The organism is Nocardioides sp. YIM 152315 (genome assembly GCF_029210375.1).
In the GTDB taxonomy this organism is placed as follows: Bacteria; Actinomycetota; Actinomycetes; order Propionibacteriales; family Nocardioidaceae; genus Nocardioides.
In genome coordinates this window covers 1-55,779 of record NZ_JARGER010000006.1, presented here as the reverse complement: position 1 = coordinate 55,779, position 55,779 = coordinate 1, and the positions used below count along the sequence as shown (strand labels likewise).

Below are 55,779 nucleotides of genomic sequence, written 5' to 3'. Positions count from 1 at the left end.
GAAGGTGCTCAGCATCTGCACGGTCAGGGCGGCAGGAAGGACGAGCGCAGCCCAGTGATGGGCCTGGCGCACCAACAGGCCGCCTGGCACCTCGAGGGAGACATGCAGCGTGCTCGCGTAGGCCCGCGAGACGGGCACGCCCTGGAGCAGCGGATAGCTGCCCTCGTAGCGCACCGTCTCGCTGGACGGCTCGAAGAAGAACAGCAACACCGCGCCGGTCACGGTCAGCACGAACAGGCAGCTGAGCGAGATGACACCCAGCAGCATCGTCCAGTGGAGAGGCACCGTGCGGGTCGCGGGGCGAAAGTTCATGGCGTTCCTCGAGCCGGTCAGTACGTCGTCGTGGAGACGGATGGGGCGGCCCACCTGCGAGTCACCCCATCCGCGCTGGGGTCAGGCTGCGGCGTCGGCGACGCAGGCCTCGAAGGCCTCGGCGATGCTGGCGGCGACCTCGTCGGGCCGGGAGACCGCGACCGCGTGCGAGCCGCCGGCCACTTCCCGAACCCCTCGTGCAGCGGCCCGCTCGGCCTGGACGCGAAGCGCCGCCGCCGGGATGTTGTGGTCCTCGACACCGATCACGAACCAGGATGGCAGCGTCTTCCAAGCCGGCGTGCTGGTCGGCAGGCCCTCGCTGAGCGCGTACTCGGTGGCCGGCCGTTGGGTGCGAGCCATGTGCTCGGCGACCGTCGCGGGGACGTCGGCGGCGAACTGGGTGTGAAACGCGTCGAGCCGGATCGCGAGCTCGTTGCCACCGCTGGAGACCGGGTAGGACCTCAGCGCTTCACCGAGCGTGCTGCCGGGGTGGGTCACCGACAGCTGGAGGGCGCTCTCGCCCTGGTCGGGTGCGAACGCGGCGACGTAGACCAGGCCGACGACGTTCGGGTTGTCCGAGGCGGCCTCGGTGATCACCATGCCGCCGTAGGAGTGGCCGACCAGCAGGACGGGGCGGCCGAGGCCGGCGATGACGTCGCGGACGTATTCGGCGTCTCCGGTGACGCTGCGCAGCGGGTTCGCGGCGGCGACCGCGTCGATGCCCTGCTCGCTCAGCTTCTCGATCACGCCGATCCACCTTGCGGACTCGGCGAACGCGCCGTGGACGAGCACGACGATCGGGTTCGGGTGGCTCATGGGGTCCTCCTGTGGGGCCGAGGGGCGAGATCAGGCGGCGTGGAGCGCGCCGCGGAGGACCGCGACGGCCTGCTGGATGGCGCCCGTGCTGGCCGCGGAGGGCCGCAGCGGGTTGAGCATCATGAAGTCGTGGATGGTGGCGTTGTAGCGGACCGTGGTGGTGCGCACGCCGGCCTCGATGAGCCGTCGCGCGTAGGCCTCGCCCTCGTCGCGCAGGACGTCGTTCTCGTCGACGATGACGAGCGCGTCCGGGAGCCCGGCGAGGTCGTCGAGCGTGGCGCGCAGCGGAGAGGCGGTGATCTGCCCGCGCTGGGTCTCGTCGGGCAGGTAGGCGTCCCAGAACCAGGCCATCGACTTCGCGAGCAGGAACGGGCCGTCGGCGAACTCGAGGTAGCTGTCGGTGTCCATCGCGGCGTCGGTCACCGGGTAGTAGAGCGACTGCTGGCGGAAGGTCACGTCGCCGCGCTGCTTGGCCATGATCGCGACCGCTGCGGCCATGTTGCCGCCGACGGAGTCGCCGGCCACCGCGATGCGGGAGACGTCGATGCCCTCGTCGACGCCATGGGTGGTGATCCACTGCGCGGTGGCGTACGCCTGCTCGATCGCGACCGGGTACTTGGCCTCGGGGGAGCGGTCGTACTCGACGAACACGACTGCGGCGGAGACGCCGGTGGCGAGGTCGCGCACGAGGCGGTCGTGGGTGCCGGCGTTGCCGAGCACCCAGCCGCCGCCGTGGATGTAGAGGATCGCCGGGAGCGGGCCGGTGCTTCCGGCGGGCTTCACGATGCGGGCGCGGACGAGTCCGACCTCGGCCGGGACCTCGACCCACTTCTCCTCGACGTCCGACTTCGCGATCGGCTGGGCCTGGACGTCGTCGAGGACCTTGCGAGCCTGCTCGGGCGTCATCTCGTAGAAGTAGGGCGGCTTCGCCGTGGCGTCGGCCATGGCTTGCGCCTCAGGCTCCAGGTAGTGCTTGCTCATCGGGGATCCTCCTGATGATGTGGGTGGTCCGGACTCTGAGGACGACCGGGCGGCGCCGGCAGACGTGACAACTGCGGGAGCGCGTCAACCCTCCCAGGGCGCGACGTTGTGGACCGAGCGCAGCAGTTCGTGCCAGGTGAAGAGGTCCTCGAAGGTCAGGCGGGGGAACGCGGGCGGGCGGTCCTCGGGCGGCAGGCTGGGCTCGCTCAACCGCAACGGCATCACGCCGACCGCGAGCAGGGCGGTGAGGAGGTCTCCGTCGACGCGCCGGTAGCCGGGCCGGCCGCAGATCGGGCAGCAGAACAAGAGCTCCGCCCTCGCACGTACCTCTTCGTCCATGCGGAGGATCGCGCGGTCCATGACGACTTCGATCTCGTCGCCGCACCGCGTGCAGCTCATCAAGACGCTGGTCAGCGTCCTCACCTCCCACGCTCACAGGTCGATGAACCGACCGGACCCAGGCACACGGCGTGACAGGTCTCACAGGTGTGTGTCTGGCCGGTGTCACGCCGTGAGGGGCTGCGTGGTCATCACGACAGCGACGCGCACCCTCTCGCGGAGGTGAGAACCATGTCCCGGATCATCCAGACACCACGGCTCGTCCTGCGGCCGTGGGAAGCAACCGACGTCGATGCCGCCTTCGCCATCTTCTCGGCGCCGTCGGTGAGGGAGTGGGTTCCGCCGGAGCTGGGGCCGCCTGACACTGTGGAGGGGATGCGTGCGCTGCTCGCTTCCTGGGCTGACCGAGACAGCCTGAGCGAGAAGGCGCTAGGGCATTGGGCTGTCGGTCGCCGGGGGTCCTCGGCGGTCATCGGCGGCCTGACCCTGCACCCCGCTTCGGTTGGCGGCGAGAGCATCGCGCTGGCGTGGGCCCTCTCCCCCAGCGCGTGGGGACATGGCTACGCCGCCGAAGCCGGCGACGCCCTCGTCCGCTGGGCCATCCACGACATGGGGGAGATCGAGATCTTCGCCCTGGTGCAGCCCGACAACAAGCGCGCTGCCGCGACCGCGGAGCGGATCGGGATGGAGTGGGTGACCGAGATCGGTCACGTCGACAACGGCCGCTACCAGGTGTACCGGATCCGACACGGAGACCTCGACTGGGAAGAGTGACGCGTTGCGCCGGGTCTTCATCGAAGTCGACCCGCACTCCGCAGAGGGTGCGGTCATCGGGAAGCGCCTCGGAGACCGGCAACTGTCACGCCTTCGAGCCACCACCGATCGAAAAGAAGGCAGCGACCCCACACTGCAGGGAGAACCTCGTGCCTGACGCAGAACTGCGAGCTCGCAACGCCGCCCTCGTCGCCCAGATCGCTACAGTCGAAGGCGACGAGCGCGCCGAACTCGTCGACCGGCTCATCCTCGAGAACCTCGAGGTAGCGCGCTCGATCGCGCGTCGCTACGGCGGACGCACGCCGTTTCGACCCGATCTGGAACAGACGGCGTACATGGAGCTCGTGCGGGCGGCTCGGCAGTTCGACCCAGGACGCGGGATCGAGTTCTTGGCCTACGCGATCCCATGCATGGCTGGCGCCATGCGGCACTACTTCCGCGACTCCGCGTGGGTCATCCGACCACCACGCAGCGTCCAAGACAACCACGTGCGAGCCGGAGGCCTAGTCGCCCACATCGTTGACGGAGTCGATGTCGAGAGCTACTTCCACCCTCGCAGCCTCGATCTCCCCTACCACGGGTCGATGGAGCCCGTCGGAACCACCCTCATCGACGAGGACGACCGTTCCTTGGAACGAGTCGAAGCTCGCCTCCTGCTGTGGCCACACCTACGTCAGCTCTCCCCGCGCGCACAGCTGATCCTGTACCGGCGGTTCGTGGAAGATTGCACCCAGGAGGAGATCGCGCAGGAGGTGGGGGTCACCCAGTACCACGTCTCACGTCTCCTGCGGCGTCATCTCCAAGAGCTCCGCGACCGACTCGAGGCCGCTGCGTAACCCACCCGCGCGGCTGACTAACCCGATTGCAGGTAGCCCGCAGACGTGTCGCGTCTCAGGGCCGCCGCCGCTCGCGAGCCGGCCCACTGGCTTACGAGCGACGTCATGTTGCTGACAGCCAACCACGCAGCTGCTCGACGGCCTCCGACCCCGAGTCCGACGTGGTCGACGGCGCCTCGGCCGACCACACCCCGTGCGAACGACTCTGCTAGGTCCGGAGGTCGTCGATCGTGGTCGGCTGCACGGGCTGGGCGTGCAGCCACTTCTTCATCGTCTGCTGGAAGCGTGGGACCTTGCCCTGGGTGGTGGGGTGGTTGGGTCGTCCGTTCTTCTGGATCACGTTGAGTCGGCGCAGCTCGGTCTCGAAGCCGTTGCGGGTGCCGGCTCCTTTCTTGCCCTGAGAGAGCCTGGTGGTGAAGACCATGCCGTTGTCGGTGAGCGTGGAGGCGGGGATCCCGTGCTCGGCAACGGTTTCGCGGAAGGTTCGCAGCACGATCGGTCCGGTGATCCGGTGGTGGGCGGTGACCGAGAGGGCGTAGCGGGAGCAGTCGTCGAGCCAGGTCAGGATCTCGCAGTCCGCGCCGGGGCGGCCGTCAGCCTTGGCGAGTCGGTAGTGGGTGAAGTCGGACTGCCAGGTCTCGTTCGGCATGGCCGCGGCGAAACTGATGTAGGACGACTTCGGCTTCTTCTTCGGTTCCGGGACCACCAGCCCGTGCTTGGTCAGGTAGCGGGCGATCGTGGCCCGGGACACCACGGTCGCGTGGTGGTGCTCGAGATGCCACCGGATGGTGTCGGGGCCGGCGTCGAGCCCGGTGATGGTCAGCTTCTCGCGCAGCTCGAGGATCAGGTCGACGGTCTCGGCGGGGGTCGTGGTGGGGACGCAGCGGGGTCGGCGGGAGCGGGGTTCGAAGGCGGCCTCGCCCTCGGCCTTGTAGCGGGCGAGGAGCTGATAGAGCCAGGACTGGGAGACGCCGTGCTGGGTGGCGACCTCGCGGACGGGTCGGTTCTCGATCACCACGGAGGTGATCAGCAATCGGTTCAGTGTCATGCCCGGACGCTGGGACCGGGCGACCGCTCAGTCCGGTATGACTCGCGGCATCAGTCCGGAATGTCTTGAGACATGCCTCCGGGATGTCCTGAACCAGGACACTGTCAGCCCGACCGAACGCGGCAGGCCACAAGGCCCGGTGATCCGCGGATCACCGAGCCTGGATCCTGGCTGCAGGACGCAGCGTCTGCGCGGAGGCGCTCAGTGCTCGGGGTGTCCGTGGCCGCGTCGTGGGAGCATCCAGCTGTGGGTGCGCAGGAGCTGAGGACCGAGCGGCTGCGATTGACCAGGCCGGTGGCGAGCGATTCGGCGGGAGTGTTCGCGATCCTCGGGGACGCGCGCACCGTCGAGCACAACCCGTCCGATCGGCTCGAGGATCTCGGCGACGCCGCTGAGCTGGTGGATCGGTGGGTCCGCCACTGGGACGAGCACGGCTTCGGCTACTGGTGCGTCCGCGACTCCGGATCGGACCGCATCATCGGCTACGCCGGTGTGAAGCGGATGCTGATCCACGGACGCCCCGTGTTGAACCTGGTCTATCGCTTCGTGCCGGAGATGTGGGGTCGGGGCTTCGCCACCGAGGCCGCCGCGGCCGTGGTGGCGAGGGTCGTAGACCAGTTGCCGGGGGAGACGATCGTGGCGCGCGTGCGCCCCGGCAACCGGCCGAGCCGGCACGTGGCGCTGAAGGCCGGGCTCCAGCGTGATCCCACCATGGACTGCCAGGGCGAGGACGGCTTCGACTGGGCCTTCACGAGCCCGGAGATCCGGTGACGCCGTCCGCGCCACGCGGACGGCGGCTAGGACGAGAGCAGCGTCCAGTGCCCCTCGGAGACGACCTCGACGGTGCCGTCGATCACCTTGATGGCCGTCTGGTCGTCCATCGCGTAGGCGGGACCCGAGATGCCGGCCGCCCACTGTTCCGCCTCGGCCATGGAGTTGCCCGGCATGCCGTCCTGAGCCAGGTGTGGACAGATCGAGAAGTCAACGACGCCCAGCGTGCTGTCGTCGCCGGTCGGCGGCCGCCACTGGATGAAGTCGTCCCCGACCTCGGGAGTCATCACCATGCTCCCCGCGCTCAGGCCGACCCAGACCGTCCTGCTCAGCGAGGGAAGCAGGTCAGCCAGCCCGGACTGCCGCATCCAGTGGCACAGGTACAGGACGTCGCCGCCCGCCGCCAGCAGGACGTCGGTCTCCCTGACCAGGGGCACCCAGCGCTCTTCGTCGATGCTGGGCAGCGCGGTGAGCTCCAGTACGCCGACGGACTTCCAGCCCAGGTCGACCATCGGGTTGTCCGAGTTGCCGCTGATGAACTGCCAGGCCTTGACCCCCGGGCCGACCCAGGGGTGTCCGTACTGCGCCGTGGGGATGCAGAGGGCGGTGGAGTCGGCGACCGGCTTGCCCAGCAGGTCGACCAGCGCCTCGCGGATGGTCGTGTTGGTGACACCCCCGGAGGTGAGCAGGAGCTTCACGATGCCTCCCGGAAAACGTCGATGAGTGGGTGCGGCGTATCGACCGACGGCCGACGCCGGAATCATCGCTGCTGGACGGGGATACCAGCGAATGACCTCACCACCCCCCGGTCACAGTAGGTCCGTGTCCGAGGCTCACCTGGTGACGACCTACGCGCCACGCCGTCCCGAGGCGGTGGTCCTGATCCTGCACGGTGGGTCGTCTCGCCCCGGCCGCACGCGGGTGAGTCCGGCGCAGCTGTCCGTGCTGCGGATGGTCCCCCTGGCCCGCCGGATCGCTCGGGACGGGCGAGGTCGGGTAGCGGTGCTGCGGCTGCTCAACAGCCACCGCGGCTGGAACACCGCGCGCACGCCGATCGAGGACGTGAGGTGGGCGCTGGCACAGGTGCGGGCCAGGTACGGCAACCTTCCCATCGGTCTCGTCGGCCACTCGCTCGGAGGTCGTGCGGGTCTGCTGGCCGGCGGCGAGAGCGGGGTCCGCAGTGTCGTCGCGTTGAACCCGTGGGTCTACCCCGACGACCGCTCCGATCTGGGCGGTCGACGTGTGCTGGTCGTGCACGGCACCGACGATGCGGTGGCGGACATCGGCAAGGTCCGCGTGGTCCTCGCCGCACTCGCAGCCACCACCGATGTCGAGCTCCTCGAGGTCGAGGGCGGCAACCACTCCATGCTCCGCCAGGGCGCGGCCTTCGAGCGCGCCGCGTCGTCGTTCACCCTGGACGCGCTGCTCGACGGTTCGCCACCGGGGTGAGACCACCCGAGCAGCGCGTCGCGGCCATCCGCGTGAGAACCACTCCCGGTGCCACGACGTTCGGCTCTGGCTATGCGATTGGCTGGCTGAGGAGGTCGTCACCGTCGACCAGCACGGGCGCACCGACGTGGTCCGGCCATTGCACATCGTGGCGACGAACTGGAAGAAGTTGGACAGGCAGCACGGCGGCGGCGAGCGCACCGGGCAGGTGCTTCGCTAGCGCGCCGGCACCGCACGCAGGACGGCCCTGACGCAGAGTCCGACATAGCCCTATGCGATCGGTCGCACTGGCAACGGCTATGGCGGCGGTATGGGGCGTCACTGCCGAGTGCCCGCGGTGAACGGCACACTCGTCTCAGCGAACTGAATCCCAGGTCGCGAGGAGGTCGGGAACGCTGAGCATCAACAATCGATCATGAATGGGAGACGGCAGAAAGTCGTGCTCGATGTACCACGACCTTGCCTTGTCGTTGACGGCGTGGACGGCCAGGACCCTGACGCCGGCGTCCTGCGACATCCTGATCGTTCTGAGGACTGCATCAGCGAGCAGCAGCGGTCCCAGCCCCTCGGCCCGCCGCTTCTCGTCCCGCGCCAAGCGTGCAAGCAAGACCGCCGGGATGTCATACGCCTGCGGCATTCCAGATCGCGCAGTCTTCGTGGCGTCCTCCCGTTGGATCGAGGCCACGGTTAACGAGTAGTAGCCCCAGACGCGCGGTGAATCAGGCTCCACGAGGACGAACGTTCGCGAGGAATGAATGATCTGGTTCGCCAGTGCATGCTTGCGAAGCCAGTCGTCCAGTGACTGCTCGCCTGAGCTGAACTCGTTGAGCGCATGCGTATTGTCAAGAGGGACAATCTGGAAGTCGCTCACTGCGAGACCCGCTTCGAGTGCATCCGCAATGCGTCCGCCAAGTTGGGTCGAACCGTGGGTCGCTCGTCGAGCCGCGCAAGAAGCTCCTCCCAGCGTTCGCCGCTCACTCGAAAGACTCGCTGCTCAGCCATGACGTCGTGAGCCTTGGCGATCAGCGTAGTGACGGCGAAGTCCGAGACCGTCTGACCCTGCAGGTCGGCGGCGTCCTTGAAGAGATCGAGTTGCTCCCGCGTCACTCGCACCATCAGTCGCTCATCCTTTGCCATGTGGTCCAGTGTGCGCCTGTTGTACGGACGCAGCAAGAGGCTTGTTCTGCAAGACCTGGCGCCGACCCGCGTCTATCTGGGCTACTGCGACGCCGGGGACACGCCTGCGGATCGCGTGGCAGGTCGATGGGCTCCGAGGCGTGAGAGTCGTTGCGCACCGACAGAGCTGAGATGTGCAGGCCGACTGGTGGGCGCACTCAATGCCGGGAGTCCGCGGGCGTCCCTCTCTTCCGGCGTATCGTCTCCATCCCCTCGATGCCTGCGTGCTGGGGAAGTTCTCGGTCGTGCGCCTCGGGGCGGCGAGCTTGCTGCCGACTGTCCTCGCAGCGACCGCGGGCACCCCCGCTGCCGGTTGGGTTGCCCGTGCACCGGAGGTCGTGCTCCCGCGGACGGTTCGCTCCGCATGAAAGTTGGTCACGCAGGCGATCACGAGGTCACCGGCCGGACGGGAGTGGACGCTCGGAGCCGAGACGGGCGCGGGCGGCCGCGGCGGTGCCCGCGTCCCAGGACCCGGGAGCTGCCGCGCCGGCGTGCAGCGCGCCGCGCCAGGTGCCGCGGACGCCGTGCTCGTCCTTCATGCGGGCGAAGTAGTCGACCACCTCGATCTCCTTGGCGCGCAGCGCCAGCTCGGTCGAGACAGGCGCCGACCGGCCGGCGTCCGCGTCCTCGGCCCGCTCGCGTGCGTGCGCTCGTGCGGCCGCCAGGCGGTCGGCCACGTGCACGGTCCAGGCCTCGTAGAAGGCGGTCCGCGCCGTCGCGCCGTGGACCGGCCGGCTCACCCAGCGTCGCCGGTGCGGATCCCAGACCTCCTGGCGGTCGGCCTTGTGGGCCCCGGAACGGAGATGGTCGTCGCCGTCGGCGACCATCTGCGTCACCAGGGCGGCGTAGAGCGCCTTCGCGATGGCGATGTCGCTGGGATAGCCGTAGAGCGTGACCCGTGTGTTGTCGGAGTAGATCGCGGCCTCGAGGTCGTTGACCCGGGCGACCTCCAGGAGGAGGCGCACGTAGCGCGCCAGGGAACGCTTGCCCCGCTCGCCGGTGCGGACCGTCTCGTAGGTGGGCTCCTCGCGTCGCTCCTCGTCGCCCGCGCTCGCGCGCGCGACCGCCAGCGCGATCTGGTGCCGGGTGGCCAGGGCCTGCGCCTTCGCGAAGAACGCCTCCCGTTCGGCGAGGTTGCCGGTCCGCTCGGCCTGGCGGAGCAGGCGGCCGATGCGCAGGAGCGTGCGGTCGTCGCCGTCGACGCCGGTGTCGAGGGACTGCAACCGGTAGGCCGTGTGCAGGAGCTCGGCCTGCACGGGCAGCCCGAGGTCCTCGAGCAGACGCAGGTGGGTGGTGCGGAAGGCAGGACCGTGGCCGCCGCCCGCGGTGAGGTGGTGGGCGACCTCGTGGAGGACGACGGCCGCCCGCAACGACCACCGACCGCCGACCTCCCGCGTGGGGAGCGCGATGACCCCACGGTCCGGCAGGTCGTCGACCTCGTAGACCGCGCGCCGTCGTCCGCGGCGCGGGCGCACGTGGAGGGGGACGCGTGTCAGGTCGTGGCCGCCCCGATCCAGGTACGACGCACCGGTCGCGGCCAGGTGGTGGAGCACCCGGTCGACGTACGCCTGCACGTCGCCGGGGTCGGAGAACAGGGGCTCGAGCTCGGGCTCGAAGGACCGCACCTCGTCTCCGACGCGCACGTGCAACGCCTGCCCGGGCGCTCGCCGGGCGCGGTCGAGCCAGGCGGCGTACAGGTCCTCCGCGGCGTAGACGGCGCTGGTCTCGTCGTGGGCTAGGTCGTGCGTCTCGGGCATGCGGCCAGCCTCTCAGGAGGCGCCGACACCCACCGGCTCGATGCCGGTCAGCACGACGCCGCGGGCCGACTTCGCTCAGGTCGAGATCCCGCGCTGCCGATAGGGAGGTCGATGGTCGTCGAGCAGAGTGCGCCCTCCGACGGTCCGGCCTGGAGGCCGAGACTGGTCGAGGGCGACGGAGAAGCGGCCGAGCAGGACCCCCGCGTGCGCGCGGTGCTGGACGTGCTCGGAGGGCAGAGCGTGCCCGGGGTCGCGGCGCGCTGGGCGGTCGACCCGGCGCTCGTGCACCGATGGGTGGCGGCCTTCGTCGAAGCCGGCACGGCCCAGGTGACCAACCGCCCGACCGCCGACGCGGCGCAGCAGCGCGACCGCTTCCTGGCCGCCTTCGCCCATGAGCTGCGGACTCCGCTCACCACGGCGCAAGGGTGGGTCGCGATGCTCCGCGAGGGCGACGTCCCTCCCGCGGCGGCCGAGCGCACGACGGAGCGGCTGCACGCCTCGCTGGAGCGACTCGCCGAGCGGGTGATCGACGTCGAGCTGCTCGCGGCGGCGTCGCTCGGGCTGCTGCGGCCCGAACCCCGGCGGGTCACCGTCGGCGAGCTCGTGGCCGGCATCAACGGCCTCGATGACGTCGGTGGGCAGGGTCCCCACCTCGAGGTGGTCGTCGATCCCGAGCTCTTCCGCCGCGCCCTGCGCGACCTGTGGTCGGCGGGCCTGTCGGAGCCCCGGCCGCGCTCCCTGCGGCTCGAGGTCGACGTGGTCGCACCGTGGGTCGAGCTGCGGGTGATGCGGGACGCCGACCCCATCGACATCGAGGTGCTGCGGGCGCTCTTCGAGCCCTTCGACCTCAACGACGACCGCACGGGCGTGACCATCGGGCTCTACCTCGCCCGAGCCCTGGTGGTCGCGCACGGCGGCACGCTCGGCGCCGACCAGGACGACACCAGCGCGGTGCTCTGGATCCGGATCCCGCACCACACCTGACCTCGGACCGGAGATCCGCTCACGGTCCGTCGAACCAAAGGGGACACATCATGTTCAAGCTCGCTTGTGGCGACGTCATGCCGGGTTGCGCCGCCCGCTTCGAGAACCGCGACCGCGGAGCGATGCTGGCCGACGTCGCCGGTCACGCGGCCAGCGCGCACGGCATCACCGACATCACGCCGGAGATCCTGGCGGCCGTCGAGAGCAAGATCGCCTTCGTCGCCTGACGCAGGTCGTCCTCGTGCCGCGGGTCGCTCAGGAGGCGCTCGGGACGATGCGCAGGTCGCGGACCGCACCGCCGTCGAGGGCGTCCAGCGCCTCCTGGTAGGCCGGGCTCTCGTGCGCGGCGACGGCCTGCTCCACCGAGTCGAACGCGATCAGCACCGTGCGGGTCGGCTGTCCGGCCTCGTAGACCCCCGCGGGCAGGCCGCGGGCCAGGAACGTGCCACCGGCGCCGGTGAGCGCCGGCCCGGCCAGCGCGGCGTACGCCGCCAGCTTGGTCTCGTCGGTGATCTCCACGTAGGTGCTGACCCAGTACGCCGTCATGGCGCCATCGTGCCGGAGTGTCGCGGGAGGTGGACCGCGAGGCAGCACTCGGAACGCGTGACACGCGCCACACGAGGGACTACCTTGCTGCAACAAGAACGCGTTCTACTTTCCCGAGGAGCCAGCATGAAGACCCGCGCCGCCATCTTGTGGGAGCCGCACACCGACTGGAGTGTGGAGGACATCGAGCTCGACCCGCCCAGGAGAGGCGAGCTGCTCGTCAAGCTGGCCGCCTCGGGCCTGTGCCACTCCGACGAGCACATGGTCACCGGCGACATGGTGCTGGACCCCGAACTGGCGGAGGCGTTCGGCCTCAAGCAGTTCCCGGTCATCGGTGGCCACGAGGGCGCGGGCGTCGTGCAGGAGGTCGGTCCCGACACCGTCGGCTTCGAGGTCGGGGACCACGTCGTCTTCAGCTTCATCCCGTCCTGCGGCAAGTGCCCGTCGTGCTCGACGGGCCAGCAGCACCTGTGCGACCTCGGCGCCTTCCTGCTCAGCGGCATGCAGCTCTCCGACTTCTCCTACCGTCACCACGCCAAGGACGGACGCGACCTCGGGATCATGGTCGGCCTCGGCACCTTCTCGCCCTACACGGTCGTCAACGTCGACAGCGCGGTGAAGATCGACAAGAGCGTGCCGCTCGACAAGGCAGCGCTCGTCGGCTGCGGGGTGACCACCGGCTGGGGCTCGGCGACGTACGCCGCCGACGTGCAGTCGGGCGAGACGGTGGCCGTCGTGGGCGTCGGAGGCATCGGCATGAGCGCCGTGCAGGGGGCGGCGATGGCCGGCGCGCGGCACGTCGTCGCGATCGACCCGGTGGCGTGGAAGCGCGAGAAGGCGCTCACGCTCGGCGCGACGCACACGGCGGCGTCGATGGAGGAGGCGCAGCCGCTCATCAGCGAGCTGACCCAGGGCGCCATGGCGGACAAGGCGATCCTCGCCGTCGGCCTGGCCACCGGCGACCTGGTCGCACCGATGATGAGCCTGGTCAAGAAGGCCGGCCGCGGCGTCGTGACCGCCGTCGCCAACATGATGGCGACCGACGTCCAGCTGAACCTCTTCGAGATGTCGATGATGCGCAAGGAGCTCGTCGGCTGCATCTTCGGCAACGCCAACCCCCGCTACGACATCCCGCGCCTGCTCAGCCTCTACATGGACGGCAGGCTCAAGCTCGACGAGATGGTGACCTCGACCTACACCCTCGACGAGATCAACCAGGGCTACCAGGACATGCGCGACGGCAAGAACATCCGCGGCGTCGTCGTCTACGACTGAGGTCGGGAGGTCAGGCGACCTCGGCGTCCATCGCGGCCACGTAGTCGCGCTTGACGGCGCGCCACGCCTCGTCGGTCATCGTGCGCCGCCAGTACGGCGAGCACGACATCGTCGCGCGGTCGAGCCCGCGGTCGGAGAGCAGGTGCCGGCGGATCGCGCGGATCTCGTCGGCCTCGCCGTGGATGAACGCGTGCACCCGGCCGGTCGGGAAGACCAGGTCGGCGACGGCGTCGGGCAGCAGGTCGACGTCGTCCTCGGCTCCCGTGCGGTGCAGCCACACCAGGTCGAGGTCGCCCGGACAGGGCAGCGCGATCTCGTGCTCGGGGCCGTCGCAGACCAAGCGCACCACCGCGGCCGTGCCGGCCGGGATCGCCTCGAGCGAGGCGGCGATCGCCGGCAGCGCCGACTCGTCGCCGACGAGCAGGTGCCAGTCGGCGGCCGGGTCCGGCCGGTAGCCGCTGCCGGGGCCCTCGAACACGAGCACGTCGCCGACGCGCGTGCCCCCAGCCCACGGGCCGCCGACGCCGTGGTCACCGTGCACGACGAAGTCGAGGGTCAGGCGTCCGGTGGCGGCGTCCCAGCTGCGGACGGTGTAGCGCCGGCGCACCGGCCAGTGCTCGCGGTCGTGCTGCTCCTTGACGTCGGCAGGGGAGAAGGCGCCGGAGTATGGCGCACCCGACGGCGGGATCGCGACGTTCACGTAGGTGTCCGTCGCGTCCGGCATCGCGAAGCCGCCGAGCCCGTCACCACCGAGCACCACGCGCACCAGCGCGGGCGTCAGCCATTCAGTGCTCTCGACCTGTCCGTGCCACGTCGGCATCCGGGCTCCTTTCGTCGTCGACCCCATGAAGTAAGGGGGACCTTACCTCGTTCATACTGAGCGCGTGACCACCGAGCAACCGCCCGCGACGCCGGGCGGGCTGATCCGGCGGACCCTCCACCGGCAGCGGCGCCGGCTCCTCGGTGCGATCGCGCTGATCACGCTGTGGCAGGTCTGCGAGGCCGCGGTGCCGATCCTGATCGGCGTCGTCATCGACCGCGCCATCGCCGCCGGGGACCTCGAACGGCTGGTCCTGTGGGGCGTCGTGCTGTGCGTGCATTTCGCGGTGCTGAGCCTGGCCTATCGCTTCGGCTCGCGCGTGGGGTTCCGGGCCTTCCAGGAGGAGGGCCACCTGCTCCGCACCGAGGTGTCGGCCCACGTGCTCGCGCCGCGCGGAGCGCGGCTCGACCGTCTGCCCGGCGACGTCCTCGCCGTGGCGACCGGGGACGCCGAGGGCGTGGCGGCGGTGATCCGTCAGATCACGTTCACGGTGGCGGGGATCGCCGGTCTGGTGATCAGTGCCGTCGTGCTGGCCACCATCGATCCGCTGGTCGCGGTCGTCGTGCTGGTCGGCGTGCCGATCGTGCTGGTCTGCACCCAGGTGCTCGCGCCGCGGCTCGCCCACCGCGCCCACGAGCGCCAGGAGGCGATCGGCCGCGCCACCGGTCTCGCGACCGACCTGGTGCGCGGCCTGCGCCCCCTCAAGGGCATCGGCGCCGAGCGGGTCGCGCACGGCCGCTACCGGGTGCAGAGCCGGGACGCGATGGCCGCCAGCATCGGGGCCGCGCGGTCCGAGGGCGTGCTCTACGGGCTCACGAGCGCGCTGAGCGTGGGCTTCCTGGCCGTCGTCGCCCTCGTCGCGGGTCGGCAGGCCGTCGAGGGGGACATGACGATCGGCGAGCTCGTGTCGGTGGTGGGGCTCGCGCAGTTCGTGGCCGAGCCCATGGGGATGATCGCCTACCTCGTCGCGCAGCTGGCCCGCTCCCGCGCCTCGGCACGCCGGCTCGTCGACCTCTTCGGGGCGCCGCCGCTGGTCGAGGTCGGCGAGCGGACGTCGTCCGGCGTCGCGTCCCTTGTGCTCGACGAGGTCACCGACGGGACGCTGCGCTCGGTCTCGCTCGAGGTCGGCCCGGGGGAGACGGTGGCGGTCGTGGCCGAGGACCCCGCCGACGCCGGCGCGCTGATGCACCTCCTGCGCGGCGAGGCGGTCCCCGGGGCGGGCCGGGTCCTGGTCGGCGGCGCGCCGCTCACGGAGCTGCGCATCGAGGAGGCGCAGCGGATGCTGGTGGTCGCCGAGCACCACGTCGACCTCTTCGAGGGCACGCTGCGCTCGAACGTCGACCACGCCTCGCGCCTGGACGACGACCGCTTCGCGACCGTGATGGCGGCGTCGTCGGCGACCGACCTCCCCGACGAGCCCGTCACCGTCAACGGCACCACCCTCTCGGGCGGGCAGCGACAGCGCCTCGGCCTGGCCCGGGCGCTGGCCGCGGACCCGTCGGTGCTCGTGCTGCACGACCCGACCACGGCCGTCGACGCCGTGACCGAGCAGCGCATCGCCGAGGGCATCGACGCCGTACGCCGCCCCGACGGCGCCACGCTCGTGCTCACGAGCAGCCCCGCCCTCCTCGCGCGCGCCGACCGGGTCGTGCACCTGGTGGGCGGCCGGGTGGCGGCCGTGGGCACGCACACCCGGCTCGCCGAGGGCGAGGCCTACCGGACCGCGGTGCTGCGGTGACCCGGCTCCCCGTCTCGACCGCCCGCGAGGCGGCCGCCCTGTCGCGCCGCCTGCTGCGTCAGCGACCGTGGGCGCTGGCCCTGTGCCTGCTGATGTTCGCGATCGAGGGCCTGGCCGGCCTGGTCGCGCCGTGGATGCTCGGCCGGATCGTCGACGTGGTCGTCGACGGCGGGCCGGCCGCCGACATCACCCCCGCCGTGCTGTGGATCCTCGGCGCCGCCCTGGTCGGCGGGCTCGCGACGTACCTCTCCGTCGCCTTCCTCGCGCGCACGGCGGAGCCGGCGCTGGCGGACCTCCGCGAGACCGTCCTGGAGCGGGCGCTCTCGCTCGAGGCCGCCGAGCTCGAGGCGAGCGGCTCCGGTGACCTGCTGTCGCGGGTCGGTGACGACGTCCGCCTGATCACGGAGTCGTTCACCGAGGTGATCCCGATCCTGGTGAACTCGGTCGTCGCCGTGGTCTTCACGGTCGTCGGCCTCTTCGCGCTCGACTGGCGGCTCGGTCTGGCCGGACTGGGTGCCGTGCCGTTCTACGTGATGGCGCTGCGGTGGTACCTGCCGCGCTCCGGCCCCTACTACCGCCGCGAGCGGGAGGCCAACAGCGAGCGCGCCGAGGCGCTGGTCACCGGGCTCCACGCCAGCCGCACCCTGCGCGCCTACGGCATCGGCGCGCAGCACCAGGAGCTCACCACCGCCGCGTCGTGGCGCTCGGCGCAGCTGTCGATCGACGTGTTCCGGCTGCTGACCCGCTTCTACGGCCGCAACAACCGCGCCGAGCTGATCGGCCTGCTGCTGATCCTCGGCACCGGGTACGCACTCGTCTCACGGTCGTTGGTCACCGTCGGCGCGGTGACGGCGGCGGCGCTGCTCTTCCACCGGCTCTTCAACCCGATCGGCGCGATCCTCGCCCTGTTCGACGCGGTGCAGTCGGCAGGCGCCTCGCTGGTCCGGCTGGTCGGGCTCGCCCAGTTGCCGGCGCCGGTGCCGGTCCACGGTCCGGAGCGCCCGGCGGACGGACGGCTCGTCGTACGCGACCTCCACCACGAGTACGTCGCGGACCGGCCGGCCGTCGACTCGGTCTCCCTCGACGTGGCGCCCGGGCACCGGGTCGCGGTCGTGGGCGCGTCGGGCGCCGGCAAGACGACGCTGGGTGCGGCGATCGCCGGACGGCTCGCTCCGACCCGGGGATCGGTGTCGCTGGGCGGGGTGCCGCTGGCGCGGGTGGACGGGGACGGGCGGCCCCCGGTGGCGATCGTGAGCCAGGAGGTGCACGTCTTCGCGGGCACGGTGCGCGACAACCTCACCCTCGCCGCCCCGTCGGCCCCGGACACCGCGCTGCTCGCCGCGCTCGACGCGGTCGGCGCCCGCTCGGCGGTGGAGGCGCTGCCGGACGGGCTCTCGACCGTCGTCGGCGACGGTGCTCGCACGCTGACGCCGGCGCTGGCGCAGCAGGTGGCGCTGGCGCGGGTGCTGCTCGCCGACCCCGTCGTCGTGGTGCTCGACGAGGCCACCGCCGAGGCCGGTTCGGCGGGTGCACGGTCGCTGGAGCGTGCCGCCGACGCGGTCACCGCTCGCCGCACGTCGCTCACCATCGCGCACCGCCTCACCCAGGCGGTCGACGCCCACGAGATCGTCGTGATGGACGCCGGCCGGGTGGTCGAGCGCGGGTCGCACGACGACCTGGTCGCCGTGCGGGGGATGTACGCCGAGCTGTGGGCCGCGTGGTCGGGGCGCTGACCCTGCCGGCCCGGCGAGGCTGCCGTGTAACGGTGGACGGTGATGGCACGCTCTCCTGACATGACCTCATCCCGCTCCCGGCGCCGGGCCGTCGGCCTGGCCGCGTTCGCGACGCTGCTGACGACGGCCGGGGTCGGCTCGGTCGCACCATCGTCGGCCGCCGACACGAGCACCTGCCGGGCCCACGCCCCGACGATCGTGGCGTCGGCGCCGGGGCAGACGATCACGGGCACGGACGGCGACGACGTGATCATCGCCTGGGGCTTCGCCGATGTCACCGTGAACGCCGGCGCCGGCAACGACCTGGTCTGCGGGAACCCCGTGTCCGTCGACGGGGGCGACGGCAACGACGCGATCGTCACGGTCGGGGGGACCGTCGTCGGAGGCGCCGGGAACGACGCGATCTGGCACACGGGCGGCACGACCGACGGCGGACCGGGGAACGACCTCATCGAGCAGCGGCAGCGCGGCACCGCCCGCGGTGATGACGGCAGGGACACCGTCGCCGCGACGATCTACATCGGAGCGGCCGACCCGTTGCAGCCGCCGTGGGAGTCGGCGACCGTCGAGGGAGACCCGGTGTTCGATCTCGTCGGCGGCGTCGGCCGCGACCTGCTCACCGTCAGTGCGCCCACCGACGGGACGACCAGCCACCGCTGCCCGACCTGCGACCTGTCGGTCGACGGCGGCGACGGCCGGGACACGATCGCCGTCCGTGGTCAGCGCGCGAAGGTCCACCTGAAGAAGAGCTCGGTCCGGTTCGCGGCCACCAGGGTCCGGGCGAGAGACATCGAGAACGTCATCGGCACCTCCGGTCCGGACGTCATCGTCGGCGACGACGGCCGCAACACGCTGAGCGGGAAGGGCGGCCGCGACCGGATCTTCGGCGGTCGCGGAGGTGACCTCCTCAAGGGGGGCGGCGCCCGCGACGTGCTGATCGGGCAGCGGGGACTCGACGGGGCGCTCGGCGGCGGCGGCAACGACAAGTGCCGCGCCGAGCTCGCCCAGAACTGCGAGTGACCGCCCGGGACGGGTGCGCGGGCCCGGGCGGCGCGCACTAGGCTGGCTCCCGTCACGTCTCGTGGAGCAGGAACCCGGTGCGAGTCCGGGGCGGTTCCGCCACTGTGAGGCCACTCCTCGGAGGAGGGACGGCCGAAGCCAGACACTGGCCACGGGACCTCCGCCGAACAGGGGCGAGAACCCCGAGGAGAAACCGTGAAGCTGGCGCTGCTGTCCACCTCCGACACCGACCTGCTCTCCGCCCGGGCGTCCGGAGCCGACTGGGTCTGGGCGAACCCGACGCGGGGGATCCCGGACCTGCGCGACGCCGCGCTCGTCGTCGTACGGCTCCTCGGGTCGCCGCACGACCTCGAAGCGTGGCGCGGCCAGCTCTTCGCCGGCGGCCGCCCGGTCGTCGTGCTCGGAGGCGAGGCCCAGCCGAGCGCCGAGCTCATGGAGCTCTCCACCGTCCCGGTCGGCGTCGCCGCGCCGGCGCACCGCTACCTCGCCGAGGGCGGACCGGCCAACCTCGGCCAGCTGCACGCCTTCCTCTCCGACACCGTGCTGCTCACCGGCGAGGGCTTCGCGCCGCCGGCGGTGGTGCCCGCCTGGGGGATCTCGCCGCGGGCTGGTGGTTTCGAGACAGGCGCCGGGGCGCCTTCCTCAACCACCGAGCAGCCGCGCGTCGGCGTGCTCTACTACCGCGCCCACGAAATCAGCGGCAACGCCGGCTTCGCGCACGCGCTGGTGGACGCGATCGACGCGACCGGCGAGGCGGTCGGCGTACCCGTCTTCGCCGGCAGCCTGCGCGCCGCGCCCGACGAGCTCTACGACGCGCTCGGCACCCTGGACGCGCTCGTCGTCACCGTCCTCGCCGCCGGCGGCAGCAGGCCGGCAGGCGCGAGCGCCGGGGAAGACGACGAGGCATGGGACGTCGCACGTCTGCGCGCGCTCGACATCCCGGTGCTGCAGGGGCTCTGCCTCACGACCAGCCGCGAGGAGTGGGAGGCCTCCGACGACGGGGTGACGCCGCTCGACTCGGCGACCCAGATCGCGATCCCGGAGTTCGACGGCCGGATCATCACCGCGCCGTTCTCGTTCAAGGAGGTCGACGAGGACGGGCTGCCGCGCTACGTCGCCGACGCCGAGCGCTGCGACCGCGTGGCCGGCATCGCGGTCAACCACGCGCGTCTGCGACACGTCCCCAACGCCGACAAGCGGATCGCCCTGATGCTCTCGGCGTACCCCACCAAGCACTCGCGCGTCGGCAACGCCGTCGGGCTCGACACCCCGGTCAGCGCGGTACGGCTGCTGCGCCGCATGCGGCAGGAGGGCTACGACGTCGGCGACCTGCCGATGCTTGACCTCGACGACGACACCGAGGCCGGCGATGCGCTCATCCACGCGCTCATCGCCGCGGGCGGCCAGGACGAGGAGTGGCTGACCAACGCCCAGCTCACCGACGCGCACGTGCGGATCACCCAGGAGCAGTACGACGCCTGGACCGCAGACGTCCCGCGGGCGCTGATGGACGAGATCGTGGACGCGTGGGGGCCGTCGCCCGGGCGGCTCTTCGTCAACGACGCCGGCGCGATCGTGCTGGCCACGATCCGGGCGGGCAACGTGGTGCTGCTGATCCAGCCGCCGCGTGGCTTCGGGGAGAACCCGGTCGCGATCTACCACGACCCCGACCTCGCCCCGTCGCACCACTACCTGGCGGCGTACCGCTGGTTGGAGCATGGCTTCCGGGCACACGCGGTGGTGCACCTCGGCAAGCACGGGTCGATGGAGTGGCTGCCCGGCAAGAACGCCGCGCTCTCGGCGGAGTGCGCGACCGACGCCGCGATCGGCAACCTGCCGCTGGTCTACCCCTTCCTCGTCAACGACCCGGGGGAGGGTGCCCAGGCCAAGCGCCGTGCCCACGCCACGATCGTCGACCACCTGGTGCCGCCGATGGCGCGCGCGGAGACGTACGGCGACATCGCCCGCCTCGAGCAGCTGCTCGACGAGCACGCGAACATCGCGGCGATGGACCCCGCAAAGCTGCCCGCGGTCCGTGGCGAGATCTGGCAGCTCATGCACGCCGCCGAGATGCACCGCGACCTGGGCCTCGACGAGCGCCCGGGAGACGAGGACTTCGACGACTTCCTGCTGCACGTCGACGGCTGGCTCTGCGAGATCAAGGACGCCCAGATCCGCGACGGCCTGCACGTCCTCGGCCAGGCGCCCGCGGGCGAGGCGCGCGTCGACCTCGTGCTCGCCATCCTCCGGGCCGCCCAGGTGTGGGGCGGAGAGGCGAACGCCGTACCCGGGCTGCGGTCGGCGCTCGGCCTCAAGGACGGCGAGTCGGTCACCGCGGTCGACGCCATCGAGCGGCAGGCGCGCGAGCTCGTGCAGAGGATGGAGGGCGCGTCGTGGGACCCGGAGGCCGCGCCCGAGTTGCATGACGACCCGGAGGTGCAGCGGGTGCTGCGCTTCGCCGCGGAGCAGGTCGTGCCGCGGCTGCGACGCACGACCGACGAGCTGGACGCCGTGCTGCACGCCCTCGACGGCGGCTTCGTGCCGGCCGGGCCGTCGGGCTCGCCGCTGCGCGGACTGGTCAACGTGCTGCCGACCGGGCGCAACTTCTACACGGTCGACCCGCGCGCCGTACCGTCGCGACTGGCCTGGCAGACCGGTCAGGCGATGGCCGAGTCGCTGCTGGAGCGCCACCTCGACGAGACCGGTGACTACCCGTCGTCGGTGGGCCTCTCGGTGTGGGGCACCAGCGCCATGCGCACGTCCGGCGACGACATCGCCGAGGTACTGGCGCTGCTGGGCGTGCGGCCCGAGTGGGACGAGGCGTCGCGGCGGGTCAGCGACCTGCGCGTCGTACCGCTCGACGAGCTGGGCCGGCCGCGCGTCGACGTGACCGTGCGGATCTCGGGCTTCTTCCGCGACGCCTTCCCCCACGTGGTCGCGATGCTCGACGACGCCGTCCGCCTGGTGGCGGGACTCGACGAGCCCGACGACGTGAACTTCGTGCGCGCCCACACCCGCGCCGACCTGGCCGCGCACGGCGACGAGCGGCGGGCGACGACCCGCATCTTCGGCAGCAAGCCCGGGTCGTACGGCGCGGGCATCCTCCAGGCGATCGAGTCCGGCAGCTGGCGTGACGACGCCGACCTCGCCGAGGTCTACACGGCGTGGGGCGGGTTCGCCTACGGCCGCGACCTCGACGGGGCGCCGGCCGCGGACGACATGAGGGCCAACTACCGTCGCATCAAGGTGGCCGCCAAGAACGTCGACACCCGCGAGCACGACATCGCCGACAGCGACGACTACTTTCAGTACCACGGCGGCATGGTCGCCACGGTGCGCGCGCTGACCGGCGCCGCTCCGAGCGCGTACGTCGGCGACTCCACCAGCCCCGACGCCGTACGCACGCGGACGCTGCAGGAGGAGACCAACCGGGTGTTCCGCGCCCGCGTGGTGAACCCCCGCTGGATCGCGGCGATGCAGCGGCACGGCTACAAGGGAGCCTTCGAGCTGGCGGCCACCGTCGACTACCTCTTCGGCTTCGACGCCACCGCCGGTGTCGTCCACGACTGGATGTACGAGTCGCTCGCGCAGGAGTACGTGCTCGACGGCACCAACCGGGACTTCATGGCACGCTCCAACCCGTGGGCGCTCCGCGGCATCGTCGAGCGGCTCCACGAGGCCGCGGACCGTGGGTTGTGGGAGTCGCCCGACCCGGAGACGCTTGCTGCCATGCAGGCCGTCTACCTCGAGCTCGAGGGTGACCTCGAGGATCGCTCGTGAGCACGGAGGGTGGTTTCGAGACGGGCCTTCGTCCCTCCTCAACCACCGATGCCACGGTGGTTGAGGAAGGCGCGCTAGCGCCTGTCTCGAAACCACCGGCCAAGCGTGTCCTCGTGATCGGCGTCGGCCCCGGTGACCCGGACCAGGTGACGATCGAGGCCGTGCGCGCGCTGCGCGCCGTGGACTACTTCGTCGTCACCGACAAGTCCGGGCGCGGGGGCATGCCCGACCCGCTGGTCAACGCGCGGGAGCGGCTGCTGGACCGGCACCTCGAACGCCCGCCGGTGATCGTCCGGGTCGACGACCCCGAGCGCGAGCGTCGCCCCGACCGCACGGCCACGCAGGAGGAGTACGACGCGGCCGTGGCGCAGTGGCACGAGGCGCGCCAGGAGGCGTTCGCCGAGGCCCTGGTCTCGCGCGAGGGCGACGCGGGCTTCCTGGTGTGGGGCGATCCGGCGTTCTACGACTCGACGATCCGCATCCTGCAGTCGCTGCAGGAGCGCGGCCGTCTCGACCTCACGCTCGACGTCGTCCCCGGCATCTCGAGCATCCAGCTGCTGGCCGCGCGGCACCGGATCGTCCTCCACGAGGTCGGTCAGCCCCTCCACGTCACGAGCGGTCGCCGCCTCCTGGAGGCGATCGAACAGGGACAGGACAACGTCGTCGTCATGCTCAACCGGGTGATCGAGCTGCCCGGTCTCGACGACTGGACGATCTGGTGGGGCGGCAACCTCGGCACTCCGTCGGAGGAGCTGGCCGTGGGCCGCGTCGGCGACGTGCTGCCCGAGATCGAGGCCGCGCGCGAGCGGCTCCGGGAGGCCGCCGGATGGGTGATGGACATCTTCCTGCTGAGGCGGACCGGCTGATGGCACACCCGCCCGCCCACACGGTGCTGGTCGTGCCCGTGCCGGAGCTGGAGGGGTTCGTGCGGGAGCGGACCGAGCACTACGACGCGTCGCTCCTCTCCGCGGACCCGGCGTTCGTGCACGCGCACATCACGGTGCTCGGCCCCTTCCTCACCGACCCGTCCCCGACCGACCTCGCGGAGGTCGCGGGGATCGTCGCGGACCTGGCCGCGTTCGACTTCCGGCTGGAGCGGCTGGACGAGTTCGCCGACGGGATCATCCACCTGCTGGCCGACCCCGACGACGGGTTCCGCGAGCTGACCCGCCGACTGGTCGCGTCCTTCCCGCAGTGCCCGCCGTACGCCGGCGCCTTCGCCGAGCCGGTCCCGCACCTCACGCTCGACCAGCGGGCGTCCGGCATCTCGCTGGAGTCGGTGCGCGCGGCACTGGGCGACGTCGTGCCCGCCGCCTGCCGTGCCGACCGGGTCGCGCTGCACCGCTACGCCAACCACGACTGCCGCGTGCTGGCCGACTGGAAGCTGGGCGTCGGATGACCGGGCTCCTGGTCGCCGGCACGACCTCCGACGCGGGCAAGAGCATCGTCACGTCGGGACTGTGCCGGGCGTTCGCGCGGCGGGGCGTGAAGGTCGCGCCGTTCAAGGCGCAGAACATGTCCAACAACTCGATGGTGGTCGTCGGGCCGGGTGGCGCCACCGGAGAGATCGGCCGCGCCCAATGGGTGCAGGCGCTCGCAGCCGGGGTCGCGCCGGAGGTCGCGATGAACCCGGTGCTGCTCAAGCCGGGCAGCGACCGCCGCAGTCACGTCCTCGTGATGGGGCAGCCTGCGGGCGAGGTGTCCGCGAGCGACTTCATCGACGGCCGGGCACATCTGGCCCGCGCGGCGTACGACGCCTTCGACGACCTCGCGTCGCGGTTCGAGGTGGTCGTCGCAGAGGGTGCCGGCAGCCCGACCGAGATCAACCTGCGGTCCGGCGACTACGTCAATCTCGGTCTCGCGCAGCACGGCGGGCTCGCGGCGCTGCTGGTCGGCGACATCGACCGCGGCGGCGTCTTCGCGTCGCTCTTCGGCAGCGTCGCGCTGCTGGCCCCGGAGGACCAGCGGCTGGTGGCGGGCTTCGTGGTCAACCGGTTCCGCGGCGACGCGTCGCTGCTCGTCCCCGGCCTCGCGGAGCTCGAGTCGCTCACCGGCCGGCGGGTGTACGGCGTGCTGCCGTTCAGCGGCGACGTCTGGCTCGACAGCGAGGACACCCTCGACGTCGGTGACCGGCGGGTGCTCGACGGGCCGGCGCCGTTGCGCGTCGTCGTGGTGCGGTCGCCGCGGATCAGCAACTTCACCGACATCGACGCGCTGGGGCTCGAGCCGGGCGTCGACGTGGTCTACGCCTCCGACGGCCGATCGGTCGGCGACGCCGACCTCGTCGTGCTCCCGGGCTCGCGCGCGACGCTCGCCGACCTCGCGTGGCTGCGCGAGCGCGGCCTCGACCGCGCAGTGCTGGCGCACGCGGCGGCGGGGCGCCCGGTGCTCGGCATCTGCGGCGGCTTCCAGATGCTCGGACGCTCGGTGCTCGACCCCGAGGGTGTGGAGGGGCCGGCGGGCGGCTCGGCCGCGGGGCTGGGGCTGCTGGACGTCACGACCACGTTCGCGGCCGACAAGGTGCTGCGGCTGCCGCGGGGGCAGGCCCTCGGCATGCGGGTCGGCGGCTACGAGATCCACCACGGCCGGGTGACGGCGGGCTCGGGCGAGGAGTTCCTCGGCGGCGTCCGGGACGGCCACGTCTACGGCACGATGTGGCACGGATGCCTCGAGCACGACGACTTCCGGGCGGCGTTCCTCGCGGAGACGGCGCGGCTGACCGCGCACGCGTGGGCGCCGTCTGGGGTGAGCTTCCTGGCCGCGCGGGAGCGCCGTCTCGACCTCCTCGGCGACCTCGTCGACCAGCACCTCGACGTCGACGCCCTGCTCGACCTCGCCACGTCGGGCCCGCCCGGCGGGCTCGCGGTGCTGCCACCGGGGGACCGGCGGTGAGGGTGCTGGTGCTGGGAGGTACGGCGGAGGCGCGGTCCCTCGCGGCCACGCTGGTCGACCTCGGGGTCGACGTCACGACCTCGCTCGCGGGCCGGGTCGGCGAGCCGCGACTGCCCGTCGGGGGCGTCCGGATCGGCGGGTTCGGCGGGGTGGCCGGGCTGGCGGCGTACGCCCGGGACTTCGACGCGGTCGTCGACGCCACCCACCCCTTCGCCGCCCGGATCTCGGCGCACGCGGCCGAGGCGTGCGTCGACGTGCCCCTGCTGCGGCTGCAGCGGCCGGGCTGGACCGGAGACTGGTGCTGGGTCGGCGACCACGACGCGGCGGCCGCAGCGGCGGCGGCGCTCGGGACGCGGCCGTTCCTGACGATCGGCCGCCAGGCACTGGATCGCTTCGTCGGTCCGCTGGCCGACCGGGAGGCGCTCGTCCGGGTCGTCGACGAGCCCGAGACGACGCTGCCGTCGTCGTGGGAGGTGCTGCGCGACCGCGGCCCCTACGCCCTCGAGGACGAGGTGGCACTGATGCAGGGGCACGCCACCGACGTGCTCGTGACGAAGGACTCCGGCGGCGTGCACACCTGGCCGAAGGTGCAGGCGGCCGCGGGCCTCGGCATCCCCGTCGTGGTGGTGCGGCGGCCGCCCGCGCCGGCCGGTGTGCCGACGGTCAGCGACGTCGACGACGCACTGCGATGGGTGCGGTCACGACCAGGGCGCCGATCCCGATCCGGCGCGCCAGGCGCCGCGCGCGGATGACGTCGTGACGATCCGGGGCACGTCCGTCGCCGAGCGCGCACCGGTCGTCGACCCGCCCGGCGTAGACGTTGAGGCCGCCGAGGCGGACGCCGAGGGCGCCCGCGAACGCCGCCTCGACCGGCCCGGCGTTCGGGCTCGGGTGACCGGCGCCGTCGCGGCGCCACGTCGACCACGCGCCGCGGTGGTCGTCGCCGAGCACCACCGCGAGCGCCGCGGTGAGGCGCGAACCGGGCAGGTTGAGCAGGTCGTCGAGGCGGGCCGCCGCCCAGCCGAACCGCTCGTAGCGCGGGCTGCGGTGGCCGATCATCGCGTCGAGGGTGTTGGCCGCACGGTGGCCGAGCAGGCCCGGCACGCCCGCGACCGCGCCCCACACGAGCGGCGCGACCACGGCGTCGGAGGTGTTCTCGGCGAGCGACTCCACGACCGCGCGGGCCACCGCGGCCTCGTCGAGCCGCGCGGTGTCACGGCCGACGAGGTGCGTCAGCCGCCGTCGGGCCGCGGGCAGGTCTCCCGCGTCGAGGTGCGCCTGCACCGCGGCGGCCTCGCGGTCGAGGCTGCGGCCACCGAGCACCGTCCACGTCGCGAGGGCCGTGGCGACCACCCCGGTGCGGCGTACGCCGAGCAGGCTTGCGGCACCGACGAGGATGGCCACGTGCACCACGCCCTCGAGCCGCCGGTCGGCGTACGTCAATCGCTCGAGCGCGGCGGCCGTCCGGCCGAAGCCCGCGACCGGGTGCCACCGGGACGGATCGCCCAGCACGCTGTCGGCGGCGTACCCCGCCACGAGTCCGAGGGAGCTCATCGATGAAGGTCCTGGTCACGGGCGGAGTGCGGTCCGGCAAGTCGCGGCACGCCGAGGAGCTGCTCGCCGCGGAGCCCGCCGTGCGGTACGTCGCGCCCGGGCCGGTGCGCGACGACGCCGACTGGCAGGCGCGGATCGCCGCCCATCGGGCCCGGCGCCCGGTCCACTGGTCGACGCTCGAGACCGGCGACCTGGCGGCGGCGCTGGCGACCGACGACGCGGTGCTGGTGGACTGCCTCGGCACCTGGCTCGCCCGGCTGGTCGACGACGCGGGCCTGTGGGACTCGTCGATGCCGGAGCTGGCGGCCCACGTCGACGAGCGGGCCGATCGCGCGCTGGGGGCACTGTCGGCGGCCGGTGGCACGGTGGTCCTCGTCAGCAACGAGATCGGGATGGGGGTGGTGCCGGAGCACCGTTCGGGCCGGGTCTTCCGCGACCTGCTCGGGTCGGTCAACCAGCGGTTCGGGGCTGCGTGCGACGAGGTGCACCTGGTGGTGGCCGGGCGGGTGCTCGTCCTGTAGCCGGCTCACCACCACGCCCAGGTGAGCAGCGTGGTCGCGAGCGCGAGCTCGATCGCGGCGCCGAACACGTCGCCGGTGACGCCGCCGAGCCGCGACGTGGCGCGGCGCACCAGCGCGAGCACGACGACACCGCCGGTGACCGAGAGCAGCAGGCCGCCGAGCACTGCGACGGACACGGGGATCGTGCGGGTGTAGGTGACCCCGAGGCCGTCGGGGCGCGCCGCCGGCACCCGGGTGCAGCAGACGATCCACAGCGCGCAGCGCGACAGGCAGACGAGTCCGCCGGCGAGCAGGGCGCGTCCGAGCGTGTCGGCGTACGCCGTCAGGGCCGCCGCCTGCACGCCCGCGACGACGACGGTCGCCGTCACGCCGGCGGGGCCGCTGGTGCCCGTCCTCATCACGGCGAGCGACCGTTCACGGTCGTAGGACGCGGTGAGCCCGTCGGCGACGTCGGAGAGACCGTCCCAGTGCAGCGCCCGCGAGCCGGCGGCGAGCGCGCCGACCGCGACGAAGGAGACCGCCAGCGGGGGGAGGGAGGCGAGGCCGCCGAGCCAGACGATCGCGGCGACGGCGGCGCCCAGTGGCAGGGCGGCGACGGGTGCGAGCACCATGGCGGCGCGCGCCGTGTCGCGGTCGACCCGCGCCGGGGGAGCCACCGGCAGGGCCGTCAGCGTGCCGGTGGCCAGACGCCAGGCGTCACGCATCTGCGCCGGGTGGGAACAGCTCGGAGAGCAGCGCGACGTCCCGGAGCAGGGCGACCGCGCTGCGCAGCACGGGCACGGCGGCCACGGCGCCGCTGCCCTCGCCGAGGCGCAGCCCGAGGTTGAGGACCGGCTCGAGGCCCAGCTTGGCCAGGGCCAACGACTGGGCGGGCTCGGTCGACCGGTGGCCGGCGGCGAACCATGCGGCCGCCCCGGGCTCGATCCGGTCGGCGGTGAGGCCGCACGCCACCGACATCAGTCCGTCGAGCAGCACCGGCACGCCCCGACGGGCCGCCTCCAGGAGGTAGCCCGTGCTGGCCGCGAGATCGGCGCTGCCGAGGGCGACCAGGCACTGGACGGGGTCGTCGGCGCGGGCGCCGGTGCGGTCGAGCGCCTGGTGCACGACCCGCTCCTTGCGGGCGAGCGCCTCGCCCGTGACTCCCGTGCCGCGACCGGTGACCTCCCGGGCGGGCAGTCCGAGCGCGGCGGCGACGAGGGCGGCGGCCGGCGTGGTGTTGCCGATGCCCATGTCGCCGCTCAGGAGCAGCTGCGCGCCGGCCGCGATCTCCTCGCGGGCGACCGCCGCGCCCGCCGCCAGCGCCTGTCGTGTCTCCGCCACGGTGAGGGCGTCCTCGAGGTGGATGGCGCCGGAGGAGCGCCTGACCTTGTGGCGGCGTACGTCGTCGGACACCCCGTCGAGGTCGTCGTCCACGCCGAGGTCGAGCACGCGCACGCGGACTCCGTGCGCCGCCGCGAGCGCCGAGACGCCCGCCCTGCCCGCGGCGAAGGTGCGCACCATCGCCGCGGTGATCTCGGGCGGGTACGCGGAGACCCCGTGCCGCGCGACACCGTGGTCGCCGGCGAAGATCACCAGCCGGACGTCGTCCAGCGCGCGCGGCGGCACCGCGCCCTGGGTCGCCGAGACCCAGACGGCCAGGTCGCCGAGTTGCCCCAGCGCCCCCGCGGGCGTCGCCAGGGCCGCCAACCGGTCGGCCGCCGCGGCGGCGACCGACGGCGACGGTGCGGGGATCACAGGGTGGCCGCCAGCGCACGGCGCTGCACGACGTCTGCCTCCCGGCGATGGAGCCGGCCGACGAGACCGGTCAGGCCGACCCCGATCACGGCCCACAGCGTGGCGAGGGTGATCAGCGACGCGCGTCGGAAGTACCAGAGCACGTCGGCGGGGAAGTCGCCGACCTCGTTGACGGTCGGCATCAACTGGCCGGCGACGACGACCGCGACGACGTAGACCCCGACCCCGGCGAGGACCGCGGCGTACGTGCCGATGTCGTCGATCAGGCGGATGGCGAGCAGCGACGAGAACGCCGCGAACGCCACGGAGATCAACACGAACCCGAAGAAGTAGCTCGTGCGGTCGCCGATCGTGTCGCCGGAGCCGACGGCCGGCGGCGTCGCGGGGTACTTCAGGAACGGCACCAGCGCCACCGAGACGAATCCGATCAGGCTCACCAGCGCCGTCGACCGGCCCGGGCTCATCCGGCCGATGCGGCCGACGACGGAGGCGGCGACCAGGGCGACGATGCCACCGACGGCGACGCCGACGGCCACGGAGCCGGTCAGCAGGCCCCAGGTGCGCTGGTCGGGACGGGACACCTCGGTGCCCTCGTCGTGGGAGTGCCCGGCGTCGGCCGCCCGGTCGCCGGCGCTCGACGCCTCCTCGAGAGCGATCGCTGTCTCGACATGCGGTTCACCGACCTCGTGGGCGACCAGGAAGGTCGCGAAGCCGGCCAGGAGGCCGACCAGCAGCCCGCGGACGAGGAATGCTCGTGCAGTCATGATGCGCGGGCCCCCTCAGTGGCAGGGGTAGCCGAGCAGGTGCCGGCTGTCGTGGACCCACTCGTGGATCGCGTTGCCGGACGGGATCGACACCGCGCCCTGGTCGGCGCTGATGAAGAAGAGGACGAGCAGGCCGAGCAGGCCGAAGAAGAGCGCCCAGGGGGCGATCTCCCGGGCGGGGATCGAGGGAACCTCGACGATGGGCGAAGTGGGTGCGGCAGACGACTGCGACATGTGTCCTCCTCAGGGATTCGTGCGTCCCTGCTCGATGGGGATTGGACGGACACTCGGGTCTGGCTCCACCCCCACCGATCGCTCGGAGGCGGTGTCACAGTAGCGCGACTGCGCCGGATTCCCACCGGCTTCCTCGTGCCCGCGCGGTCAGCCTAGGGCATCGGCCCGCAGCGCGGACAGCGCGTCCAGGAGTGACCTCGTCCGGGTCGGCGACCGCACCGCGATCCGCACCCACGAGGGGCCCAGCCCGGGGAAGGTGTCGGCGCGTCGTACGGCGATGCCCGCGTCGCGCAGTGCGCCGTGGACACCGGGCCCGACCTCGGCGAGGACGAAGCTGGCGCGTGAGGCGACGTGCCGGATGCCCATGGTTGACAGGGATTCCCCGAGCTCGGTCCGCCAGGCGGCGATCTCGACGGCACGGCGTTCGGACTCGACGCGTGCCTCGTCGCTGGTGCACGCCAGCATCGCCGCCGCTGCGGTGGCCGACACCGACCAGGGCACCTGGCCGTCGCGGAGGCGGCGCACGACGTCGCGCTCACCGAGCGCGTAGCCGGCGCGCACGCCTGGGATTCCCCAGTGCTTCGTGAGGCTACGGACCACCAGCAGGCCCGGGACGGGCACGCCGGCGAGCGACTCGGGTTCGCAGGGCACCGCGTCCATGAACGCCTCGTCCACGACCACGAGACGGTCAGGTCGCAGCAGCGCCTCGATCGTCGAGCGGGGGTGCAGCACGCCCGTCGGGTTCGTGGGGTTGCCGACGACGACGAGGTCGGCGTCGCCGGGCACCGCCGCGGGATCGAGCGCGAACGGCGGCGGCAGCACGACCTCGGTCACGACCTGGCCGGCCCGGCACAGGGCGGCATGGGGCTCGGTGAACTGCGGGTGCACGACCACAGGGCACCGCCAGGGGCGGAGGCGCGCGACGAGCGAGAACGCCTCCGCGGCTCCCGCGGTCGCCAGGACCTCGTCGGCCGGGCGACCGTGGCGCGCGCCGATGGCGTGCTCCGCCGCCGTGGCCGACGGGTAGTGGGCGGCGGCGTCCAGGCTGCCGTGGAGCGCCCGCTCGAGCCACGGCGGGCGGGCACCCTCGTAGACGTTGACGGCGAAGTCCAGGAGGCCGTCGACGGCCTCGACGTCGCCGTGGTGGCGCAGGGCCTGATCCGGGGGCAGGTCATCCACGCGCGCGCACCGCCTCGGCGAAGCGTCGGGCCAGCTGCGGATGGCCGGCCCAGTGGGTGTGCAGGTACGACGCGTGCAGCGTCTCGGAGGCGAAGCCGACCGCGTCGCCGTCCACCGTCCACGCGGCGTGGCCGTTGCTCGCCGGGACGACCTGCGTGCGGTGGAACTCGTGTCCCGTGACCGTCTCGCCCGCGCGGGTCAGGAGGTTGTCGGTGGTCGCCGTCATCGTGGGATAGCGCAACGTCAGTCGCTCGGTCATCGCGGCCTCGGCCGCGATCGCGCCGACCATGGGGGAGGAGTCGAGTGCGGTGCAGAGGTAGAGCAGCCCGGCGCACTCGGCCACGGTCGGGACGCCGCCCGCGAGCGCCGCCGCCAGCTCCCGCCGGAGCATCACGTTGTCGGTGAGCCCGTGGGCGTGCACCTCGGGGAACCCGCCCCCGAGGTAGATGCCCGCGGTGCCGTCGGGCAGGCGCGGGTCGACCATCGGGTCGAAGCCCACCACCGCGCACCCGGCCGCCCGGAGCAGCTCCTCCGTCTCGGCGTACCGGAACGTGAACGCACGCCCGCCCGCCATCGCGACCACCGGTCGCTCGGTGGTCGAGCTCGTCGAGCTCCCCGCAGCCCGCATGGCGGCCCGGGGATCCCACGGCTCGGCGTCGAGGTCGGGCGCGGTGGCGGCGAGCGCGAGGACGGCGTCGACGTCCACCTGCTCGACGATGCGGTCCGCCAGCTTGTCGAGCGCGTGCGCGGCCTCGTCCCGCTCGGCGGCCGGCACCAGACCGAGATGTCGCGAGGGGACCGTCAGGGCCGGGTCGCGCCCGAGGATGCCGAGCACGGGGAGGTCGATCGCGTCCGCGACCTCGCGCGCGTGGCGGGGCGATCCTGCCTGGTTGAGGATCACGCCCGCGACGCGCACGCGGGGGTCCCAGCACGCCAGGCCGTGCACGACGGCGCCGATCGTGCGGGACGCGCGGGAGATGTCGACGACCAGCACGACCGGCGACGCGGTCAGCTGCGCGACGTGCGCCGTGGAGGAGAAGCCGCGGTCACGGATCCGGCCGTCGAAGAGTCCCATCACGCCCTCGACGACGGCGGCGTCCGCACCGCGGGCGCCGTGCAGCAGCAGTGGCACGACGAGCGCCTCGCCGACCAGGTGCGGGTCGAGGTTGCGGCCGGGGCGTCCGCACGCGAGGGCGTGGTAGCCGGGGTCGATGTAGTCGGGGCCGACCTTGTGCCCCGAGACCACGTGCCCGGCGCGGGTGAGGGCCGCCATCAGCCCGGTGGCGACGGTGGTCTTGCCGTGTCCGGTGGCCGGCGCGGCGACGACCACGCGGGGAAGGCTCACCATTCGATGCCCCGCTGGCCCTTCTGACCGGCGTCCATGGGGTGCTTGACCTTCGCCATCTCGGTCACGAGGTCGGCCGCGTCGACCAGGCGCGGGTCGGCGCGCCGGCCGGTCACCACGACGTGCTGTCGTCCGGGCCGCTGGGCGAGGGTCTCGACCACCTCGTCGACGTCGACCCAGCCCCACTGCATCGGGTAGGTGAACTCGTCGAGCACGTAGAGGTCGTGTGCCTCGGCAGCGAGCCGGCGCCTGATCTCGGCCCAGCCTTCGGCGGCGTCGGCCGCGTGGTCCTCGGCGGTCCCGCCACGGCGCGACCACGACCAGCCCGAGCCCATCTTGTGCCACTCGACGGGCCCGCCCTCGCCGGTCTGTGCGTGGAGCTCGCCCAGCCGCTCCAGGACGGTCTGCTCGCCGATGCGCCACCTTGCGGACTTCACGAACTGGAAGACCCCGATGCGCCATCCCTGGTTCCAGCCACGGAGCGCGAGGCCGAAGGCGGCGGTCGACTTCCCCTTGCCGTCGCCGGTGTGGACCGCGAGCAGCGGCCGGTTCCGGCGCTGGCGGGTGGTCAGGCCGTCGTCGGGGACGGCGACCGGCCGCCCCTGCGGCGCCATCAGGCGGCCCGTCCGACGCGCACCACGTCGGTGAGCGCCTCGGCGCTGACCTCGGCGACCGGCAGGTGCTCGGCGCGGAGGTGCTCGGCCAGCACGGCGGCGAGCCCGAGACGGAGCGGCCCGGTCTCGCAGTCGACGACGACGGCGCTCGTGCCGGTGCCGGCGACCAGCTCGGCCGCGCGGCGCGAGTGGGCCACCGCGTCGGGCCCGGCGGTCGCCCGTCCGTCGGTCACGACCACCAGCAGCGGCCGGCGTCGCGGGTCGCGGATCCGCTCGCGGTCGAGGACTCGCGCGGCCTCCAGTAGTCCCGCCGCGAGCGGCGTCCGCCCGCCGGCAGGAAGGGCGTCGAGGCGGGTGGCGGCGACGTCGACGGAGTGCGTGGGCGGCAGCGCGAGATCCGCGGCGTCGCCGCGGAAGGTCACCAGCCCGACCTTGTCGCGCCGCCGGTAGGCGTCGAGCAGCAGTGACAGGATCGCGGTCTTGACCTGCTCCATCCGCTTGCGCGCCGCCATCGAGCCCGAGGCGTCCACGCAGAAGAGCACGAGGTTGGACTCGCGCCCCTCCCGGGCTGCCCGGCGCAGGTCGCCGGGCAGCAGTCGGAGCGCCCCGCCCGTGCGGCCGCGAGCGACCTGGTGGGGGGCGGCCGCACGGACCGTCGCCGGGAGGTGCAGGGAGCCCCGACCCTCGGTCGAGGTCCCGAGCCGGCGGCCGTTGTCGGTGAGCGCGCGGCTGCGCCGCCCCGCCTCGCCGACGCCGGTGCCGCGGGCGGTGAGCAGGCGGGCGCGGTACGGCGTGCCGCTGCCGACCGTGGCGGTCGAGGACGGTGCGCTCTCGGTGGGCTCGGTGGTTGAGGAAGGCACGCCCTCGGTGGTTGAGGAAGGCGCGCTAGCGCCTGTCTCGAAACCACCGCCACCGGGCCCGCCCGGATCCGGGTCCGGCTCGGGGTCCGGCTCGTCGCCGAGCACCTCGTCGAGCAGGTCCTCGTCGAGTCCGGGGGCGTCGAACGGATTCCGGCGCCGCCGGTGCGGGAGGGCCAGGCGCGCGGCGGCGCGGATGTCCTCGGTGGTGACCTCGTCGCGGCCGTGCCACGCCGCGTGGGCGACCGCGGTGCGGGCGGTGACGATGTCGGCGCGCATCCCGTCGACCTCGAACGCCGCGCACAGCTCGGCGACCCGCAGCAGGGAGGCGTCCGACAGCGCGACCTCGGCGACCCGCTCCCGGGCGGCGGCGATGCGCTCGGTGAGGGAGCGCTCGGCGTCGGCGTACGACGCCGCGAAGCCGTCCGGGTCGGCGTCGTGGGCCATCCGGCGGCGTACGACCTCCACCCGCGTCACCGGGTCGCGCGGCGCCGCGACCTCGACGGTGAGCCCGAACCGGTCGAGGAGCTGGGGGCGGAGCTCGCCCTCCTCGGGGTTCATGGTGCCCACGAGGACGAAGCGGGCCGCGTGGGAGACCGAGACGCCGTCGCGCTCGACGCTCGACCGGCCCATGGCGGCGGCGTCGAGGAGCAGGTCGACCAGGTGGTCGTGGAGCAGGTTCACCTCGTCGACGTAGAGGATCCCGCGATGGGCGCGGGCGAGCAGGCCGGGCTCGTACTCCGTGCGGCCCTCCGCGAGCGCGCGCTCGAGGTGCAGCGACCCGAGCACGCGGTCCTCGGTGGCGCCGACGGGGAGCTCGACGAGCCGCACCGGGCGGGACTCCACCGGTGCGTCGGCGGCGAACGGGCCGTCGGGGGAGAGCGGCTCCGGGTCGCGCGGGTCGCTGGAGAACCGGTCGCCGGCCACGACGTCGATCGGCGGCAGGACGGCGGCGAGGGCGCGGACGATGGTCGACTTCGCGGTGCCCTTCTCCCCGCGGACGAGCACTCCGCCGATGTCGGGGGAGATCGTGGTCAGGATCAGCGCGAGCGCCATGCCGCCCGGCTCATCCGAGCCGACGACGGCGCTGAAGGGGTAGTGCTGTGGCATGGGAGGCTCCCGCTCGCTCGCCAACGGACATCGGACTGATGCGTGGCGCGAGGCCGGTCTTCGGACTTCCCGGGTCTGTGTCTCCACAGCCACGGGTCACCGCAGCGGGCCTGTGCCGGACTCTCACCGGCTTCCCAGATTCTCCCCACCCGAGAGCGGGGCACCTCGTGCCGCGGTCAGGCTAGCGGCTCGAGCACCTCGCGGACCCAGCGGTCCACCTCGCGGCGGGTGCGCAGCCGGACGATCGGCAGCTCCGGCCTGGCGGCGGCGACGGCGGGGATGCGCTCGTCGTAGAGGTTCCGGGTGGCGATCGCCCAGCGCACGATGTGCTCGCGGTCGGTGAAGAAGGTGCGCAGCGGCGCCTCCCGGTTGTCGTTCCACAGCTCCTCGCGACGGATCCGCCGCCGCACCGTACGACGTACAACGCGGCTCAGCGTCACCGGGAACGGCAGGTCGACCCACACCATCAGGTCCGCCCGGTCGGCGATCACCGGGCGGGCGTAGTCGTACTGCCACTCGCACACCCAGGCCTCGGACGCCACGACCGCGTCGACGTCGGACTCGAACTCCGGTCGTTTGGTCCATCCCGCTCCGTGGTGCAGCGAGTCCAGCTCGGTGTACGGCAGGCCGAGCAGCGCGCCGACGCGACGGGCGAGCGTGCTCTTCCCGCTGCCGGAGACGCCGGCCACCGCCACCCGCCGCGGGTGGTGCGGCAGCGGGTCCGTGGCGGTGAGCACCCGCGGAATCCTACGACCGCAGTGCTAGTGGTCATCCCCGTTGATTCACCAAGGGTCTGCGCACCCAGCGCACGCACCTCGCTGCGTTGGCGACGCTCGGTAGACAACCCGGTATGCCGTCGCGCCGCCGCCTTGCGATGCACGCACGCTGAGCACGGATACCCCCGACGTATCAACGGGCACGACCACTAGGGTCGGGCGGGTGCCCGAAGCCGAGGAGTCCCGCATCGCCGTCGTCGGCGTCGGCGCGGACGGCTGGGCCGGGCTGACCCACGACGCGCGCGCCCGGGTGCTGGACGCGGAGGTGCTGCTGGGCGGCGACCGCCACCTCGGTCTCGTGCCGGACGTGCCCGGCCAGGTGCGCCGCCCCTGGCCGCGCCCCCTGGCGGACGGGCTCGGCCCGCTGCTCGCCGAGCACGACGGGCGCCGCATCGCGGTGCTGGCGTCCGGCGATCCGTTCGTCTCGGGCATCGGCTCGACGCTGGCCGGCCTGCTCGGCGCCGGGCGCCTCGACGTGCTGCCGGCGGTCTCGTCGGTGGCGCTGGCGCGGGCGCGGATGGGCTGGCCCGCCGAGTCCAGCGCCGTCGTCACCGTCGTCGGCCGCGACCTCCACGCGGTGCTCCGCGAGCTCGCCCCCGACTGGCGGGTGCTCGTGCTCTCGGCGGACGCCGACACCCCCGCGGCGCTCGCGGCGCTGCTGCGCGAGCACGGATACGGCGGGTCGGCGATGACCGTGCTGGGCGACCTCGGCGCCGCCACCGAGTCGCGCGCCGAAGGCACGGCGGACGCGTGGACCGGCCCCTCGCCGGCACTCAACGTGGTCGCCCTCGAGCTGCGCGGACCGGTCGTCGGGTCGTGGGCGCCCGGGCTGCCCGACGAGGCGTTCGAGCACGACGGGCAGCTCACCAAGCGCGACCTCCGCGCGAGCGCGCTGGCGCGCCTCGCGCCGCAGCCGGGCCAGCTCCTGTGGGATGTCGGGGCGGGTGCCGGATCGGTCGGCATCGAGTGGCTGCGGGCGCACCCCACCTGCGCGGCAGTCGCGGTCGAGGCGGACCCCGACCGGCTGGCCCGGGCCTGCCGCAACGCCGCACGGCTCGGCGTACCCAGGCTCGAGGCGGTCGGCGGGCGGGCACCGGAGGCGCTGGCCGACCTGCCGGCGCCCCACGCCGTGTTCGTGGGCGGCGGAGCCACGGCGCCCGGCCTGCTCGACCTCTGCCGGGAGCGGCTGCTGTCCGGAGGTCGACTCGTCGTCCACGGGGTGACGCTCGAGACCGAGTCACTCCTCGCCGCGGCGTACGCCGAGCACGGCGGCGAGCTGACGCGCGTGGCCGTCGAGCACGCGGCGCCCATCGGATCGTTCTCCGGCTGGACCCCGACCCGGACCGTCACCCAGTGGAGCTGGAGGAAGCCATGACCGTGCACTTCGTCGGGGCCGGCCCCGGCGCGGCCGACCTGATCACCCTGCGCGCGGCCACGATGCTGGCCGCGGCCGACGTGGTGCTCTACCCGGGCACGTACCTCGACGAGGCGGTGCTCGGGCACTGCCGTGACGGTGCCCGGCTGGTCGACACCCAGGACCTCGACCTCGACGGCATCCTGGCCGGGCTGGTCACTTCCCACGAGGCCGGCCTCGACGTCGTCCGGCTCACCTCCGGCGACCCGTCGATCTACTCCGCCGTCGTGGAGCAGACCCGCCGCCTCGACGTCGCCGGGGTGCCGTGGGACGTCACGCCCGGGGTGCCTGCCTACGCGGCAGCGGCCGCCCTCGTCGGCCGGGAGCTCACGGTGCCGCTCGTGTCGCAGTCGGTGGTGCTGACCCGTACCCAGGCACGGTCGAGCGCGATGCCGGAGGCCGAGTCGCTGGCGGCGTTCGCGGCCACCCGCGCCACCCTGGTGCTGCACCTGGCCATCACCCGCACGCGGGAGCTGATGGGCGAGCTGGTGGGGGAGTACGGCGCGGACTGCCCGGTCGTCGTCGTGCACCGCGCGTCCCAGCCGGGGGAGCTCGTGCTCACCGGCACCGTCGGCGACATCGCCGACCGGGTCGAGGCCGCGGGGCTGCGCCGGGCCGCGGTGATCCTGGTCGGCCGGGCGCTGGCCCGCGACGGAGGCGAGTCGTGGCTGTACTCAGGAGTCCGCGACCGATCGTGACGTCCACACCGCGCCGTTCGGCGAGACGCGGGTGCGCGAGCACCCCACGACCAGCAGGCACTTCATGTCGACCGACCCGGGATCGAGCCCGGCCAGCGTCGTGACGGTCAGGGACTCCTCGGCCCTGCCCACGTCGCGGCCGACGACGACCACGGTGTCGTCGGGTCGGTGCGAGAGCAGGACCTTCCGCATCTGCGCCACCTGGTGGGTGCGGCTCCGGGACGCCGGGTTGTAGACGGCGAGCACCAGGTCGGCCCGGGCGATCGCCTCGAGGCGCTGCTCGATGACGGCCCACGGCTTGAGGCGGTCCGAGAGGCTCATGACCGCGAAGTCGCCGCCGATCGGCGCGCCCGCCCGCGCCGCCACCGCCTGCACCGCGCTGACCCCCGGGAGCACCCGCACGGGCACCTCGGCGTACGCCGGGTCCTCGGCCGCCTCGAACACGGCGGCCGCCATCCCGAACACGCCGGCGTCGCCCCCGGAGACCACCGCGACCCGCTCGCCGGCCCGCGCCAGGTCGAGCGCCAGCCGCGCCCGTTCGAGCTCGACGGTGTTGCCCGAGGCGTGCCGGGTGAGGCCCGGGCGCTGCGGCACCCGGGCGACGTACGGCGCGTAGCCGACCACGTGGTCGACCCCCGCCAGCGCGGCCGCCGCCTCGGGCGTGGTCCACCGGTCCGGCCCCGGCCCCAAGCCCACCACCAGCAGCTCGGCGGCCCGATCGGTCGTCGTCCGGTGACCCACGGCGGCGCTCGCCGACCGCCGCCCCACGCCGTGCCGTGAGTCGCCTGCGACCACGATCAACGAAAAGTACGGCACGGACCCGGGGGCGACGTCGGCCGCGGGCAGCCAGCGCTCGCTCGGCGTCGAGGCGCGCTCGACGTACAGCGCGTCGTCGAGCCTTCCTGCCGCCGCGAGCGCGCGGCGGACCGCCGGGAAGGTCCGCCCGAGCTTCATGATGATCGCGCCGTCGGTGTCGGCGAGCCGCCGGGCGAGCTCCGCCTCGGGCAGGGTGCCGGGCAGCACCGTGAGCACGTCGGTCTGGCGCACGAGCGGGGAGGAGACCGCGGCGGCCGCGGCGGCGAACGCGGGGACGCCCGGCACGATCTCCGTCTCGTACGTCGCGGCGAGCCGATCGTGCATGTACATGAACGACCCGTAGAAGAGCGGGTCGCCCTCCGCCAGCAGCACGACGTCGCGGCCCGCGTCGAGATGGGCCGCGAGGCGGGACGCCGCGGACTCGTAGAACTTCGCCATCGCGCCCGCGTAGCCGCCCGGGTGCGACGTCGACCCGGTGGTGACGGGGTAGCGCAGCTCCTCCTCGACGACGCCGGCGCGGATGAGCGGGTCGGCGATCCGGCGTGCGTTGGACTGCCGACCGACACCGGCGTGGAAGGCGACCACGTCGGCGGACCCGATCAGTCGGGCGGCCTTGAGCGTGATCAGCTCCGGGTCGCCCGGCCCGACGCCGACGCCCCGGAAGCGTCCCGGGGCCGTCACTCCTCCTCCTGGGCCAGCGCGTTGACGGCGGACGACGCCATCGCCGATCCGCCCCGCCGACCGTGGACGGTGACGAAGGGGATGTCGATCCCGTGGTCGGCCCCGAAGGACGCCAGCGCCTGCTTCGACTCGGCGGCGCCGATGAACCCGACCGGGCAGCCCACGATCGCCGCGGGGCGCGGCGCGCCGTCGACGAGCATCTCGAGCAGGTGGAAGAGCGCGGTCGGGGCGTTGCCGATCGCGACGACCGCCCCGGCGAGCAGCGGCTCCCACAGCGACACCGCGGCGGCGGTGCGCGTCGTGCCCCACGCCGACGCCAGCGCAGCCACGCGGGGATCGGTCAGGAAGCAGCACACCTCGTTGCCGGCCGGGAGCCGCCCGGCGGTGATGCCCGTCGCGACCATCCGCGCGTCGGCGAGGACCGGGGCTCCGAGCATCAGCGCCGACCGCGCGGCGGCGACGACGCCCGGGTGGATGACGAGGTCGTCGACGAGGTCGGTCTGGCCGGAGCCGTGGATCATCCGGACGGCCAGCTTCTCGGCGTCGGCGGGTACGCCGTCGAGCCGCGCCTCCCGCCGGATCGTCGCGAACGAGTCGACGTAGATGGCCGAGCCGTCGGCGACGTACGCGTAGCGGCGTGTCGGGGCCCTCATGCCGGCACCAGGACGCCGCGCCACGGCGTGACCACCAGGTCACCCGCACCGAGCGACAGGTCCGGCGCGATCACGCCGTCGACCGCGGGCACGTGCTCGCCGCCCGGCACCGCGCCGTACGGCAGTGGCGGTGCCGGCGCCGGCACGCGCGGATCGGCCGATGCCGCGGGAGCCAGCGACCCCGGCAGCTCGGACACGTGCCACTCCGAGGTCCGCGCGGCCAGGAAGGCCGTCGCGAGCCCGACCAGCCTCGCCGGTGCGTCCGCGAGGGCGACGACCTCGGCCCACGCGTCGCCGATCCGTAGCTGGGCCGACGACGGGTCGAGCGCGACCAGGCCGAGGTCGGCGGTCCGGTCGAGCAGGTCGCCGCGGCCGTCGTCGAGCACGAACAGGAAGCGACCCGGCAGCGCCGCCAGCGCCGGGTCGGCGCAGAGCAGCCGGTCCAGCTCCGCGACGACCGGTCGCAGGTCGGCGCGGCCGCCGGCGAGCCCGGTCTGCGGCGAGGCCATCAGGTTGCGGGTGAGCTCGTGCGTGCGCGAGGGGAGCAGACCCGTGGACTCGAAGGCCGCGACGATCTCGTCGGTGACCGGCGGGAGACCGCGCACCTGGAGGTTCGCCCGGCGGGTGAGGCGCACGCGGCCGTCGCCGTACGTCGTGGCGACCTCGTGCAGCGCGCGCAGGCTCGACGCCGTCAGGCGGCCGCCCGGCAGCCGGAGCCGGACGAGGTCGCCGTCGTCGGCCCGCCAGGGCCGGAGCGCGCCCGGGCATCGGTCCGGTCGGGTGCGGGTGGTGACTCTGATCACGAGGACGGTCCTCCGCGGTCAGGGGCTCGTGCGCGGAGCCCGCGGGGTACCTCGCGGCGATTGCCGTGAGGGCCAGCAGGTCTTCGGACTCGGGATCACCCGGTGCGGAGCGCCTTCCCAGACCTCGAGAGATCCAGTGGCAGCAGTGCCCCGCCCGTCACCCTCACCGCTGCGCGTCAGTCCCGGAGTTGCACCGGGTTCCCTGACCACCGAGGTGGCACGACTGGCGAGAAGGACGCTACCAAGCCCGGTCGCCGGGTCGACGACCGCGCCGCCCGGTGACAAGGAACTGGAGCTGGACGTCGTGTCCCGGCGCGACGCCGTGGGACCGGTCGAGCTCGAAGACCTCCTCGAGCGGCGTCACCGTCACGTCGAGGAGCCCCGCCCGGCGGAGCACGTCGGCGGTGGCGTCGATGCTCTGCGCGTCGGCCAGGGGGAGCGCGGCGTCGGGCCGGTCGCCGTAGAGGCTGCCGAGGCCGTCGGTGAACCACGTGCTGTCGACCATCGCCACGACGCCACTGGGCCGGAGCAGCCGGACCCAGTTGGCGACCGCGGCGGCGGGGTCGCGCAGCGTCCACATCACGTAGCGGCCGACCACGGCGTCGTACGACGCCTGCGGGAAGTCGGGCGCGACCGCGTCGCCGGCCAGGATGCGGGGCGGGCCGGTCATCGTCGCCGCGTGCGCGCGGGCGATCTCGAGCATGCCGTCGGCGAGGTCGATGCCGGTGACGCGGTGGCCGAGGGCGGCGAGCAGGCAGGCGACGTGGCCGCTGCCGGTGCCGACGTCGAGCACGTCGGCGGGGGCTGCGGGGAGCGCCCCGGACCACACCCTGCCCCATGCCTCGACGTCGAGGTCGCGCCGCTCGGGGCGCTGCTGGTAGGCGTCGTACGACGGCGCGCGGTCGGTCCAGTAGTCGTTGATCGTGTCCTGCAGGCCATGGTTCATGTCGTGGCCTCCTGTCTGGCGAGCGGATGGAAGAGGAGGTGCAGGTGGCCGCGGGTCTCGAGCCGCTCGATGCCGATGCCGTAGACGGATTCGAGGACCTCCGGCACGAGGACGTCGTCGACGGTGCCGGCGGCCGCGATGCCGCCGTCCCCGAGCAACACGAGGTCGTCGCAGTAGCGGGCGGCCAGGTTGAGGTCGTGCAGCACCACGACGGTCGTCGTGTGCAGGTCGTGCGCGAGGTCGGCCACCAGGCCGAGCACCTCGTGCTGGTAGCGGATGTCGAGGTGGTTGGTCGGCTCGTCGAGCAGCAGGTGGGTCGACCGCTGGGTCAGCGCGCGGGCGATCAGCACCCGCTGGCGCTCGCCTCCCGAGAGGCCGGCGAACGATCGCGCGGCCAGGTGGGTGGCGCCGACCCGGTCCAGCGCCCGGGCGGCGATGGCGTGGTCCTCGGGCCGCGTCCGCTGGAACGTCGAGAGATGCGGGCCCCGCCCCAGCAGCACCATCTCCGCCACGGTCATCGAGCTCTCCCCGCCGGTCTCCTGGACGACGACCGCGAGCCGGCGCGCCGCCTCCCGCGGCGGGAGCGCCGCCAGTCGCTCACCGTCGACGGTGACCGAACCCGTCGGGCTGCTCAGCGCGCCGTACAGCAGGCGGAGCAGGGTGGTCTTGCCGCTGCCGTTGGGTCCGATCAGCCCGAGCACACGACCGTGCGGTGCCGCGAGCGTCACCGCACGCAGCACCTGGGCCCGGCCGTAGGACCACGAGAGCTGCGCGGCCTCGATCACGTGCCGGAGCCGAAGCGCTCGACGATCCGCTCGAGCCCGTCGACGGAGAGTGGGGTCGGCGGCTCGGTGAAGTTGAAGAGCTGGGCCATGACGTCGCCGTGGCGCACGGCGGTCAGCTCCTCGGCGCCGGGCAGCGTCGTGATCGCGTCCTCGACCTCGGCCGGGTCGCCCTCGCTGTAGAGCAGGACGAGCACGTCGGGGTCCCGGCCGAGCAGCTCCTCGAGCGTGACCTCGAAGACGCGCTCGTCGACGTCGTCGAAGACGTTCTCGAACCCGGCCGCCTCGAGCTGCGGCTGCGCCATGCTCTGGGTGCCGTAGGCGTACGTCGTGCCGCCGCCCACGGTCGGGTAGAGCACGGCGGCGGTGCGGCCGGACGGCTCACCCACCTCGGCCTCGACCTCGGCGAGGTCGTCCTGCAGGTCGGCGATCGCCGCGTCGGCCTCGGCCTCGCGGCCGAAGACCTTGCCGTAGACCTCGAGCTGCGCGTACACGTCGTCGAAGCCGGGCTCGTCGACACCCTGCTCGCACAGCGCGGGCTCCTCGATCAGGGGGATGTCGACGGCGTCGAGGGTCGCGCGAGAGAGATTGTCGACCTCGCCGAGCACGAGGTCGGGCTCCTCGCCGATCACGACCTCCTTGGAGATCTGGAGGTGGCCGCTGCTGTCGAGCTCGTCGGTCAGCAGCGGGATCTCGTCGAGCTCGGCGAGGGTCTCGTCGTCGTAGTACTCCGCGGGGTACTGGCCCGCCCGGGCGGTCACCCGGTCCATCACCCCGAGCTCGTGCAGGAACGGCACCGACGAGCTCTTCAGCAGCACCACGCTCTCCGGCGCCCGATCGAAGGTGACCTCGGCACCGCAGTTCTCGACGGTCACCGGATAGCTGCCGGTGGCGGCCGAGGTCGGCTCGCGGTCGTCGGTGTCGGCGCCGCAGGCGGTCAGGCCGGCGGCGAGCAGCAGGGTGGCGGCCACGAGGCGGGGCGAGACGAGGGACACGGGTCTCCTTCTGGTCGAGGGCGGTGTGAGACGGCGGTGTGGACGTGGGCTACGCGCTGGTCGCGTGCAGCCGGCGGATGAGGACGAGGAGGAACGGCGCGCCGACCAGGGAGGTGATGATCCCGATCGGGATCTCCTGGGGCGCGAAGAGCGTGCGGGCGAGGACGTCGGCCCAGATCAGCAGGATCGCGCCCATCGGGGCGGCGACCACGACGACGCGGACGTGCCGCCCGCCCACGGCGCGGCGGGCGAGGTGCGGCACCACCAGGCCGACGAACCCGATGCTCCCCGAGGCGGACACGACCACCCCGACGCACAGCGCCACGACGACGAGCAGGACGAGCCGGAATCGCTCCGGTCGCACGCCGAGCGTGTGGGCGGTCTCGTCACCGATCGAGAGGGCGTCGAGCCGACGACCCCAGGCCGTCAGCAGCACGACCGCACCCACGACGACGACCGCCACGATCGCCAGCGGCACGTTCCACTGGGCCAGGGCGAGGGACCCGAGCAGCCAGAACATCACCGACCGGGCGCCCTCCGCCGAGCCGGAGGCGAAGATCAGGAAGCTGGTGAGTGCGTAGAGCGCGTAGCCGACCGCGACGCCCGCGAGGAGCAGACGGATCGAGGTGACCCGCCCGGCGCTCCGCGCGACCAGGAACACCAGGAGCGAGGCGGCGAGAGCACCGAGGAAGGCCGTGGCCTGCAGGGCGTACTCGACATAGCCGACGCCGACGCCGAAGAGGATCGCCGCGGCCGCGCCGCTGGAGGCGCCCGAGTTGACGCCGAGGAGGTAGGGGTCGGCCAGCACGTTGCGCACCATCGCCTGCAGGGCGACACCGCAGATCGCCAGCCCGGCCCCCACCAGCGCGCCGAGGACTACCCGTGGCAACCGCACCTGCCACACGATCGCGTCGGCCGGCGCGCTCCAGGTGCGCTCGGCCGGCCACCCCACCAGGTGGTGGCCGATCACCTGCGCGACCGTGCCGGCCGGCACCGAGAACGCACCGACGCCGACGCCCACCACGACCGTCGCGACCAGGCCGAGCGTCAGGCCGACGAGCCAGAGCGTCGTACGCCGTCGGCTCGCCCGCAGCCCCAACACGTCCGGGGGAGTCGGCTGCCCGGTCGCCGGTCTGACGGCGGTGTCCGACGCCACTGACCCTCCTCGCTTGTTGCAATCAGGTTGCAATAGCGCGAGCCTAGCGACAGGTCGGCACGGGCGGCGGCGGGGGTCGGGCCGTCAGTCGATGTACTCCTCCCTGCGCAGCCAGCGCAGCGCCCAGGCACCGTAGACGGGCGGCAGGTACGACGTGGCGAGTCGCTGCGTCACCGCGATGGCGAACGCCGGTCCGCTGTCGACGCCGACGGCGACCAGGCCGGCGGCGATCGCGGCCTCGCCGACGCCGACGTTGCCCGGCACCGGGATGATGCTCGCGAAGAGGGCGGCGGCCGCCGTCACGAAGAGGACGGTGGCGTAGGGCAGCGACGGCTGCAGGCCCTCGACCATGCACCACATCGCGACCGCGGTGATCATCAGCGACGCGAGGTTGGTGCCGAAGAGGCCGAGGGCGCGGGTCGGGCTGTCGGTCACGACCCGCAGCGACGACCACGCGCTGCGCACCGCCGTGACCACGTGCCTGCGGAGCCTGGCCACCAGCGCGACCGCCAGTGCCGACAGCGCGACCGCGATCACGAACAGCACGATGATCCGGTCGAGGTTGCCCGGCCCCGAGAGCTCGACGTCCGGCATGCTCGAGGCCAGCAGCACCGCGACCAGGACGACCACGACGTTGGCCACCGCGCCGGCGAAGGAGTCGAGGGCGCTGGCGGTGACGGCGGTCGCGGGGCCCTCGCCGAAGCGGCGCAGGAACGCCGTGTAGAGCGCCACTCGGCCGAGCGTGGCCGAGATCGCGAGCCCGACGGTCTTCACGGCGTACTGCAGCTGCACCAGGGGGACCAGGGGCAGCCGCGTGCGCACGGTCGTCATCGCGGTCGCGGCGTCGGCGAACGACGTCGCCTGGGCGACGACGAGGCCGATGACGACCCAGCTCCACGTGGCGTTGCGCCACGTGTCCCAGACCGTGCCCCAGTCGAGCTCGACCAGCGTGGTGAGCAGGGCGTACGCCGCGAACAGGATCAAGCCGGTCTGCAGGAGGTCGCGCCAGCGGATGCGGACGATCTCGGCCGGCTCGGGCGGTGGGGTGCCGGTGCGCTCGGTGATCGCCGTGCTGAGCGCCGGCAGCACGGACTTGAGTCCCGGCCCGCCCAGCGACCTCGGCATCGCCGCGCGCTGGAGGTACGGCTGAGCCGAGGCGACCGCGTCGGTGCCGATCCCGGCGAGCGCCGCGGCGACGGCGCGCTCGGGGCCGGCGACCAGGGCCTGACTGCTGAGGAGCACGGCGACGTCCCGCGCGCGCTCGACGGCGTCGGCGGCGACGACCCCGGACCCGAACTCCGAGAGCACCGGCTGCCCCTCGGTCATCGCGACGTGGGCGAGCGTCAGCTCCCCGTGGACGAGCCCCGCGCCGTGCAGTCGGGCGACGGCGTCCCAGACCGCGCGCAGTGTCTCGTCGTCGACCTCCGCCCGACCCTCCAGCGACGGCGCCGGAGCGCCGAGCACGAGGACGGCGTCGCCGGAGCTCTCGGCCGCGGCGACCAGCTCGTCGACGTGCACGCCCGCCCGCTCCGCGAGCACCGTCAGCAGTGCCTCGTGCTCGACCAGCTGGAGCCGGGTCGCCCCGGGCGCGGACTGGTCGCGGTAGAGCAGCGTGCGCCACCAGCGCGCCGCGAGCCGGGCATCGGTGGCGTCGCGCCCGTAGACCTTGACCAGCAGCGGTCGACCGTCGGCCGCGGCGGCGTACAGGATGCGCGCGCCCCACGGCTGGCGTGCGGCGAAACGGAGCCCCGTCACCTCGATGCCGAGCTGGGCGAGGGTGGCCGCCACCTGGTGCAGGCTGGGATGGCCCGCCGGGGACCCGACGATCACGAGGGTCAGTCCGGCGGCGGCGATGCCGATCGCGAGCGCCCCCAGGACGTCGGTGGGGCCGGCGATGCCGATCGCCCACGCGGCCACGCACTGCACCCCGACCACGGCGACGTGGAAGCGCCGCAGCGAGACGACCACGAACGGCCGCAGCACCATCAGGACGGCCGTGACCACCGCGACGCGCAGAGTCGGGAAGCCGTGCGGGGAGCCGCTGCGCACCGGTCCCGGGTCGACCTCGGGGAGCCCGGCGCCGGCGAGGTACGACGCCACGATCGCGCCGCCCACGGCCGCGCCGACGGCCACCAGCACGGCGAACGGCAGCCGGCCCCGTCGCGGCGCGGTGAGGACGACGGCGACGACGACGCCGATCGCGTAGACCGAGCCGAGCGCGTAGGCCGCGTCGAACAGCGCGGTCGCCCAGCGCGGCAGGTCGTCGGCGACGCCACGCACGGCGCCGTCGAGCAGGCCCCGGTGGGCGGCGGCGCGGGCGCAGCCGAGGGCGACGAGCAGGCCGACGACCGCGAGCGCGACGTCGATCGGCCGTCGGGACCGGGATCCGGTGCCGGCGACGAAGAAGCCTGCCGTGATCCGGCGCCGGCCCGCCCGTGGCGCGACGGTGGTGGTGCCCGGCGAGGCGCTCACGGGTTCGCCCCCTCGCGGAGCGCGGCGCGGTGGCCCAGCTGCTCCTGCCAGCCGACGAGCACCCGGTGCAGGGCGTCGGCGCCCACGACCATCTGCTCGGGCATCTCCAGGTCGACGGGGTGCACCACCATGCCGCGGTCCTGCCAGCCGCCGAGCCCGCCGTGGCAGGCGACCAGCCCCTCGAACGCCGCCACCTCGTCGAGGTCGTCGATCAGGCTGTTGACGTAGATGTCCGGCGCCTCCGCCATGGTGGCGGCGCGGAGCACGAAGCCGGCGGCGTGGGCGCCGTACGCCGCGAGCGGGTCGTCGCCGACGACGATCCCGTCGCGCACGCGGTGCTCGCCCGCCGCGCCGATCGCCACCGGACCGTGCTCGGCGGACTCGACGACCACGAAGCCGACGCCCGGGTGGTCCACGAGCCCGGGAACCAGCGCCGGGAAGCGCAGGGCGAGCTCGTCGATCGTGAGCCGGTGCCGCTCGCCCGCGACGTACACGAGCCCCAGGTTGCCGGACCCGAAGACCAGGAACTGCTGCTCCTTGCCCGGGTTGCGGGTCTCGAACGTCTCCGCGGCGACCCGGTCGGACGCGCGCGCCGCGGCCCGGCGGAGGGCTCGCCCCAGGACGGTGTCGTCGCCGGCGCCGCCGGCCACCATCGAGTGCAGCGAGCCGCTGCCCTCGGCGTTCTCGACCGAGACGACCGCGGCCGAGTCGGTCAGCCGGGTGACGACCGCCGCGAGGTCCTCGCCGTACCGGTCGGCGAAGATCGCACCCTGCGACTGGCCGTGGTCGGAGAGCACGACGAGGTGGTACTTCCGGGGTGCGACCGCGGCGACGGCCTCAAGCTGGGCGAGCACGGCGTCGATGCCGGCCAGTGCGTCCAGTGACTCCGGCTGCAGGATGCCGGCGTGATGGGCGACCGCGTCGTAGTCGACGTAGTCGACGTAGATGCTGCGCCGGCCGCGGAGCATCGACTCGGCGACCAGCGTGGTGTTGAGGTCGCGGATGACACCGGTGAGCGCCGCGCGCTCCATCGCGAACGACCAGCCGCGGTGCACGCGCGGCCGGATGTCGCGGCGCCGCGCGCGGGCGGACTGGAAGCGCTCGCGGCCGATCTCGCTGATCGCACGCGACATGCTGCGCGCGAAGCCGGCCGGACGGCTGAGGTACTCCGACATGATCCGGCGGGACTCGCGGGTCTCCTGGCCGCGGCCGATCGCGCTCATGGTGGCGTACGCCGTGGGCGCGTCGCCGGTGAAGAGGTTGCTCACCGAGACGCCGTCGTCGACGAGCAGGCCGCGACCGTCGGAGTGGGTCGCCTCGATCGCGGCGGCGTCGGCCGGCCGGTTGGCGACGTAGACCTTGCCGCTCGGGCGGTCGACCCAGCGGAAGGCGGGGATGCCGTCGATCGTGCCGTGCAGGATGCCCATCTGGCTGGCGGGGGTGGTCGCCGGCAGCCTCGGGCGCCACTCGACGGCGCGGTGCGAGCCGCTGCGCACCCACCGCGACAGCGTCGGCAGCGTCCCGGCGCGCACGCACCAGTCGAGCACGGGGTAGGGCACGCCGTCCGCCTGCACGAACACGATGCCCGGGACCTCGGGGTCCGCGATCGGGTGCCGGTGGCGCCGCGCGCGCCGGAGCAGCGAGGCGGTGACGGCGTCGTCGGTGCCGGCGGTGGCCACCCAGCCGAAGAGCGTCGAGACGGCCGCGATGATCCACGACGCGAGCAGCGCCCAGCCGAGGTCTGCGGCGTCGCCGCCGTGCGGGGCGTAGACGACCACCCACACGGCGAGCGCCTGCCCGAACAGCCCGACCAGCACCGCGCCCACCCAGCCGAGGAGCACGGCGCCCCGCACGAGCACGAAGCGCAGCACGACGCCGCACAGCGCGATCAGGACGGCCGCGAGCACGGCATCCTCCCAGGAGCCGACGTCGAAGCTGGGCACCACCCACGAGGCGATCAGGACGCCGAGCACGGCGCCGACCAGCGCGACGGCCGCCCGTCCGACGTCGCCCCAGCGCAGCACGCCCATGGCGTGACGCTAGTGGTCATCCCCATTGATTCACCAGGGATCTACGCACCCAGCGCACGCACCTCGCTGCGTTGGCGACGCTCGGTAGACAACCCGGTATGCCGTCGCGCCGCCGCCTTGCGATGCACGCACGCTGAGCACGGATACCCCCGACGTATCAACGGGCACGACCACTAGTGGAAGGAGGTGCCCCGGTGGGGTCCCCCGATTCGTGTGGTCGTGCGGCGGCGCGTGACAGGCTGCGGGCCATGGGGCCCGACGCCGAGATCCTGCCGGCCGACCGGCCGGACTCCTACGTGCTCCGGATGTCCGGCATGGACCAGTCGTACGTCGACCTCGCCGACCCGCGTCGGCTCGTCTTCGAGTACGTGCGCCGGCTCGGGGACGTGGTCGACGCGGTCGGGCCACCGGCCGCGCCGCTGCGCGTGGTGCACGTCGGCGGGGCCGGCCTCACGCTGCCGCGGTACGTCGCGGCGACCCGGCCCCGGTCGCCCCAGGTGGTCCTCGAGCCCGCCACCGCGGTGACCGAGCTGGTGCGCGTCCGCCTGCCGCTGCCCCGCCGGAGCGGCATCAGGGTGCGTCCGGTCGACGGCCGGGCCGGCGTCGCCGCGCTGCGCGACGACAGCGCGGACCTCGTGGTCGTCGACGCCTTCGCCGACGCCCGGGTGCCCGGGGCGCTCGTGACCGGTGCGTTCCTCGCGGACGTGGGCCGGGTCCTCGGCTCCGTCGGCGTCGTCGCCCTCAACCTCACCGACCGGGCGCCGTTCGGCTGGACCCGCCGGGTCGTGGCCGGGGTGCGCTCGGCGTTCCCCGACGTCCTGCTGACCGCCGAGCCCGCGACGCTGCGGGCGAAGCGACTCGGCAACCTGGTCGTGGTCGCCTCGCGCGGCGACCTGCCCGTCGAGGCGCTCCGGCAGCGGGCGACGACCGCCGCCGCGCCGTACCGTGTGCTCGACACCGCGGCCGTGTCGGACTCGTTCGGCGGCGGCTCGCCGTTCATCGAGGCCGACGCGGAGCCGTCGCCGGCGCCGTGATCACACCGGCAGTGCGGCCAGCGCCCGTCCGATCCTCAACGCCTGCTCGGTGGCCCCACCGTGCAGGAGCTCGAAGCGCTTCGCGCCCGTGAAGTAGCGGTGCGTCTCGCCGTCCAGGTCGATGCCGACGCCACCGTGCACGTGCACCGCGGTGTGCGCGAGCCGGTGGCCCGCGTCGGCGGCCCAGAGCTTCGCGATCGCGACCTCGGTGTCCGCGGGCAGGCCCTCGTCGAGGCGCCATGCGGCCTGCCACAGGGTCAGCCGTTGGCCGAGCACGTCGATGTAGCCGTCCGCCAGCCGCTGCGAGACCGCCTGGAAGGTGCCGATCGGCCGACCGAACTGCTCGCGCGTCTTCGCGTACGACGCGGTCAATCGCAGCGCGCCCTCGGTGATGCCGAGCTGCTCCGCCGCGCCGCCGAGCACCATCAGCTGGCGCAGCCGGTGGTCCGCGGCCCCGTCGGCGGCGCCGAGCAGCCGGTCGGCCCCCAGGGTCACGCCGTCGAGGTCGAGCCGGGCGACCGCGTCGCGGTCGGAGAACCGCTGTGCCACGACCTTCACCCCGGAGTCGCCCGGCTCGACCAGGAAGACACCGACGCCGGACGGCGTCGCGGCCGGGACGAGCACGAGGTCGGCGTACGGTCCGGCCGGCACGACGGCCTTGCTGCCGGTCAGCCGGTGGCCGTCGCCGTCCGGCGTGGCGGTCGTGGTCGGGTGCTCCGGCGCCCACGACAGCTCCTCGGCGACCGCCGCCGTGACGACGGCGCCGCCGGTGGCCGCACGCGGCAGCCACCGCGCCTGCTGCTCGTCGGACCCGTGCTCGGCGATCAGCCGCGTCGCCGGACCATGGGCCGCGAGCGGCACCGGCGCGACCGTGCGGCCGACCTCCACCAGCACCCGGCACAGCTCGACCAGGCCGAGCCCGGCGCCGTCGTACCTCTCCGGCAGCGCGAGCCCGAGCAGCCCGGCCTCGCCGAGCGCGGCCCACAGGTCGCGGTCGAAGCGGTCGCCGCCGGCCTCGACGGCCTTCTGGCGCTCGTTGGTGGCGCGGTCGTCGAGGATGCTCGCCGCGAGCTCCGCGGCCTCGTCCTGCTCCTGGGTGAACCGGAAGTCCATGTCAGCTCCTCCTCACGAGCGCTTCGCAGCGGGCAGGCCGAGGCCGACGTACCCGATGATGTCGCGCTGGATCTCGTTGGTGCCGCCGCCGAAGGTCATCACGAGGGCCGAGCGGTAGAAGCGCTCGAGCCGGCCCTGGAGGACCGAGCCCTCGGAGTCGGCGGTGACGCCGGCGTTGGGGCCGACGACCTCCATGAGCGTGCGGTAGACCTCGGTCGCCAGCTCGGAGCCGTAGATCTTGGTGGCCGACGCCTCGGCGGGGGAGAGGTCGACGCCGGCGTCCGCGTCGGCGGCGAGCTTCCAGTTGATCAGCCGGAGCGCCTCGGCGCGGGCGTGCGCGCGGCCGAGCGCGATCTGCACCCACTCGCTGTCGATCACGCGCTCGCCGTCGGGCGCCTTGGTGTCCTGGGCCCACGTGCGCACGATCTCGATCGAGTGCGTCAACGGTGCGGCCGAGGTCAGCGCCACCCGCTCGTGGTTGAGCTGGTTGGTCATCAGCGACCAGCCGCCGTTCAGCTCGCCGACGAGGTTGGCGGCCGGCACGCGGACGTCCTCGTAGTACGTCGCGCTCGTGCTCACCCCGGCGACCGTGTGCACCGGGGTGTAGGAGAAGCCTGGGGAGTCGGCCGGCACCAGGATCATCGAGAGGCCCTTGTGGCGGGGCAGGTCGGGGTCGGTGCGGCACGCGAGCCAGATCCAGTCGGCGTACTGGATCAGCGAGGTCCACATCTTCTGGCCGTTGATCACCCACTCGTCGCCCTCGCGCACCGCCCGCGTCCTCAACGACGCGAGGTCGGTGCCGGAGCCGGGCTCGGAGTAGCCGATCGAGAAGTGCAGGTCGCCGGTGAGGATCTTCGGCAGGAAGTGGGCCTTCTGCTCGTCGGTGCCATAGCGCATGATCGTCGGCCCGACGGTGTTGAGCGTCAGGTAGGGGATCGGCACGCCGGCCGCCGCGGCCGCATCGGTGAAGATCAGCTGGTCGGTCATCGACCGGGCCTGGCCGCCGTACTCCTCCGGCCAGCCGATGCCGAGCCAGCCGTCGGCGCCGAGCCGCCGGATCACGTCCTTGTAGACCTCGGCGTCGCCGAACTCGCCCGACGCCGCGGCGAGCCCGGCCCTCACCTCGGGCGTGACGAGGCCCGCGAAGTAGTCGCGGAGCTCCTCACGGAGGTCCTGCTGCTCGGGCGTCAGAGCGATGTGCATGCCGGTCAGACTAGAACGTGTTCTCGTTCTGGTCCATAATGGGTCCATGAGCGATACCCGACAGCTCGACCACGGAACGCCGCCGGAGCGCTTCGCGCGCGGCTGGCACTGTCTGGGCCTGGCCGACTCGTTCCGCGACGGCAAGCCGCACGGCGTCGAGGCGTTCGGCGGCAAGCTGGTCGTCTGGGCGGACTCGACGGGCGAGATCCACGTCCTCGACGGCTACTGCCGGCACATGGGCGGCGACCTCACCCAGGGCGAGGTCAAGGGCGACCAGGTCGCCTGCCCGTTCCACGACTGGCGCTGGGGTGGCGACGGCAAGTGCAAGCAGATCCCCTACGCCCGGCGGGTCCCGTTGCGTGCACGCACCCAGAGGTACCCCGTCGCGATCCGCAACGACCAGGTGCTGATCTGGCACGACGTCGAGGGCTCCGAGCCCGACCTGGACATCCTGCCGCCCGAGCTCCCGGGGCTGGCCGAGGGCGAGTACACCGACTGGGTCTGGGAGTCCGAGCACATCGTCGGCTCGCACTGCCGCGAGCTCATCGACAACGTCGTCGACATGGCGCACTTCTACTACGTGCACTTCGCCTTCCCGACGAGCTTCCGCAACATCTTCGAGGGCACCCAGGCGACGCAGTTCATGGAGTCCAAGGGCCGTCCCGACAAGAGCGGGGGGTACGGCGACGCCGAGCTCTTCTTGAAGTCCGAGGCGACCTACTACGGACCGGCGTACATGATCAACTGGCTCGACACCGACTACAAGGGCTTCAACACCGAGGTCGTCCTCTTCAACTGCCACCTCCCGACCGGCCCCGACTCCTTCCTGCTCCAGTACGGCATCACCGTGAAGAAGCCCGAGGGCCTCGACGACAAGACCGCGAACTTCATCGCGAAGAAGTACGCCCAGATGTTCGGCGAGGGCTTCCTCCAGGACGTGCACATCTGGAAGAACAAGGTGCCGGTCCAGAACCCGCTCCTGTGCGAGGAGGACGGCCCGGTCTACCAGCTCCGCCGGTGGTACGAGCAGTTCTACGTCGACCGGGCCGACATCGCACCCGAGATGGTCGACCGCTTCGAGTTCGAGGTCGACACCACCAAGGCCAACGAGTTCTGGCAGGACGAGGTCGCCGACAACCTCGCGAAGAAGGCGGCCGAGGACTCCGCGACCGCGGACGTCTGATGCCGTCCTTCGTCCCGACCAGCCCGGACACGCTGGAGGACCAGCGGCTCTACACCTCCGCGCGGCTCGTCGACGTCGCCTGCTTGGACTGCCTCGCCGAGGTGGGTGTGAAGAAGAACAGCGAGCACCACACGTCGATCCAGTGGACAGCCGAGGCGCGGGCCCACTGCCCCGAGCTGTCTCGACGTACGGGCGGCCGCGAGTCGCACCCGGCCTGCCCCCGCATGATCGCCAGCATCGAGGCCGCCACACGCGCCGGCCGCATCCCCATCGGAGCCGAGGACGGTTACTAGACACATGAGTGAGGAGTCCTTCGAGCTGAAGGTCGTGGAGGTGGCCGAGGAGACCGGCGACGCGCACTCCATCTCCTTCGAGGTCCCCGCCGGTGCCGAGGAGCGGTTCGCCTACAAGCCGGGGCAGTTCCTGACCCTCGCCGTACCGTCGGAGCGGACGGGCGTCGCGGCGCGCTGCTACTCGCTGTCGAGCAGCCCGGTCGGCGACGGCCCGCTGACGATCACCGTGAAGCGGACCGCCGACGGCTACGCGTCCAACTGGGTGTGCGACCACCTGCGCGAGGGCGACAGCATCCGGGTGCTGCCGCCGAGCGGCATCTTCACGCCGGCGTCGCTGTCCGCCGACCTGCTGCTCCTCGCCGCCGGCAGCGGCATCACGCCCGTCATCTCGATCATCCGCACTGCCCTCCAGCAGGGGAGCGGGCGGATCGTGCTCTTCTACGCCAACCGCGACGAGGCGTCGGTGATCTTCGCGCGCGAGCTCACCGAGCTCGCTGCCGCGCACCCGGACCGGCTCCAGGTCGTGCACTGGCTCGAGTCGGTGCAGGGGCTGCCGAGCCAGGAGCAGCTGAAGGCGTTCGCGTCGGCGTTCGCGTCGTACGACGCGTTCGTCTGTGGCCCCGCGCCCTTCATGAAGCTGACGGTCGCGGCGCTCAAGGAGCTGGAGTTCCCGCGGGAGCGCCGGCACCAGGAGAAGTTCATCTCGCTGGGCGGCAACCCCTTCGGCGACCTGCACGACCAGGAGGTCGCCGAGCACGAGATCGAGGACGCCGAGCGCGACGAGGACGACGACGCCCAGGAGCCGGCCTCGCACGAGGGCCGGCCGCAGGGGCCGGTCCGGCTCGAGGTCGAGCTCGACGGCGAGGAGTACGCCTTCGACGACTGGGCGCCCGGCACGAAGATGCTGGACCACCTCGAGGCGAAGGGCGTGAAGGCGCCGTACTCCTGCCGCGAGGGTGAATGCTCGGCCTGTGCCGTGCGCCTACTCGCGGGCGAGGTGAAGATGCTCCACAACGACGTGCTCGACGACGACGACCTCGCGGACGGCATCCGGCTGGGCTGCCAGTCGGTGCCGGTCACCGACGCCGTCAAGGTGACCTACCACTGAGACCCGGCCCGGGCATCCTCAAGATCGGCGCAAGATTGCTGGTCTAGTCCTCGGCCCGTTCTCGCCCCGGAGGAGTCACGCTTTCCTCTCTAGGGAGGCTGCGGCCTCGACGAGCTCACGGACATCGGGACCCGGACATGCATGTCGGACTGTGCTGGTGCGGCGTGGTCGCCGCGGTCTGGGTGGTCACGGCGCTGGCCGCGAGCCTGGTCACGGCGACCCGGGGCGCCCGCTACCTCGAGCGGGCGACCGCCCTCGACGTCGCGGCCGAGCGCCGGATCGCCGCCTCGACGATGTGGTCGTGGATGGACCGTTTCGGCGCCGACAGGCTCGTGCTGGCCGTCGACGCAGACATCGCCGAGGAGATCGTGGACCTCGACGGCTGGGAGACCCCGGCCGGCTCCGGCTTCCCCGTGGCCACCGACGCCGACCTCGACCAGTTCGACCACCTGCCGCCACTCTCGGGGCTCGGCCTTCCCCTGGCCAGCTGGATCCCCCCGCCCCCCGACGCCGACGAGGCTCCCTGGCCGAGAGTGGCCTGAGGCACCGTCGGTGGTTGAGGAAGGCGCCCTGGCGCCACGGTGGTTGAGGAATGCGCCCTGGCGCCTGTCTGGAAGGAAGGTTCCGGTGACTTTGCCCTCGGCCTCGGGTTCAGCTGGCGGGT

55 protein-coding genes and 4 riboswitches (1 of these 59 only partly in view) are annotated in these 55,779 nt (G+C 73.2%); of the genes, 23 read left to right on the top strand and 32 right to left on the bottom strand.

The features are described from left to right. From PZ894_RS00550 to PZ894_RS00535, 4 genes are all read right to left on the bottom strand, one after another. Window positions 1–366, bottom strand: partial view of a cytochrome b N-terminal domain-containing protein gene (locus tag PZ894_RS00550; protein WP_275741384.1) — the start only. The gene continues 1,173 nt to the left of window position 1, outside the view; 366 of the gene's 1,539 nt are visible here — the first part of the coding sequence; the start codon lies at window positions 364–366; its stop codon lies off the left edge, out of view. Window positions 367–393: 27 nt separating this feature from the next. Continuing rightward, window positions 394–1,128 carry an alpha/beta hydrolase gene (locus PZ894_RS00545; RefSeq protein ID WP_275741383.1) on the bottom strand — a complete coding sequence of 245 codons (735 nt, stop codon included), beginning with the start codon at window positions 1,126–1,128 and terminating at the stop codon, window positions 394–396. Between the two features lie 30 nt (window positions 1,129–1,158). Beyond that, window positions 1,159–2,109 carry an alpha/beta hydrolase gene (locus PZ894_RS00540; RefSeq protein ID WP_275741382.1) on the bottom strand — a complete coding sequence of 317 codons (951 nt, stop codon included), beginning with the start codon at window positions 2,107–2,109 and terminating at the stop codon, window positions 1,159–1,161. Window positions 2,110–2,193: 84 nt separating this feature from the next. Further along, entirely contained in the window at window positions 2,194–2,469 is a 276-nt protein-coding gene (locus tag PZ894_RS00535) for a hypothetical protein (RefSeq protein WP_275741381.1), read from the bottom strand. Window positions 2,470–2,679: 210 nt separating this feature from the next. Here PZ894_RS00535 and PZ894_RS00530 point away from each other — a divergent pair, with 210 nt between their 5' ends. Next, window positions 2,680–3,222 (top strand): GNAT family N-acetyltransferase, encoded by a 543-nt coding sequence (locus tag PZ894_RS00530; protein ID WP_275741379.1) that lies wholly within the window; start codon window positions 2,680–2,682, stop codon window positions 3,220–3,222. A gap of 149 nt (window positions 3,223–3,371) precedes the next feature. Beyond that, on the top strand, window positions 3,372–4,058 hold the full coding sequence (locus PZ894_RS00525) for a sigma-70 family RNA polymerase sigma factor (RefSeq protein ID WP_275741378.1): 687 nt from the start codon (window positions 3,372–3,374) through the stop codon (window positions 4,056–4,058). A gap of 208 nt (window positions 4,059–4,266) precedes the next feature. Here the strand turns inward: PZ894_RS00525 and PZ894_RS00520 are convergent, their stop codons facing one another. Continuing rightward, window positions 4,267–5,106 carry a DDE-type integrase/transposase/recombinase gene (locus PZ894_RS00520; RefSeq protein ID WP_275741377.1) on the bottom strand — a complete coding sequence of 280 codons (840 nt, stop codon included), beginning with the start codon at window positions 5,104–5,106 and terminating at the stop codon, window positions 4,267–4,269. 246 nt (window positions 5,107–5,352) lie between these two features. Between PZ894_RS00520 and PZ894_RS00515 the strand changes: the two genes are divergently transcribed. Next, window positions 5,353–5,877, top strand: coding sequence for a GNAT family N-acetyltransferase (locus PZ894_RS00515; RefSeq protein WP_275741376.1), 525 nt, complete (start codon window positions 5,353–5,355; stop codon window positions 5,875–5,877). A gap of 26 nt (window positions 5,878–5,903) precedes the next feature. Here the strand turns inward: PZ894_RS00515 and PZ894_RS00510 are convergent, their stop codons facing one another. Further along, the gene (locus PZ894_RS00510; RefSeq protein WP_275741375.1) at window positions 5,904–6,575 is read right to left on the bottom strand and encodes a Type 1 glutamine amidotransferase-like domain-containing protein; all 672 of its coding nucleotides are present in this window, start codon (window positions 6,573–6,575) and stop codon (window positions 5,904–5,906) included. A 124-nt stretch (window positions 6,576–6,699) separates the two neighbouring features. Here PZ894_RS00510 and PZ894_RS00505 point away from each other — a divergent pair, with 124 nt between their 5' ends. Beyond that, complete coding sequence (locus tag PZ894_RS00505) at window positions 6,700–7,326, top strand: alpha/beta hydrolase (RefSeq protein WP_275741374.1); 627 nt, start codon at window positions 6,700–6,702, stop codon at window positions 7,324–7,326. 355 nt (window positions 7,327–7,681) lie between these two features. Here PZ894_RS00505 and PZ894_RS00500 read toward each other — a convergent pair whose 3' ends face one another. The 3 genes from PZ894_RS00500 to PZ894_RS00490 form a co-directional block, all read right to left on the bottom strand. Continuing rightward, window positions 7,682–8,197 carry a GNAT family N-acetyltransferase gene (locus tag PZ894_RS00500; protein WP_275741371.1) on the bottom strand — a complete coding sequence of 172 codons (516 nt, stop codon included), beginning with the start codon at window positions 8,195–8,197 and terminating at the stop codon, window positions 7,682–7,684. Further along, a complete protein-coding gene (locus PZ894_RS00495; protein ID WP_275741369.1) occupies window positions 8,194–8,463 on the bottom strand; it encodes a DUF1778 domain-containing protein in 270 nt (89 codons plus the stop codon). The genes PZ894_RS00500 and PZ894_RS00495 overlap by 4 nt, the downstream gene beginning before the upstream one ends. 434 nt (window positions 8,464–8,897) lie before the next feature. Then, window positions 8,898–10,259, bottom strand: coding sequence for a DUF2786 domain-containing protein (locus PZ894_RS00490; protein WP_275741367.1), 1,362 nt, complete (start codon window positions 10,257–10,259; stop codon window positions 8,898–8,900). Between the two features lie 111 nt (window positions 10,260–10,370). Between PZ894_RS00490 and PZ894_RS00485 the strand changes: the two genes are divergently transcribed. Next, the gene (locus PZ894_RS00485) at window positions 10,371–11,243 is read left to right on the top strand and encodes a HAMP domain-containing sensor histidine kinase (protein ID WP_275741365.1); all 873 of its coding nucleotides are present in this window, start codon (window positions 10,371–10,373) and stop codon (window positions 11,241–11,243) included. 50 nt (window positions 11,244–11,293) lie between these two features. Further along, window positions 11,294–11,470 carry a DUF1059 domain-containing protein gene (locus tag PZ894_RS00480; protein WP_275741363.1) on the top strand — a complete coding sequence of 59 codons (177 nt, stop codon included), beginning with the start codon at window positions 11,294–11,296 and terminating at the stop codon, window positions 11,468–11,470. A 28-nt stretch (window positions 11,471–11,498) separates the two neighbouring features. Here PZ894_RS00480 and PZ894_RS00475 read toward each other — a convergent pair whose 3' ends face one another. Continuing rightward, window positions 11,499–11,789 (bottom strand): DUF1330 domain-containing protein, encoded by a 291-nt coding sequence (locus PZ894_RS00475; protein WP_275741361.1) that lies wholly within the window; start codon window positions 11,787–11,789, stop codon window positions 11,499–11,501. Between the two features lie 126 nt (window positions 11,790–11,915). Here PZ894_RS00475 and PZ894_RS00470 point away from each other — a divergent pair, with 126 nt between their 5' ends. After that, window positions 11,916–13,064, top strand: a complete 1,149-nt coding sequence (locus tag PZ894_RS00470) for an NDMA-dependent alcohol dehydrogenase (protein WP_275741359.1) — start codon at window positions 11,916–11,918, stop codon at window positions 13,062–13,064. A gap of 10 nt (window positions 13,065–13,074) precedes the next feature. Here PZ894_RS00470 and PZ894_RS00465 read toward each other — a convergent pair whose 3' ends face one another. Then, window positions 13,075–13,884, bottom strand: coding sequence for a siderophore-interacting protein (locus tag PZ894_RS00465; RefSeq protein ID WP_275741357.1), 810 nt, complete (start codon window positions 13,882–13,884; stop codon window positions 13,075–13,077). Between the two features lie 64 nt (window positions 13,885–13,948). Between PZ894_RS00465 and PZ894_RS00460 the strand changes: the two genes are divergently transcribed. The 8 genes from PZ894_RS00460 to PZ894_RS00425 all read left to right on the top strand — a co-directional run bounded on the left by PZ894_RS00460 (window position 13,949) and on the right by PZ894_RS00425 (window position 25,799). Then, window positions 13,949–15,622 carry an ABC transporter ATP-binding protein gene (locus PZ894_RS00460; RefSeq protein WP_275741355.1) on the top strand — a complete coding sequence of 558 codons (1,674 nt, stop codon included), beginning with the start codon at window positions 13,949–13,951 and terminating at the stop codon, window positions 15,620–15,622. Then, window positions 15,619–17,355, top strand: coding sequence for an ABC transporter ATP-binding protein (locus tag PZ894_RS00455; protein ID WP_275741353.1), 1,737 nt, complete (start codon window positions 15,619–15,621; stop codon window positions 17,353–17,355). The genes PZ894_RS00460 and PZ894_RS00455 overlap by 4 nt, the downstream gene beginning before the upstream one ends. Before the next feature lie 60 nt (window positions 17,356–17,415). Beyond that, the gene (locus PZ894_RS00450; protein ID WP_275741351.1) at window positions 17,416–18,375 is read left to right on the top strand and encodes a calcium-binding protein; all 960 of its coding nucleotides are present in this window, start codon (window positions 17,416–17,418) and stop codon (window positions 18,373–18,375) included. A 43-nt stretch (window positions 18,376–18,418) separates the two neighbouring features. Next, window positions 18,419–18,527, top strand: a riboswitch (cobalamin riboswitch). A gap of 43 nt (window positions 18,528–18,570) precedes the next feature. Then, complete coding sequence (locus PZ894_RS00445) at window positions 18,571–22,155, top strand: cobaltochelatase subunit CobN (protein ID WP_275741349.1); 3,585 nt, start codon at window positions 18,571–18,573, stop codon at window positions 22,153–22,155. 113 nt (window positions 22,156–22,268) lie between these two features. Further along, window positions 22,269–23,021 (top strand): precorrin-6A synthase (deacetylating), encoded by a 753-nt coding sequence (gene cobF, locus PZ894_RS00440; protein ID WP_275741347.1) that lies wholly within the window; start codon window positions 22,269–22,271, stop codon window positions 23,019–23,021. Next, window positions 23,021–23,554: a 2'-5' RNA ligase family protein gene (locus PZ894_RS00435; protein ID WP_275741345.1), complete on the top strand. Its 534-nt coding sequence runs from the start codon at window positions 23,021–23,023 to the stop codon at window positions 23,552–23,554. Before cobF ends, PZ894_RS00435 begins: the two co-directional genes overlap by 1 nt. After that, window positions 23,551–25,047 carry a cobyric acid synthase gene (locus PZ894_RS00430; protein WP_275741343.1) on the top strand — a complete coding sequence of 499 codons (1,497 nt, stop codon included), beginning with the start codon at window positions 23,551–23,553 and terminating at the stop codon, window positions 25,045–25,047. Before PZ894_RS00435 ends, PZ894_RS00430 begins: the two co-directional genes overlap by 4 nt. Next, window positions 25,044–25,799: a cobalt-precorrin-6A reductase gene (locus tag PZ894_RS00425; RefSeq protein WP_275741341.1), complete on the top strand. Its 756-nt coding sequence runs from the start codon at window positions 25,044–25,046 to the stop codon at window positions 25,797–25,799. Before PZ894_RS00430 ends, PZ894_RS00425 begins: the two co-directional genes overlap by 4 nt. Here PZ894_RS00425 and PZ894_RS00420 read toward each other — a convergent pair. Continuing rightward, window positions 25,711–26,601, bottom strand: a complete 891-nt coding sequence (locus tag PZ894_RS00420) for a cobalamin biosynthesis protein (RefSeq protein WP_275741339.1) — start codon at window positions 26,599–26,601, stop codon at window positions 25,711–25,713. The genes PZ894_RS00425 and PZ894_RS00420 overlap by 89 nt on opposite strands. A 2-nt stretch (window positions 26,602–26,603) precedes the next feature. On the opposite strand from PZ894_RS00420, the gene cobU reads away from it, so the two are divergent. Further along, window positions 26,604–27,122: a bifunctional adenosylcobinamide kinase/adenosylcobinamide-phosphate guanylyltransferase gene (gene cobU, locus PZ894_RS00415; RefSeq protein WP_275741337.1), complete on the top strand. Its 519-nt coding sequence runs from the start codon at window positions 26,604–26,606 to the stop codon at window positions 27,120–27,122. A gap of 5 nt (window positions 27,123–27,127) precedes the next feature. Here cobU and PZ894_RS00410 read toward each other — a convergent pair whose 3' ends face one another. The 9 genes from PZ894_RS00410 to PZ894_RS00370 form a co-directional block, all read right to left on the bottom strand. Further along, the gene (locus tag PZ894_RS00410) at window positions 27,128–27,826 is read right to left on the bottom strand and encodes an adenosylcobinamide-GDP ribazoletransferase (RefSeq protein ID WP_275741335.1); all 699 of its coding nucleotides are present in this window, start codon (window positions 27,824–27,826) and stop codon (window positions 27,128–27,130) included. Next, window positions 27,819–28,856: a nicotinate-nucleotide--dimethylbenzimidazole phosphoribosyltransferase gene (cobT, locus tag PZ894_RS00405; RefSeq protein ID WP_275741333.1), complete on the bottom strand. Its 1,038-nt coding sequence runs from the start codon at window positions 28,854–28,856 to the stop codon at window positions 27,819–27,821. Before cobT ends, PZ894_RS00410 begins: the two co-directional genes overlap by 8 nt. Further along, on the bottom strand, window positions 28,853–29,620 hold the full coding sequence (locus tag PZ894_RS00400; protein WP_275741331.1) for a CbtA family protein: 768 nt from the start codon (window positions 29,618–29,620) through the stop codon (window positions 28,853–28,855). The genes cobT and PZ894_RS00400 overlap by 4 nt, the downstream gene beginning before the upstream one ends. Before the next feature lie 15 nt (window positions 29,621–29,635). Continuing rightward, window positions 29,636–29,854 (bottom strand): CbtB-domain containing protein, encoded by a 219-nt coding sequence (locus PZ894_RS00395; protein WP_275741329.1) that lies wholly within the window; start codon window positions 29,852–29,854, stop codon window positions 29,636–29,638. A gap of 57 nt (window positions 29,855–29,911) precedes the next feature. Beyond that, window positions 29,912–29,987: riboswitch (cobalamin riboswitch) on the bottom strand. Between the two features lie 14 nt (window positions 29,988–30,001). Beyond that, on the bottom strand, window positions 30,002–31,033 hold the full coding sequence (gene cobC, locus PZ894_RS00390; protein ID WP_275741328.1) for an Rv2231c family pyridoxal phosphate-dependent protein CobC: 1,032 nt from the start codon (window positions 31,031–31,033) through the stop codon (window positions 30,002–30,004). Then, on the bottom strand, window positions 31,026–32,363 hold the full coding sequence (locus PZ894_RS00385; RefSeq protein WP_275741326.1) for a cobyrinate a,c-diamide synthase: 1,338 nt from the start codon (window positions 32,361–32,363) through the stop codon (window positions 31,026–31,028). The genes cobC and PZ894_RS00385 overlap by 8 nt, the downstream gene beginning before the upstream one ends. An 11-nt stretch (window positions 32,364–32,374) precedes the next feature. After that, a complete protein-coding gene (cobO, locus tag PZ894_RS00380) occupies window positions 32,375–32,992 on the bottom strand; it encodes a cob(I)yrinic acid a,c-diamide adenosyltransferase (RefSeq protein WP_275741324.1) in 618 nt (205 codons plus the stop codon). Further along, on the bottom strand, window positions 32,992–34,959 hold the full coding sequence (locus PZ894_RS00375) for a VWA domain-containing protein (RefSeq protein WP_275741323.1): 1,968 nt from the start codon (window positions 34,957–34,959) through the stop codon (window positions 32,992–32,994). The genes cobO and PZ894_RS00375 overlap by 1 nt, the downstream gene beginning before the upstream one ends. Window positions 34,960–34,992: 33 nt before the next feature. Then, window positions 34,993–35,142: riboswitch (cobalamin riboswitch) on the bottom strand. Then, window positions 35,136–35,696: an AAA family ATPase gene (locus tag PZ894_RS00370; RefSeq protein WP_275741321.1), complete on the bottom strand. Its 561-nt coding sequence runs from the start codon at window positions 35,694–35,696 to the stop codon at window positions 35,136–35,138. (Overlaps the previous riboswitch by 7 nt.) A gap of 202 nt (window positions 35,697–35,898) precedes the next feature. On the opposite strand from PZ894_RS00370, the gene cbiE reads away from it, so the two are divergent. Continuing rightward, a complete protein-coding gene (gene cbiE / locus PZ894_RS00365) occupies window positions 35,899–37,110 on the top strand; it encodes a precorrin-6y C5,15-methyltransferase (decarboxylating) subunit CbiE (RefSeq protein ID WP_275741319.1) in 1,212 nt (403 codons plus the stop codon). Next, window positions 37,107–37,847 carry an SAM-dependent methyltransferase gene (locus PZ894_RS00360; RefSeq protein WP_275741317.1) on the top strand — a complete coding sequence of 247 codons (741 nt, stop codon included), beginning with the start codon at window positions 37,107–37,109 and terminating at the stop codon, window positions 37,845–37,847. The genes cbiE and PZ894_RS00360 overlap by 4 nt, the downstream gene beginning before the upstream one ends. Here PZ894_RS00360 and PZ894_RS00355 read toward each other — a convergent pair. From PZ894_RS00355 to PZ894_RS00315, 9 genes are all read right to left on the bottom strand, one after another. Next, window positions 37,824–39,344, bottom strand: coding sequence for a precorrin-2 C(20)-methyltransferase (locus PZ894_RS00355; RefSeq protein WP_275741314.1), 1,521 nt, complete (start codon window positions 39,342–39,344; stop codon window positions 37,824–37,826). The genes PZ894_RS00360 and PZ894_RS00355 overlap by 24 nt on opposite strands. Then, window positions 39,341–39,997 (bottom strand): precorrin-8X methylmutase, encoded by a 657-nt coding sequence (locus tag PZ894_RS00350; RefSeq protein WP_275741312.1) that lies wholly within the window; start codon window positions 39,995–39,997, stop codon window positions 39,341–39,343. Before PZ894_RS00350 ends, PZ894_RS00355 begins: the two co-directional genes overlap by 4 nt. After that, complete coding sequence (locus PZ894_RS00345) at window positions 39,994–40,800, bottom strand: nitrite reductase (RefSeq protein WP_275741310.1); 807 nt, start codon at window positions 40,798–40,800, stop codon at window positions 39,994–39,996. Before PZ894_RS00345 ends, PZ894_RS00350 begins: the two co-directional genes overlap by 4 nt. A 56-nt stretch (window positions 40,801–40,856) precedes the next feature. Continuing rightward, window positions 40,857–41,043: riboswitch (cobalamin riboswitch) on the bottom strand. Next, the gene (locus PZ894_RS00340) at window positions 41,039–41,746 is read right to left on the bottom strand and encodes a class I SAM-dependent methyltransferase (RefSeq protein WP_275741308.1); all 708 of its coding nucleotides are present in this window, start codon (window positions 41,744–41,746) and stop codon (window positions 41,039–41,041) included. Its footprint overlaps the riboswitch before it by 5 nt. After that, window positions 41,743–42,531 carry an ABC transporter ATP-binding protein gene (locus tag PZ894_RS00335; RefSeq protein WP_275741306.1) on the bottom strand — a complete coding sequence of 263 codons (789 nt, stop codon included), beginning with the start codon at window positions 42,529–42,531 and terminating at the stop codon, window positions 41,743–41,745. The genes PZ894_RS00340 and PZ894_RS00335 overlap by 4 nt, the downstream gene beginning before the upstream one ends. Beyond that, a complete protein-coding gene (locus PZ894_RS00330) occupies window positions 42,528–43,523 on the bottom strand; it encodes an ABC transporter substrate-binding protein (RefSeq protein WP_275741304.1) in 996 nt (331 codons plus the stop codon). The genes PZ894_RS00335 and PZ894_RS00330 overlap by 4 nt, the downstream gene beginning before the upstream one ends. A gap of 49 nt (window positions 43,524–43,572) precedes the next feature. Then, window positions 43,573–44,679, bottom strand: coding sequence for an iron ABC transporter permease (locus PZ894_RS00325; RefSeq protein WP_275741302.1), 1,107 nt, complete (start codon window positions 44,677–44,679; stop codon window positions 43,573–43,575). Window positions 44,680–44,763: 84 nt separating this feature from the next. Further along, a complete protein-coding gene (locus PZ894_RS00320; protein WP_275741300.1) occupies window positions 44,764–47,151 on the bottom strand; it encodes a lysylphosphatidylglycerol synthase domain-containing protein in 2,388 nt (795 codons plus the stop codon). After that, window positions 47,148–49,181: an alkaline phosphatase family protein gene (locus PZ894_RS00315; RefSeq protein ID WP_275741298.1), complete on the bottom strand. Its 2,034-nt coding sequence runs from the start codon at window positions 49,179–49,181 to the stop codon at window positions 47,148–47,150. Before PZ894_RS00315 ends, PZ894_RS00320 begins: the two co-directional genes overlap by 4 nt. Window positions 49,182–49,429: 248 nt before the next feature. Here PZ894_RS00315 and PZ894_RS00310 point away from each other — a divergent pair, with 248 nt between their 5' ends. Next, the gene (locus tag PZ894_RS00310; RefSeq protein WP_275741296.1) at window positions 49,430–50,215 is read left to right on the top strand and encodes a fused MFS/spermidine synthase; all 786 of its coding nucleotides are present in this window, start codon (window positions 49,430–49,432) and stop codon (window positions 50,213–50,215) included. Here PZ894_RS00310 and PZ894_RS00305 read toward each other — a convergent pair whose 3' ends face one another. Then, window positions 50,216–51,328, bottom strand: a complete 1,113-nt coding sequence (locus PZ894_RS00305) for an acyl-CoA dehydrogenase family protein (RefSeq protein WP_275741294.1) — start codon at window positions 51,326–51,328, stop codon at window positions 50,216–50,218. Between the two features lie 12 nt (window positions 51,329–51,340). Continuing rightward, window positions 51,341–52,531 carry an acyl-CoA dehydrogenase family protein gene (locus PZ894_RS00300; RefSeq protein ID WP_275741292.1) on the bottom strand — a complete coding sequence of 397 codons (1,191 nt, stop codon included), beginning with the start codon at window positions 52,529–52,531 and terminating at the stop codon, window positions 51,341–51,343. A 46-nt stretch (window positions 52,532–52,577) separates the two neighbouring features. On the opposite strand from PZ894_RS00300, the gene PZ894_RS00295 reads away from it, so the two are divergent. The 4 genes from PZ894_RS00295 (at window position 52,578) to PZ894_RS00280 (ending at window position 55,657) form a co-directional block, all read left to right on the top strand. Beyond that, the gene (locus PZ894_RS00295) at window positions 52,578–53,714 is read left to right on the top strand and encodes a Rieske 2Fe-2S domain-containing protein (protein ID WP_275741290.1); all 1,137 of its coding nucleotides are present in this window, start codon (window positions 52,578–52,580) and stop codon (window positions 53,712–53,714) included. Further along, complete coding sequence (locus PZ894_RS00290) at window positions 53,714–54,007, top strand: hypothetical protein (RefSeq protein ID WP_275741288.1); 294 nt, start codon at window positions 53,714–53,716, stop codon at window positions 54,005–54,007. The genes PZ894_RS00295 and PZ894_RS00290 overlap by 1 nt, the downstream gene beginning before the upstream one ends. Window positions 54,008–54,011: 4 nt before the next feature. After that, on the top strand, window positions 54,012–55,115 hold the full coding sequence (locus tag PZ894_RS00285) for a ferredoxin--NADP reductase (protein ID WP_275741287.1): 1,104 nt from the start codon (window positions 54,012–54,014) through the stop codon (window positions 55,113–55,115). Window positions 55,116–55,252: 137 nt separating this feature from the next. Continuing rightward, window positions 55,253–55,657, top strand: a complete 405-nt coding sequence (locus PZ894_RS00280; protein ID WP_275741286.1) for a hypothetical protein — start codon at window positions 55,253–55,255, stop codon at window positions 55,655–55,657. The last annotated feature ends 122 nt before the right edge of the window (window positions 55,658–55,779 follow it).

Bases quoted from the DNA above. Each gene is read 5' to 3' on its own strand.
- PZ894_RS00545 (WP_275741383.1), bottom strand. From the start codon at position 1,128: ATGAGCCACCCGAACCCGATCGTCGTGCTCGTCCACGGCGCGTTCGCC.
- PZ894_RS00540 (WP_275741382.1), bottom strand. From the start codon at position 2,109: ATGAGCAAGCACTACCTGGAGCCTGAGGCGCAAGCCATGGCCGACGCC.
- PZ894_RS00535 (WP_275741381.1), bottom strand. From the start codon at position 2,469: ATGGACCGCGCGATCCTCCGCATGGACGAAGAGGTACGTGCGAGGGCG.
- PZ894_RS00530 (WP_275741379.1), top strand. From the start codon at position 2,680: ATGTCCCGGATCATCCAGACACCACGGCTCGTCCTGCGGCCGTGGGAA.
- PZ894_RS00520 (WP_275741377.1), bottom strand. From the start codon at position 5,106: ATGACACTGAACCGATTGCTGATCACCTCCGTGGTGATCGAGAACCGA.
- PZ894_RS00495 (WP_275741369.1), bottom strand. From the start codon at position 8,463: ATGGCAAAGGATGAGCGACTGATGGTGCGAGTGACGCGGGAGCAACTC.
- PZ894_RS00490 (WP_275741367.1), bottom strand. From the start codon at position 10,259: ATGCCCGAGACGCACGACCTAGCCCACGACGAGACCAGCGCCGTCTAC.
- PZ894_RS00485 (WP_275741365.1), top strand. From the start codon at position 10,371: ATGGTCGTCGAGCAGAGTGCGCCCTCCGACGGTCCGGCCTGGAGGCCG.
- PZ894_RS00480 (WP_275741363.1), top strand. From the start codon at position 11,294: ATGTTCAAGCTCGCTTGTGGCGACGTCATGCCGGGTTGCGCCGCCCGC.
- PZ894_RS00475 (WP_275741361.1), bottom strand. From the start codon at position 11,789: ATGACGGCGTACTGGGTCAGCACCTACGTGGAGATCACCGACGAGACC.
- PZ894_RS00470 (WP_275741359.1), top strand. From the start codon at position 11,916: ATGAAGACCCGCGCCGCCATCTTGTGGGAGCCGCACACCGACTGGAGT.
- PZ894_RS00465 (WP_275741357.1), bottom strand. From the start codon at position 13,884: ATGCCGACGTGGCACGGACAGGTCGAGAGCACTGAATGGCTGACGCCC.
- PZ894_RS00450 (WP_275741351.1), top strand. From the start codon at position 17,416: ATGACCTCATCCCGCTCCCGGCGCCGGGCCGTCGGCCTGGCCGCGTTC.
- PZ894_RS00435 (WP_275741345.1), top strand. From the start codon at position 23,021: ATGGCACACCCGCCCGCCCACACGGTGCTGGTCGTGCCCGTGCCGGAG.
- PZ894_RS00430 (WP_275741343.1), top strand. From the start codon at position 23,551: ATGACCGGGCTCCTGGTCGCCGGCACGACCTCCGACGCGGGCAAGAGC.
- PZ894_RS00420 (WP_275741339.1), bottom strand. From the start codon at position 26,601: ATGAGCTCCCTCGGACTCGTGGCGGGGTACGCCGCCGACAGCGTGCTG.
- cobU (WP_275741337.1), top strand. From the start codon at position 26,604: ATGAAGGTCCTGGTCACGGGCGGAGTGCGGTCCGGCAAGTCGCGGCAC.
- PZ894_RS00410 (WP_275741335.1), bottom strand. From the start codon at position 27,826: ATGCGTGACGCCTGGCGTCTGGCCACCGGCACGCTGACGGCCCTGCCG.
- PZ894_RS00400 (WP_275741331.1), bottom strand. From the start codon at position 29,620: ATGACTGCACGAGCATTCCTCGTCCGCGGGCTGCTGGTCGGCCTCCTG.
- PZ894_RS00395 (WP_275741329.1), bottom strand. From the start codon at position 29,854: ATGTCGCAGTCGTCTGCCGCACCCACTTCGCCCATCGTCGAGGTTCCC.
- cobO (WP_275741324.1), bottom strand. From the start codon at position 32,992: ATGGCGCCGCAGGGGCGGCCGGTCGCCGTCCCCGACGACGGCCTGACC.
- PZ894_RS00375 (WP_275741323.1), bottom strand. From the start codon at position 34,959: ATGCCACAGCACTACCCCTTCAGCGCCGTCGTCGGCTCGGATGAGCCG.
- PZ894_RS00360 (WP_275741317.1), top strand. From the start codon at position 37,107: ATGACCGTGCACTTCGTCGGGGCCGGCCCCGGCGCGGCCGACCTGATC.
- PZ894_RS00350 (WP_275741312.1), bottom strand. From the start codon at position 39,997: ATGAGGGCCCCGACACGCCGCTACGCGTACGTCGCCGACGGCTCGGCC.
- PZ894_RS00340 (WP_275741308.1), bottom strand. From the start codon at position 41,746: ATGAACCATGGCCTGCAGGACACGATCAACGACTACTGGACCGACCGC.
- PZ894_RS00315 (WP_275741298.1), bottom strand. From the start codon at position 49,181: ATGGGCGTGCTGCGCTGGGGCGACGTCGGACGGGCGGCCGTCGCGCTG.
- PZ894_RS00310 (WP_275741296.1), top strand. From the start codon at position 49,430: ATGGGGCCCGACGCCGAGATCCTGCCGGCCGACCGGCCGGACTCCTAC.
- PZ894_RS00305 (WP_275741294.1), bottom strand. From the start codon at position 51,328: ATGGACTTCCGGTTCACCCAGGAGCAGGACGAGGCCGCGGAGCTCGCG.
- PZ894_RS00300 (WP_275741292.1), bottom strand. From the start codon at position 52,531: ATGCACATCGCTCTGACGCCCGAGCAGCAGGACCTCCGTGAGGAGCTC.
- PZ894_RS00295 (WP_275741290.1), top strand. From the start codon at position 52,578: ATGAGCGATACCCGACAGCTCGACCACGGAACGCCGCCGGAGCGCTTC.
- PZ894_RS00290 (WP_275741288.1), top strand. From the start codon at position 53,714: ATGCCGTCCTTCGTCCCGACCAGCCCGGACACGCTGGAGGACCAGCGG.
- PZ894_RS00285 (WP_275741287.1), top strand. From the start codon at position 54,012: ATGAGTGAGGAGTCCTTCGAGCTGAAGGTCGTGGAGGTGGCCGAGGAG.
- PZ894_RS00280 (WP_275741286.1), top strand. From the start codon at position 55,253: ATGCATGTCGGACTGTGCTGGTGCGGCGTGGTCGCCGCGGTCTGGGTG.